This is a genomic window from Paenibacillus marinisediminis (genome assembly GCF_054343325.1).
In genome coordinates, this window is record NZ_JBTGUH010000004.1 from 230,685 (window position 1) to 288,355 (window position 57,671).

Annotated in this window: 52 protein-coding genes and 1 riboswitch (2 of these 53 cut by a window edge); of the genes, 23 read left to right on the forward strand and 29 right to left on the reverse strand. The window is 47.9% G+C overall.

What is annotated here, in order from left to right:
- A protein-coding gene (locus ACXX53_RS12235; RefSeq protein ID WP_458568931.1) for a glycoside hydrolase family 125 protein crosses the window boundary here: on the reverse strand, positions 1-1,274 show its 5' portion. 46 nt of this gene lie to the left of the window's left edge; 1,274 of the gene's 1,320 nt are visible here — the first part of the coding sequence; the start codon lies at positions 1,272-1,274; its stop codon lies off the left edge, out of view.
- 404 nt (positions 1,275-1,678) lie between these two features.
- Between ACXX53_RS12235 and ACXX53_RS12240 the strand changes: the two genes are divergently transcribed.
- Positions 1,679-2,650, forward strand: a complete 972-nt coding sequence (locus ACXX53_RS12240; protein WP_458568932.1) for a zinc dependent phospholipase C family protein — start codon at positions 1,679-1,681, stop codon at positions 2,648-2,650.
- A 64-nt stretch (positions 2,651-2,714) separates the two neighbouring features.
- Here the strand turns inward: ACXX53_RS12240 and ACXX53_RS12245 are convergent, their stop codons facing one another.
- The gene (locus ACXX53_RS12245; RefSeq protein WP_458568933.1) at positions 2,715-4,280 is read right to left on the reverse strand and encodes a Ppx/GppA phosphatase family protein; all 1,566 of its coding nucleotides are present in this window, start codon (positions 4,278-4,280) and stop codon (positions 2,715-2,717) included.
- Positions 4,281-4,539: 259 nt separating this feature from the next.
- On the opposite strand from ACXX53_RS12245, the gene ACXX53_RS12250 reads away from it, so the two are divergent.
- The 3 genes from ACXX53_RS12250 (at position 4,540) to ACXX53_RS12260 (ending at position 11,132) form a co-directional block, all read left to right on the forward strand.
- Complete coding sequence (locus tag ACXX53_RS12250) at positions 4,540-6,063, forward strand: Ppx/GppA phosphatase family protein (protein ID WP_458568934.1); 1,524 nt, start codon at positions 4,540-4,542, stop codon at positions 6,061-6,063.
- A gap of 16 nt (positions 6,064-6,079) precedes the next feature.
- Positions 6,080-8,227, forward strand: a complete 2,148-nt coding sequence (ppk1, locus tag ACXX53_RS12255) for a polyphosphate kinase 1 (protein ID WP_458568935.1) — start codon at positions 6,080-6,082, stop codon at positions 8,225-8,227.
- Positions 8,228-8,453: 226 nt separating this feature from the next.
- Complete coding sequence (locus ACXX53_RS12260) at positions 8,454-11,132, forward strand: calcium-translocating P-type ATPase, SERCA-type (protein ID WP_458568936.1); 2,679 nt, start codon at positions 8,454-8,456, stop codon at positions 11,130-11,132.
- An 81-nt stretch (positions 11,133-11,213) separates the two neighbouring features.
- On the opposite strand, the gene ACXX53_RS12265 is transcribed toward ACXX53_RS12260, so the two are convergent.
- Positions 11,214-12,491 (reverse strand): MFS transporter, encoded by a 1,278-nt coding sequence (locus ACXX53_RS12265; RefSeq protein ID WP_458568937.1) that lies wholly within the window; start codon positions 12,489-12,491, stop codon positions 11,214-11,216.
- A gap of 324 nt (positions 12,492-12,815) precedes the next feature.
- On the opposite strand from ACXX53_RS12265, the gene ACXX53_RS12270 reads away from it, so the two are divergent.
- Both ACXX53_RS12270 and ACXX53_RS12275 read left to right on the forward strand, forming a co-directional pair.
- Complete coding sequence (locus ACXX53_RS12270) at positions 12,816-13,718, forward strand: LysR family transcriptional regulator (RefSeq protein ID WP_458568938.1); 903 nt, start codon at positions 12,816-12,818, stop codon at positions 13,716-13,718.
- Between the two features lie 43 nt (positions 13,719-13,761).
- The gene (locus ACXX53_RS12275) at positions 13,762-14,577 is read left to right on the forward strand and encodes a histidinol-phosphatase (RefSeq protein WP_458568939.1); all 816 of its coding nucleotides are present in this window, start codon (positions 13,762-13,764) and stop codon (positions 14,575-14,577) included.
- Between the two features lie 581 nt (positions 14,578-15,158).
- Here ACXX53_RS12275 and ACXX53_RS12280 read toward each other — a convergent pair.
- The 3 genes from ACXX53_RS12280 to ACXX53_RS12290 form a co-directional block, all read right to left on the reverse strand.
- The gene (locus tag ACXX53_RS12280) at positions 15,159-16,151 is read right to left on the reverse strand and encodes a DMT family transporter (RefSeq protein ID WP_458568940.1); all 993 of its coding nucleotides are present in this window, start codon (positions 16,149-16,151) and stop codon (positions 15,159-15,161) included.
- 126 nt (positions 16,152-16,277) lie between these two features.
- On the reverse strand, positions 16,278-17,036 hold the full coding sequence (locus tag ACXX53_RS12285) for a metallophosphoesterase family protein (protein WP_458568941.1): 759 nt from the start codon (positions 17,034-17,036) through the stop codon (positions 16,278-16,280).
- A 107-nt stretch (positions 17,037-17,143) separates the two neighbouring features.
- Positions 17,144-18,079: a metallophosphoesterase gene (locus ACXX53_RS12290; RefSeq protein ID WP_458568942.1), complete on the reverse strand. Its 936-nt coding sequence runs from the start codon at positions 18,077-18,079 to the stop codon at positions 17,144-17,146.
- Positions 18,080-18,228: 149 nt separating this feature from the next.
- Between ACXX53_RS12290 and ACXX53_RS12295 the strand changes: the two genes are divergently transcribed.
- The gene (locus ACXX53_RS12295; RefSeq protein ID WP_458568943.1) at positions 18,229-19,596 is read left to right on the forward strand and encodes an aldehyde dehydrogenase; all 1,368 of its coding nucleotides are present in this window, start codon (positions 18,229-18,231) and stop codon (positions 19,594-19,596) included.
- A gap of 112 nt (positions 19,597-19,708) precedes the next feature.
- Here the strand turns inward: ACXX53_RS12295 and ACXX53_RS12300 are convergent, their stop codons facing one another.
- The 4 genes from ACXX53_RS12300 to ACXX53_RS12315 all read right to left on the reverse strand — a co-directional run bounded on the left by ACXX53_RS12300 (position 19,709) and on the right by ACXX53_RS12315 (position 23,660).
- Positions 19,709-20,287: a DUF4269 domain-containing protein gene (locus tag ACXX53_RS12300; RefSeq protein WP_458568944.1), complete on the reverse strand. Its 579-nt coding sequence runs from the start codon at positions 20,285-20,287 to the stop codon at positions 19,709-19,711.
- A gap of 161 nt (positions 20,288-20,448) precedes the next feature.
- Positions 20,449-21,213: a succinate dehydrogenase iron-sulfur subunit gene (sdhB, locus tag ACXX53_RS12305; RefSeq protein ID WP_458568945.1), complete on the reverse strand. Its 765-nt coding sequence runs from the start codon at positions 21,211-21,213 to the stop codon at positions 20,449-20,451.
- Between the two features lie 2 nt (positions 21,214-21,215).
- Positions 21,216-22,973 (reverse strand): succinate dehydrogenase flavoprotein subunit, encoded by a 1,758-nt coding sequence (sdhA, locus tag ACXX53_RS12310; RefSeq protein WP_458568946.1) that lies wholly within the window; start codon positions 22,971-22,973, stop codon positions 21,216-21,218.
- Positions 22,974-22,988: 15 nt separating this feature from the next.
- Positions 22,989-23,660 (reverse strand): succinate dehydrogenase cytochrome b558 subunit, encoded by a 672-nt coding sequence (locus ACXX53_RS12315; protein WP_458568947.1) that lies wholly within the window; start codon positions 23,658-23,660, stop codon positions 22,989-22,991.
- 313 nt (positions 23,661-23,973) lie between these two features.
- Here ACXX53_RS12315 and ACXX53_RS12320 point away from each other — a divergent pair, with 313 nt between their 5' ends.
- Positions 23,974-24,903 (forward strand): LysR family transcriptional regulator, encoded by a 930-nt coding sequence (locus tag ACXX53_RS12320; RefSeq protein WP_458568948.1) that lies wholly within the window; start codon positions 23,974-23,976, stop codon positions 24,901-24,903.
- A 207-nt stretch (positions 24,904-25,110) separates the two neighbouring features.
- On the opposite strand, the gene ACXX53_RS12325 is transcribed toward ACXX53_RS12320, so the two are convergent.
- Together ACXX53_RS12325 and ACXX53_RS12330 are read right to left on the reverse strand one after the other, a co-directional pair.
- Entirely contained in the window at positions 25,111-25,785 is a 675-nt protein-coding gene (locus tag ACXX53_RS12325; RefSeq protein WP_458568949.1) for a potassium channel family protein, read from the reverse strand.
- 23 nt (positions 25,786-25,808) lie between these two features.
- Positions 25,809-27,161 carry a TrkH family potassium uptake protein gene (locus tag ACXX53_RS12330; RefSeq protein ID WP_458569059.1) on the reverse strand — a complete coding sequence of 451 codons (1,353 nt, stop codon included), beginning with the start codon at positions 27,159-27,161 and terminating at the stop codon, positions 25,809-25,811.
- A gap of 70 nt (positions 27,162-27,231) precedes the next feature.
- Positions 27,232-27,399: riboswitch (cyclic di-AMP (ydaO/yuaA leader) on the reverse strand.
- Between the two features lie 256 nt (positions 27,400-27,655).
- Here ACXX53_RS12330 and ACXX53_RS12335 point away from each other — a divergent pair.
- Complete coding sequence (locus tag ACXX53_RS12335) at positions 27,656-29,332, forward strand: CPBP family intramembrane glutamic endopeptidase (protein ID WP_458568950.1); 1,677 nt, start codon at positions 27,656-27,658, stop codon at positions 29,330-29,332.
- Positions 29,333-29,389: 57 nt separating this feature from the next.
- On the opposite strand, the gene uvrC is transcribed toward ACXX53_RS12335, so the two are convergent.
- Both uvrC and trxA read right to left on the reverse strand, forming a co-directional pair.
- Entirely contained in the window at positions 29,390-31,453 is a 2,064-nt protein-coding gene (uvrC, locus tag ACXX53_RS12340; RefSeq protein ID WP_458569060.1) for an excinuclease ABC subunit UvrC, read from the reverse strand.
- Positions 31,454-31,771: 318 nt separating this feature from the next.
- On the reverse strand, positions 31,772-32,092 hold the full coding sequence (gene trxA / locus ACXX53_RS12345; RefSeq protein ID WP_458568951.1) for a thioredoxin: 321 nt from the start codon (positions 32,090-32,092) through the stop codon (positions 31,772-31,774).
- 250 nt (positions 32,093-32,342) lie between these two features.
- Here trxA and ACXX53_RS12350 point away from each other — a divergent pair, with 250 nt between their 5' ends.
- A complete protein-coding gene (locus tag ACXX53_RS12350; protein ID WP_458568952.1) occupies positions 32,343-32,495 on the forward strand; it encodes a YqzM family protein in 153 nt (50 codons plus the stop codon).
- 95 nt (positions 32,496-32,590) lie between these two features.
- Here ACXX53_RS12350 and dnaI read toward each other — a convergent pair whose 3' ends face one another.
- The 5 genes from dnaI to ACXX53_RS12375 form a co-directional block, all read right to left on the reverse strand.
- A complete protein-coding gene (gene dnaI, locus ACXX53_RS12355; protein ID WP_458568953.1) occupies positions 32,591-33,535 on the reverse strand; it encodes a primosomal protein DnaI in 945 nt (314 codons plus the stop codon).
- 58 nt (positions 33,536-33,593) lie between these two features.
- Positions 33,594-35,144: a DnaD domain protein gene (locus ACXX53_RS12360; protein ID WP_458568954.1), complete on the reverse strand. Its 1,551-nt coding sequence runs from the start codon at positions 35,142-35,144 to the stop codon at positions 33,594-33,596.
- Positions 35,145-35,267: 123 nt separating this feature from the next.
- Positions 35,268-35,813, reverse strand: a complete 546-nt coding sequence (locus tag ACXX53_RS12365) for a flavodoxin family protein (protein WP_458568955.1) — start codon at positions 35,811-35,813, stop codon at positions 35,268-35,270.
- Between the two features lie 159 nt (positions 35,814-35,972).
- Entirely contained in the window at positions 35,973-37,688 is a 1,716-nt protein-coding gene (locus ACXX53_RS12370; RefSeq protein ID WP_458568956.1) for an ABC-F family ATP-binding cassette domain-containing protein, read from the reverse strand.
- Between the two features lie 447 nt (positions 37,689-38,135).
- Positions 38,136-38,432 (reverse strand): YuiB family protein, encoded by a 297-nt coding sequence (locus tag ACXX53_RS12375; RefSeq protein WP_458568957.1) that lies wholly within the window; start codon positions 38,430-38,432, stop codon positions 38,136-38,138.
- A 260-nt stretch (positions 38,433-38,692) separates the two neighbouring features.
- Between ACXX53_RS12375 and hemQ the strand changes: the two genes are divergently transcribed.
- A complete protein-coding gene (gene hemQ, locus ACXX53_RS12380; protein ID WP_458568958.1) occupies positions 38,693-39,442 on the forward strand; it encodes a hydrogen peroxide-dependent heme synthase in 750 nt (249 codons plus the stop codon).
- A gap of 103 nt (positions 39,443-39,545) precedes the next feature.
- Here the strand turns inward: hemQ and ACXX53_RS12385 are convergent, their stop codons facing one another.
- Positions 39,546-39,788: a hypothetical protein gene (locus tag ACXX53_RS12385; RefSeq protein ID WP_458568959.1), complete on the reverse strand. Its 243-nt coding sequence runs from the start codon at positions 39,786-39,788 to the stop codon at positions 39,546-39,548.
- A 3-nt stretch (positions 39,789-39,791) separates the two neighbouring features.
- Positions 39,792-40,982, reverse strand: coding sequence for an NAD(P)/FAD-dependent oxidoreductase (locus ACXX53_RS12390; protein WP_458569061.1), 1,191 nt, complete (start codon positions 40,980-40,982; stop codon positions 39,792-39,794).
- 455 nt (positions 40,983-41,437) lie between these two features.
- On the opposite strand from ACXX53_RS12390, the gene ACXX53_RS12395 reads away from it, so the two are divergent.
- Both ACXX53_RS12395 and ACXX53_RS12400 read left to right on the forward strand, forming a co-directional pair.
- On the forward strand, positions 41,438-42,442 hold the full coding sequence (locus ACXX53_RS12395) for an NAD(P)/FAD-dependent oxidoreductase (protein ID WP_458568960.1): 1,005 nt from the start codon (positions 41,438-41,440) through the stop codon (positions 42,440-42,442).
- A gap of 94 nt (positions 42,443-42,536) precedes the next feature.
- A complete protein-coding gene (locus ACXX53_RS12400; protein ID WP_458568961.1) occupies positions 42,537-42,821 on the forward strand; it encodes a hypothetical protein in 285 nt (94 codons plus the stop codon).
- 35 nt (positions 42,822-42,856) lie between these two features.
- Here the strand turns inward: ACXX53_RS12400 and sda are convergent, their stop codons facing one another.
- Together sda and ACXX53_RS12410 are read right to left on the reverse strand one after the other, a co-directional pair.
- A complete protein-coding gene (gene sda, locus ACXX53_RS12405; protein WP_458568962.1) occupies positions 42,857-43,048 on the reverse strand; it encodes a sporulation histidine kinase inhibitor Sda in 192 nt (63 codons plus the stop codon).
- 248 nt (positions 43,049-43,296) lie between these two features.
- Positions 43,297-43,959 carry a YheC/YheD family protein gene (locus ACXX53_RS12410; RefSeq protein ID WP_458569062.1) on the reverse strand — a complete coding sequence of 221 codons (663 nt, stop codon included), beginning with the start codon at positions 43,957-43,959 and terminating at the stop codon, positions 43,297-43,299.
- 231 nt (positions 43,960-44,190) lie between these two features.
- Between ACXX53_RS12410 and ACXX53_RS12415 the strand changes: the two genes are divergently transcribed.
- The 7 genes from ACXX53_RS12415 (at position 44,191) to ACXX53_RS12445 (ending at position 50,566) form a co-directional block, all read left to right on the forward strand.
- Positions 44,191-44,397, forward strand: coding sequence for a hypothetical protein (locus ACXX53_RS12415; RefSeq protein ID WP_458568963.1), 207 nt, complete (start codon positions 44,191-44,193; stop codon positions 44,395-44,397).
- A 239-nt stretch (positions 44,398-44,636) separates the two neighbouring features.
- Entirely contained in the window at positions 44,637-45,311 is a 675-nt protein-coding gene (locus ACXX53_RS12420) for a response regulator transcription factor (RefSeq protein WP_458568964.1), read from the forward strand.
- 2 nt (positions 45,312-45,313) lie between these two features.
- Complete coding sequence (locus ACXX53_RS12425) at positions 45,314-46,696, forward strand: sensor histidine kinase (protein WP_458568965.1); 1,383 nt, start codon at positions 45,314-45,316, stop codon at positions 46,694-46,696.
- A 92-nt stretch (positions 46,697-46,788) separates the two neighbouring features.
- The gene (locus tag ACXX53_RS12430; protein WP_458568966.1) at positions 46,789-49,023 is read left to right on the forward strand and encodes an MMPL family transporter; all 2,235 of its coding nucleotides are present in this window, start codon (positions 46,789-46,791) and stop codon (positions 49,021-49,023) included.
- A 14-nt stretch (positions 49,024-49,037) separates the two neighbouring features.
- Entirely contained in the window at positions 49,038-49,439 is a 402-nt protein-coding gene (locus ACXX53_RS12435) for a DUF2871 domain-containing protein (protein WP_458568967.1), read from the forward strand.
- Positions 49,440-49,598: 159 nt separating this feature from the next.
- On the forward strand, positions 49,599-50,102 hold the full coding sequence (locus tag ACXX53_RS12440) for an RDD family protein (RefSeq protein ID WP_458568968.1): 504 nt from the start codon (positions 49,599-49,601) through the stop codon (positions 50,100-50,102).
- 104 nt (positions 50,103-50,206) lie between these two features.
- Positions 50,207-50,566: a VOC family protein gene (locus tag ACXX53_RS12445; protein WP_458568969.1), complete on the forward strand. Its 360-nt coding sequence runs from the start codon at positions 50,207-50,209 to the stop codon at positions 50,564-50,566.
- Positions 50,567-50,668: 102 nt separating this feature from the next.
- On the opposite strand, the gene ACXX53_RS12450 is transcribed toward ACXX53_RS12445, so the two are convergent.
- Complete coding sequence (locus ACXX53_RS12450; RefSeq protein WP_458568970.1) at positions 50,669-51,025, reverse strand: HesB/IscA family protein; 357 nt, start codon at positions 51,023-51,025, stop codon at positions 50,669-50,671.
- Positions 51,026-51,249: 224 nt separating this feature from the next.
- Here ACXX53_RS12450 and mqnE point away from each other — a divergent pair, with 224 nt between their 5' ends.
- Positions 51,250-52,356: an aminofutalosine synthase MqnE gene (mqnE, locus tag ACXX53_RS12455; RefSeq protein ID WP_458568971.1), complete on the forward strand. Its 1,107-nt coding sequence runs from the start codon at positions 51,250-51,252 to the stop codon at positions 52,354-52,356.
- A 161-nt stretch (positions 52,357-52,517) separates the two neighbouring features.
- Positions 52,518-53,591, forward strand: coding sequence for an NAD(P)/FAD-dependent oxidoreductase (locus tag ACXX53_RS12460; protein WP_458568972.1), 1,074 nt, complete (start codon positions 52,518-52,520; stop codon positions 53,589-53,591).
- A 38-nt stretch (positions 53,592-53,629) separates the two neighbouring features.
- Here ACXX53_RS12460 and ACXX53_RS12465 read toward each other — a convergent pair whose 3' ends face one another.
- Complete coding sequence (locus ACXX53_RS12465) at positions 53,630-53,872, reverse strand: YuzB family protein (protein WP_458568973.1); 243 nt, start codon at positions 53,870-53,872, stop codon at positions 53,630-53,632.
- A gap of 92 nt (positions 53,873-53,964) precedes the next feature.
- On the opposite strand from ACXX53_RS12465, the gene ACXX53_RS12470 reads away from it, so the two are divergent.
- Positions 53,965-54,210: a NifU family protein gene (locus ACXX53_RS12470; protein WP_458568974.1), complete on the forward strand. Its 246-nt coding sequence runs from the start codon at positions 53,965-53,967 to the stop codon at positions 54,208-54,210.
- 43 nt (positions 54,211-54,253) lie between these two features.
- On the opposite strand, the gene ACXX53_RS12475 is transcribed toward ACXX53_RS12470, so the two are convergent.
- The 4 genes from ACXX53_RS12475 to ACXX53_RS12490 all read right to left on the reverse strand — a co-directional run.
- Complete coding sequence (locus ACXX53_RS12475) at positions 54,254-55,027, reverse strand: SDR family oxidoreductase (RefSeq protein WP_458568975.1); 774 nt, start codon at positions 55,025-55,027, stop codon at positions 54,254-54,256.
- Positions 55,028-55,180: 153 nt separating this feature from the next.
- A complete protein-coding gene (locus tag ACXX53_RS12480; RefSeq protein ID WP_458568976.1) occupies positions 55,181-56,014 on the reverse strand; it encodes a MetQ/NlpA family ABC transporter substrate-binding protein in 834 nt (277 codons plus the stop codon).
- Positions 56,015-56,121: 107 nt separating this feature from the next.
- The gene (locus ACXX53_RS12485; RefSeq protein WP_458568977.1) at positions 56,122-56,793 is read right to left on the reverse strand and encodes a methionine ABC transporter permease; all 672 of its coding nucleotides are present in this window, start codon (positions 56,791-56,793) and stop codon (positions 56,122-56,124) included.
- Positions 56,793-57,671 carry the 3' portion of a methionine ABC transporter ATP-binding protein gene (locus tag ACXX53_RS12490; RefSeq protein WP_458568978.1) on the reverse strand. It continues 150 nt past the right edge of the window, so 879 of the gene's 1,029 nt are visible here — the last part of the coding sequence; its start codon lies off the right edge, out of view — the gene reads right to left on this strand; its stop codon occupies positions 56,793-56,795. The genes ACXX53_RS12485 and ACXX53_RS12490 overlap by 1 nt, the downstream gene beginning before the upstream one ends.

The window sequence follows — 57,671 nt, forward strand, 5'->3', positions numbered from 1 at the left end:
AGGCTGTTCGACCATGCGAACCAAGGACGTGTAAACACCTTTGGATCATCCGCCAAGAAGCCTTCATGCATAAAGCCTGTATCAGCATCTGTGGATTCCAGCACATTGATCATCTCAAGAACTTCTTCATCCGTAGTAGCAGTCAAGCCCTGCATCGAAAGCGCCATGTGCCATACGTAGCCGTCCGGTGTATGCGGGCTTCCCATACCTTTAGCTGCTTTACCTTCGAAGTAGTAAGGGTTCTCCTTGCTGAGAATGAAGCGGCGCGTATTCAGATAGATCGGATCATCAGCAGTTGTGTATCCGATATAAGGAATGGAAATCAAGCTTGGCGTACCCGCATCATCCAACAGCATATGATTGCCATATCCATCTGTTTCATATGCATACATCTTGCCGTAAACCGGATGATTCACGATACCGTACAATTGAATACCGTGGTCAATCTCTTTCTCTAACTTCTTCATCTCTGCTACGAATATCTCATCGCGGAAGCCGTAGCGAGCGATCTCCTGCATCTGACGCAAACTCACAACCGCGAACATGTTCGACGGAATATTATAGTGGAAATCGCATGCATCATCGCTTGGGCGGAAGCCGGACCATGTCATTCCTGTGTAGTTTACAGGCATGCCCATTCCGTCATTACGGAGCGTATCGATGTCCGGACAGTTATCACGGTGGAAACGGTACGGCGATTTCTCAAAATGGTGTTGTTCTGTCTTCCATACATCTACGATCTTGCGCATTGCCGACTTGAAGTTGGAATCGAAGATGTCTGTATTGCCCGTTTCTTTCCAGTAATTATAAGCGAGACGGATCGAGAAGCACATGGAATCCAGCTCGTATTTGCGCTCCCATACCCATGGAGTCATGTCAGTCTGATCGTTTGCATCCCAGTGCCAGTCGTTCGCTGACTCGTTAAATGCATTTGCATATGGATCCAGGTTAATGTAGAACATATGGCGCTTCACCAGACCGCCGATAATACGCTGCAGATCTTTATCATGCTTCGCAAATGGCACATAGTGAATAACCTGCTCAACAGAATCGCGCAGCCACATCGCTGGAATGTCGCCGGTTAGAACGAACGTCGTTCCATCTTCAAGCAGCTTTGTCGTTGTTTCCAACGTATTAGGAAAGCAGTTTTTGAATTGGTTCAAGAGCTTCGGACGGTTAGCAAGCGCAGCTTCTGCTTCTGCAAGAACTTGCTTTACCGCTTCCGGCATCTCAAATGCCGGCACATCAATCTTAGGCAGTCGGAATTGTTCCATGAAATGTATTCTCCTCTACTTTCTTGTCATTGGTGTTGTGATGTCGAATGAACGCCACGTGTACGGACAAGATCGGATAAGATCGTTCCAGCCCCTATTCTGCTGATCGCATCCTAGAGAGCTGTCCGCATTCATAGTCCCTTCGCCCAGAGACTGACGGATTACCTTAATCGCAAACATAGTGATACCGCTATCAAAACCTGTGGCACCTCCTAGTTTACAAGGAAACGACTGCTGTTACTAGACTTATTATATGGAAAAATATACCTTGGATACTAGCATATTCAAAGCAGACTCACGGACAATTTAAGATCTTACTGTTGACAACTATGCCAATTCACTCCATCTTTATCTTGAGGCAACAATTCGAAGTAAGTATATCCCCCTCACTAGGAGGTCTTAAGGTGCCAAACATATGGACTCATCTCATTTTCGGCGATGAAGCTATGAAAGCTGCCGACATGTCGAGTTGGATCGAAGAGCGGAAGCTGCGCAATCTGTTCTATCTGGGCTGTCAAGGACCTGACTTTTTGTTCTATCATAACTTTCTGCCGTGGAAAAAGGATAAGACGATGAATCGAATCGGCAGCGCGATGCACACCGAAGCTTGCGGACCTGTGCTGATGGACTTCATAATGCACGCTGACACTAACAATCGAGAATATGCTGTATATATGCTTGGCTTCGTGATGCATAATGTGTTGGATCGCAATATGCATCCCTACGTATTTCTTCGCTCGGGTAATCGCAAGTGGGATCATCAACGCTTCGAGGTGCTGATGGATACTCATGTCGTTAAGCGCAAGCTGGGGCTTGAAACGTGGAATACCCCGGTGTGGAAGCAAATTGATACAGGCGGAGCCTTTCCCGAGCCCGTTGTAAATGCCTTTGAGCGCGTAATACAGCGATACTATCCTGCATTTCACGGGCAAGTGCCGCGCTCGGCATGGAACAGAGCCAATCGCGACATGATCAGCGCGCAGAAGCTGTTCCATGATCCACTTGGATGGAAACGAGTCGTCACACTAGGTCAAATGGAGGCGCTCGTCTATAAGCGGCGAATAGCGCCGTATGACGTCATGAATGAAGTGCGCAGACCATGGCTGGACCCGACCGGTACAGGTGAAACGTACACGACGAGTGTCTGGGACATGTGGGATAAGGCAGCGGAAGAGGCGCAGCGCGTGCTTAGCGCCGTGCAGAAGTATTGGCAAGTTAGCGGCTCCACAGCCGCGAACGGTGCCGACGCGTCCCCTGCTGTGCAGGAAGCTCACGACGCTATGGCGGCTGCAATCGGCAACCGCTCGTATGAGACCGGTCTGACGCTTACCCATGATCGTCCGATCATCCTCGAAGATGTGATCTGGACGAAGTAAAGATAAAGAGCCGCAAGGTCTGCAGCACATGATTACATGCATCTGCAGCGCCTTGCGGCTCTTGTTATTTCGCTACGGACGGCGGTATAACCTCCGTCACGATAACGAGCTCCCGCTTCAGCAGCTTGCGGAAGCTCGCCCGCAGGGCGTACGCCTCGGACACCTCAAGCACCAGCGAGGTGTCCGCCTGCACATAGATCGTGACATCGTGCGACCCGATGTCACATCGAACCGACCGCACGGACGCCGTCTTCGTGCGGTCCAATGCGATCGCTAAACGCAGCAGCAAGCTAAGCGTGCGCGCCGCTTGCTTGTCCTCCGGAAGCAGAAGGGAATCATATGCCTTCCAGGCATCATTAACCTTCTGCTTCCGGTCCATCGACGCCGCAAACGCGCTCAATATGAGCTCGCGCGGCGTTAACCCATACAGATCCGCGTTCATCATCATATAGAACGCGTGGCGCTCCCGCTCCAAATGATGAATGGCTACGCCGCATTCATGCAGGAGCGCGCTCGTCTGCACGACCGGCTGCCAGTCCGGGCCCAAGCCGTGCAGACGTTCCAGGCCTGTGTATAGCCACTGCATCAGCCTATACACTTGATTCGCATGCCCTCTGTTCAAGTGCAGGCGATTGATCAGATTGTGAATCGAGAATTTCAGCGGTTCCTCGATGACCAGCCCTTCGCCGCGCAGCACATCAAACAATACGCCCTCGCGCACGCCCTTGGCGCTGACAATCAGCTTAGAAAGCTCCAGCTTGTTCATCCAATGCATGATCCATGTGAAGGAACCCATAATGATATCGGCTCGATCCTTCGACAGCCCTTGAACCGCTTCACGCTGCTGCAGCGTCATCGGCTTCAGTCGGCTATGCCACTTCTCTACTGAATCGCGACTCATCTCGTAATGATGCAAAGAATCGATTGGATACTTTCTCTCATGCTTATCTATCTTCGCTAGCGTTCGCATCGTGCCTCCGACACCGATCAGCGGCAGTCCTGCTGCTTCCTGCAGCCACGGCACCTCCTGCATCATGCGATCGGCAGCCTCGATAATCCGGCGTTCTTCTTCCGGATCCAATGCTTCCTTCACATGAAAGTCTCCTGCCAGAGTTAAAGCCCCTACAGGCAAACTTACACTATGTACCTGCTCGCGATCACGAATCAGCACAAGCTCCAGCGAACCGCCGCCGATATCGAGCATGAGCGCGTCTTTCACATTCATCGTAGATACGACTGCCAGATAATCTAGATAAGCTTCCGCTTCACCGTTGATGATCCGCATCTGAATGCCTGTCACTTGTTCAATCTGCTGGACAATCGCTTGACCGTTGGTCGCTTTGCGCATCGCCGCAGTAGCTACAGCTACGATCTCACAGCCTTCATAGCTGTCACCTAAACGCTTAAACAGCATCACGGTCGCGATCAGCTTGTCAACCTTATGGGATGGTATCGACCCGTCCTCTTCGTACTCATCGCCGAGCCGAAGCACTTCTTTCCATTGATCTACTACCTGAAAGGATAGGTCTCGATGTACTTCCGCCAGCATAAATCGAACGGAGTTGGAGCCCACATCCACTATTCCAATATGGCGAAGCTGCCGAGGGGCAGCTTTATCAGATTCCCGCATTTTCACTCACTCCCTGCGCTTATAGTTGCGATTGCTTGGGGTAATACCATTATAATGTTTTAATCATATATAGCATTAATCTAACCATACGTTGTACTGAAATGTATATTATGAAGAAATTATTAATCTTTGACCGGCATATCCTTTATGCATTAACCTAGAAGCATAACCTGTTTTCGCCAAATTAAATGAAGCTTTGACTAGAAGCCAGATAAATATTATACCCTACAGACTCTTACGTAAAGAAGGGAAAGTAATTATGAGCAAACCGATAATCGCAGCGGGCATTGATATTGGCTCTAATTCTATTAAGATGCTCATCGCCGAAGTAGAGCGTCCGGGTGAGCTGCGAGTGCTGGAGGATGTCAAGCTGGATTCCCCCATTGGCGATAATACATTTACAACGGGCCGCATCCGATCAGAAGCTATGTTCAGTGTGTGCCGTTCCCTCAATCAGATGTCCCAGCTTATGAAGGATTATGGCGTCAAACATTATCGCGCTTGCGCCACAAGCGGAGTCCGTGAAGCAAGTAATCGTTTGTATTTCCTCGAACATATTAAGCAAGCCACTCCTATTCAAGTTGAATTAATCGACCGCTCAGTTGAGCGGCATTTAACCTATCAAGCCCTTCATTATGGACTTCCGGCGATGTCAACCTTCCGTAACGAAGGCTTGCTTGTCGTTGAAATCGGCAGTGCAGGGGTCCAGCTAAGCCTCTATGCGGACGGTAGGCTCCGATTTTCCGAGTATGTCCGTATCGGCATTCTAAAGATTAATGAAGTACTGGATTCGCTTCGCAGCGAATCGCTTCAGTTCACGAATATCGTACAGCAATTTATCGAGAGTCAGATCTCGCTGCTGCTGCAGCGTTTCGATGGGCTCACCATCCCGCATTATCTCGTGCTAGGCGGCGAATCCTCATCCATCGCTTCTAAGTGGGGAGATGAAGATTCCAGCATCCGCATGATCGGCCGCGAATCCTTCTTGCGCCATCATCGCGATATTGTGCAATCTGGGATTCTCAAGCTTGCGCAGCAGTTTCGGATTGGCGAGGAGCGAGCTGAGCAGATTATTCCGACCAGCATTATCATGTCTGAATTCTGGAAAGCTACACAAGCGGAGCACGTGATGCTGCCTGACGTGTCACTTCGACATGGTCTGCTTCACCAGATCGCAGCCGAACGTCTTGGAATGATGCCGGATCATAATTACACGGAAGATATACTCGCCATCGCGATGAATACTGCTTCCCGTTATCGTCTGGATCTGGATCATTCCCTAAACGTTATGCTGATCGCGATGAAGCTGTTTAAAGCCTGCAGCAGACTATTCCATCTGGATGCGTCGCATGCGCTGTGCCTTCAGCTGGCGGCTATTCTGCATGATGTCGGCAAGTTTATCGCACAGGAAGGTCATGAGGTCAACTCTTATCACATCCTGCAATCGATGGACTTCCTTGGGCTGACTGATAATCAGAAGGACCTGATAGCCAGCATGGCTCTATACCATCCTCGCGGCGTACAGATACCGATTCGTTCCGATTATACGGATGAAGAGAATTTAACCCTGGCGAGATTGACTTCGATCTTGAAGCTGGCGAATGCGCTTGATTGTTCACATCGTCAGCAGATTAAGGATATACGTGTAATATTGAAAAATGGAGACCGCTTGAGTGTTAAGCCTGTTTATGAAGGCAGTCTTGAATTAGAAGCTTGGGCATTCATGCAAGAGAGCCAGTTATTTGAACAGATCAGCGGCTATGCAATTGCTTTGGAACGTTAAGGGAGGATCAAGACAGATGAATAAGACATTGCTCAATCGGGAGTGGAGTACCATCGCATTCCAGCGCCGAGTTCTGGAAGAGGGACGCGACAAGTCCAATCCCTTAATGGAAAGATGTAAATTTCTCGCGATAAGCTGCTCCAATATGGATGAATTCTTTATGGTTCGCGCGGCTTCTGTCGCGGATCAGATTATTGCTGAATACAACAAAGCCAATGAATCAGGCTCCACTCCCCAGGAGACGCTTGCAGGCATTGTAAAATTGTCTAAGCAGTTGACATCCGATCAATACAAGTTGTATAAGAGCCTGCGTACCAAATTGCGTGAGGAAGGCATCAACTTGAAGCGTCCGCATAGTCTTACCGTGGCGGAGAAGCAGTTTTTACGAAGCTATTTTATCGAGCAAGTATTTCCCGTGCTGACTCCGATGGTAGTGGACCAGAGCAGGCCCTTCCCCCTTATTCAGAACCGAAGTTTAAACATAGGGCTGGTCATTCAGGATCCGAAAGATGGCGAGATCGTCTTCGGGACTGTAGCCGTTCCAGAAGTGCTCTCTCGATTGGTAGAGCTTCCTTCTGCAGGCACCAAGCAGGAGTTTGTACTATTGGAGGATGTCATCAAGCTGCATATGGATGAATTGTTCAGCGGTTATGACATTCAAGAAATGAGCGCTTACCGAATAACGCGCAATGCGGACCTGGATCTGGATGAGGATGCTGCAGAAGATCTCTTAAAGGAGATTGAGCAATCCTTAAAGATGCGGCGCTGGGGCAATGTAATTAGACTCGAAGTGGAGCATGAAACGTCCGAAGAGCTCATTCGCATGATAACGCAGGAAGGTGAAGATGAGCCGGAAGCAGGCATATACGAGGTCGATGGCCCCCTTGATTTAACATTTCTGTTCAAAGTCGCAATGCTGCCAGGTTACGATCATCTGCGCGATAAGCCATTCAAGTCCAGCTTGCCTATAGCACCTGATGAAGATCTGCTCGCTTGGATCAGAGAAGACGACCGTCTGCTTCATCATCCATTCGACAGCTTTAAGGTTGTCGTGGACCTGATCAAACGAGCTGCGAAAGATCCGGATGTTCTTGCGATCAAGCAAACGCTCTATCGCGTGTCCGGCAATTCACCTATTATAGCAGCGCTCATCGAAGCTGCGGAGAATAAGAAGCAGGTTACGGTGCTCGTTGAGATTAAGGCGCGTTTTGATGAAGAAAATAATATTCATTGGGCTAAGCGCCTGGAGCAAGCGGGCTGTCACGTAATTTACGGATTAGTCGGCCTTAAGACTCATTTGAAGCTGATGCTCATTGTTCGCCGCGAGGAAGGCAGAATCAATCGATATGTCCACCTCGGTACTGGCAATTACAACGACGTCACCGCTAATTTGTACACCGATATGGGATTGCTGACGGTTAATCCGCAGATTGGCAGCGACGCATCAACGATCTTCAACATGCTGTCCGGCTATTCTGTACCATCGAGCTTGAATAAGTGTTCTATCGCCCCGCTCTTCCTGCGGAAGCGGATTGAGCAGTTGATTGAAGCTGAGATCGATGCAGCCAGCAAAGGCAATGCAGGACGAATTATCATTAAAATAAACGCGCTTGTCGACCTTAAACTCATCCAATTGTTGTACAAAGCATCTAAGGCTGGAGTGAAGATTGAACTGATCGTTCGCAGCATCTGCTGCTTGCGGCCGGGAGTTAAAGGATTGAGTGATAATATTACTGTAAAAAGTATAGTTGGTCGTTTTCTAGAACATACACGTATCTTCTACTTCTACCACGGCGGCAAGGAGCTCGTATACTTAAGCAGCGCGGATTGGATGCCCCGCAATCTGGATCGCCGAGTAGAAGCGCTGTTCCCTGTGGAGCACACAGACTTGAAGCAATACATTGTCCAGACGCTCAACCTGTATTTGCAGGACAATGCCAAGAGCTGGTACCTTCAGCCTGATGGAAGCTATATGAAGCAGAAAGTAAAGCCGCGGCAGCGAATTAGCGCCCAGCAGCAGCTCATGCAGGAAGCGGACACATCAGACAAACTGAATCATTCGTTCGAATTGCAGCTGCAGCCAAGGCATGCTCCCAAGTCTTCTGCATCAGTAGAAGATCAGGTTATCAGCAATAGCGAGCTGTCTTCAATGTACAATCTGTAATCTGTTGAACATTGCGTGTACCACAACCTAAATTGTGTCACTTCTATGGACAAGGTGAACAATTCCGTTTCATTTTCCCATGTCATGCGTATAACAATTATTACCTTTATCGAACACCTAAAAAATTCATCTAGATTCACTCAGGAGGTGATAATAAGATCGGCATAGTTATACATAATCTCACTGCTCTGCACTCACAATAGATAAAGAATAGGAGATGACAGCGTTGGAGAACACCGATAGAAAGCAATCAACTGTAACTTTTCATACTAGTACAATCGAGCAAACTCTGGCTTCACTGAACAGCTCAGAACAAGGCCTATCTGAAGAGGAAGCCGCCAAACGACTGCAGCAGTACGGTAAGAACGTCCTGGAAGAACGTGAAGGCAAATCGATTCTTGCCAAGCTGATTGCCCAATTCAAGGATGTCATGATTATCATCCTGCTTATAGCTGCGCTTGTATCCGGCTTGCTTGGTGAATGGACTGATTCCTTCATCATCTTGTTCGTTGTCGTGCTGAATGCTGTTCTTGGCGTTATTCAAGAGAGCAAAGCAGAACAAGCTCTTGCAGCCTTAAAACAGATGTCATCCCCTTTTGCGCAAGTTAGACGTGGCGGTGATACGAAAAATATTAAAGCCGAAGACCTCGTTCCCGGTGATATTGTGCTGCTGGAAGCTGGCAACGTCATTCCGGCGGATCTCAGACTTCTAGAGTCAGCATCCCTTAAGATAGAAGAAGCGGCGCTCACTGGTGAATCTGTACCGGTTGAGAAAGATGTTGAGCCGCTTGCCAAGGCTGACGTCGTAATCGGTGACCGCAAAAATATGGCTTATATGACAAGCAACGTGACCTACGGTCGTGGAATTGGTGTCGTCACTGCAACCGCTGGCAGCACTGAGGTGGGCAAGATTGCGGGCTTTATCTCACAAGAAGATGATGAAGTCACGCCGCTTCAGAAGAAGCTGAATGAATTAGGTAAATATTTCACAATAATCATTATCGTTGTTGCAGCTATTATGTTCGGGATCGGAATGCTGGAAGGCCGCGAAGTGTTCGAGATGCTGTTAACCTCGATTTCACTTGCAGTTGCTGCCATTCCAGAAGGCTTACCAGCGATCGTCACCATCATACTAGCGCTCGGTGTTCAGAAGATGGCGAAGCGCAAAGCCATTGTCCGCAAGCTCCCTGCTGTTGAGACATTGGGCAGCACGGAGATCATCTGTTCCGATAAGACTGGTACGCTGACGCAAAATAAAATGACGGTACAGCAGGCCTTCATCGGTCAGAACCTGCAGCAGTCTGATCAGTCTGTGCAATCGATGGCTGACTATGAAATATTCCTGCAAGCCATGGCACTCTGTAATGACACGAAAATATCAGTCGAAGGAAACGAAGCTAACGTTTCACTTATCGGAGATCCAACCGAAACTGCACTCGTTGATTACGGTTTGAAATACGGCTTCGATAAACGCCAAGTTGACGAACAGAATCCGCGAGTGGCAGAGCTGCCATTCGACTCTGATCGCAAGCTGATGACGACCATTCATCAGATGAATGACGGAAGCCATACCCCTTATCGTGTGATGACGAAAGGCGCTCCAGATGTGCTGCTTGATCGATGCACCACGATTCTGGTCAACAGTGAGATCGTAGACATGACCGATGAGCATCGTAGAAATATTATTGCGGCTAACAAGTCGATGGCCGCCAAGGCGCTGCGCGTGCTTGCGGTTGCTTATCGCGATGAATCAGCGATTCCAAGCGAATTGAAGCCGGAAGCTGTCGAGCAAGGTCTTACCTTTATAGGTCTCGTCGGCATGATCGACCCTCCTCGCGAAGAGGTAAAAGACGCGGTTCGCGTATGTAAGGCTGCCGGCATTCGCCCGATTATGATCACAGGCGACCATCGCGATACGGCTGCAGCGATCGCGAAGGAGCTTGACATCATCCAGGATGAAAGCGGCGTTATAACGGGCACCGAGCTTAACAAGATCAGCGAGAAAGACTTCGAGGAGAAGGTTACTCAATATTCGGTATATGCCCGTGTATCACCAGAGCATAAGGTACGAATCGTACAGGCCTGGAAGAAACGCGGTAAGATCGTGGCGATGACCGGCGACGGTGTCAATGATGCTCCAGCCTTGAAAACATCGGATATCGGTATAGGTATGGGTATTACGGGCACAGAAGTTTCAAAAGGGGTCTCCGATATGGTGCTTGCTGATGATAACTTCTCTACGATTGTCATTGCGGTTGAAGAAGGACGCAAGGTTTATGCCAATATCCGAAAGACGATTCAGTTCCTGTTGTCCGCCAACCTTGGTGAGGTATTGACGTTGTTCATTGCTACCATGTTAAACTGGGCCATCTTGTTCCCGATCCATATCCTCTGGATCAATTTAGTAACGGATACTCTTCCAGCTCTCGCTCTCGGACTCGAGAAGGCAGAGCCTGATAATATGAAGCAGAAGCCGCGCAAAGCGTCAGAAAGCGTATTTGCTGACGGTGTCGGTGTCGGCATCGTGTACCAAGGTATTCTAGAGGCCGCCTTGACCCTGTTTGCCTATTGGTGGGGTCATACACATTATGAGGAAAGCATTGCGGTGACGATGGCCTTTGCTACACTCGGTCTGATTCAGCTTACACATGCCTTCAACGTACGTTCGAATAAGAAATCGATATTTTCGATTGGTGTATTTTCCAACAAGTATATGAATGGCGCAACATTGCTTTCAGCCGTGCTTGTGCTAATGGTCATTCTCGTGCCGTTCATGAACGACTTATTCGATGTTGTGCCGTTGAATAGCGAGCAGTGGATCGTCGTTGCGATCTGCGCTATAAGCATCGTACCGATAGTGGAAATAGTCAAACTGTTTCTGCGTATGACGACTCGCAAAGCATAAGGACACACATAAGGCTGTCTCATTGGACCCACGTGGTTTCGATGAGACAGCCTTTATTCATGTCGCTTAAGGTGAACTACGTTAATTTGCAATCAATTCATTCGCAATAGCCTCTCGGCGGCCTTTCTCGATATCAACGATTCGGAGCATGACCACACCGACGACAAAGAAGATAAGGATCGATAAGATAGCCAATCGAGTTGAGCCTGTCAGCAAGCTGACCATGCCAAATACCGCTGGACCGATAGATGAGGATACTTTGCTGGATAAGCTCAGGAATCCGAAGAATTCGGCTGCTCTTTCGATCGGTACCAGTTGACTATATAAGGAGCGGGCAACAGCTTGACTGCCGCCTTGGACCATCCCTACCATGAACGCCAATATGTAGAAATGAAGCGCAGTCTGCATATAGTAACCGAGCATTACGATTACCACGTAAGTGCTAAGTGATATGTAAAGTGACCGTTTGGTTCCAAGCTTGTTTGCAAATCTGGCGAATAGGTATGTAAAAGGAATGCCGACAAACTGCGTAATCAGCAGCGCCGCGATCAGATCGGTTGAACCGATGCCCAATTGCGCGCCATAGAGCGCTGACATGCTTATAATCGTGGTGATGCCATCATTGAAGAACCAGAACGAAATGATATATTTCAACAGTTCCGGGTACTTTGGCAGCTGGCGTAATGTACGGAACACCCGACCAAAACCGTTCTTTGCATAGGTTGAAGCTGAATATGTTGTCGTTCGTGCAGGATCCTTGATCGTGCGGAACATCGGCAGTGAGAATAGAATCCACCATATGCCGACTGTGACGAATACAGCTTGTGTTGCCGCAATCTTATTGGGAAATCCGAACCAGGTGTATTTTTCGAGCATAACGATGTTAACTGCCAACAGAATTCCGCCTCCGATGTAGCCAAACATATACCCTTTCGCAGAGATTTCATCGCGTCTGTCTTCAGGAGCAATCAGCGGAAGCAGGGCATCGTAGAATGTATTGCCTGCGGAAAATCCGATGGTACCAATGATGAATAGAAGCGATAACAGCAGCCAATCTCCAGTTCCCGTAAATGCCATCAATAAGCAGCTTATCGCTCCCGCAAATGTAAATACACGTAAAAATGCCATCCTTCGGTTGGACATATCCGCAACTGCTCCTAGAAACGGTGAGAATATGGCAACCAGTATCATGCCTATCGTTTGCGTGAAAGACCAATAACTAGCTGCCACATGTTCCTCGACTGTAGAAGCCGCCACGGTGGCATAATATATGGGCAGCACAGCCGCCATCATCGTCGTAGCAAATGCGGAGTTGGCCCAATCGTACATCAACCAATGATGTACTTGTTTTGTCAGCATAACATTCCCCCTCATTACCGAACATACTCTCGATAATTCTGTAATTATGAGTTCCTTCTGTTCAATATGACAGTTTGCATTCACCTATGAAATCCGCTTGTCTAAGTTAGCATATAATTCCATTGTGCAGTATATTACCCTATAAGGTCAATTCAAGCTTTTGTTAAGATCCAGTATTAGTTTACTGGCTGTAGCTTCCAATGGGACCTTCTGTCATGATTGCCGTTCAGCCTTTGTTCATCTATAATTTAAAGTAATGGCAGTAACCTCGGTCCATGCTGATGAACTATCATTAACACCTGATATTGGAAGGAGGAACTAGGCATGAATTTAAGCCAATTGGAAACGTTAATTACGATCTCGAAAACGATGAGCTTCCGTAAGGCGGGTGAATTGCTCAATTTAACTCAGCCTGCCGTTTCCGCACAAATTAAGAGCTTGGAAGATGAATTCAAGACTGTGCTTATCGATCGCAACCAACCCGTTACGCTGACGGACAGTGGACAAGTGTTTCTTGAGCATGCGGAGAAGATGCTGGCAATCGTAGAGGATCTGAAGCAAAGGCTCTCTGACCTGAACCAGATTCCCCAAGGACATATTGTGCTAGGCACGACCACATCGATTGCGATTCAGATTCTGCCGCGGATTCTTTCTTACTTTCAAGACCAATTTCCGCTTATCAAAACAAGCATCCTCTCGATGTCTTCCTCTCAGGTAGCTGCTCAGATTGAGAATGGTACTGTTGATATCGGCATTGGATACTTATTGGATAACAATCCAAATCTTATATCCTCTGTTCTCTATTACGACACCTTTGAGCTGATCGTGAATCCGAGCCACCCACTTGCGCAGCACCAACATGCTACGATCGAGATGCTGAAGGATATTCCGCTCATCATGCTGTCGCCTGATACTGTCGGCCGCCGTTTTGCTGAAGAAGCGTTCCGCAAGCATAATATCCAACCGCATATTGTGATGGAGCTATCCAGCAGTGAGGAAGTAAAGCGTATGGTTGAGCTCAATCTCGGCGCAGGCATCATATCCAAATTATCCGTGAGCAATGAATTGAAACGCGGTTCATTGAAGATGGTTCATGTTTCAGAACTGGAAACTGCACATCCTGTGGGCGTTATTTATCGCTCAGGCCGCTATCTAAATTCGGCGATGCAGCAATTTCTAAGTGACTTGAAAGGCATGCCGGAGAATCAATTCTACGCCTCGGAATAATGAAGAAGCTACCCAATCCTTACCTGGATAAGGAGTTGCCAATATGACTAAATTCGATTTGCATACACATAACGTTCTCTGCGGTCACGCAGATGGAACCATACGCGATTACGTTGAAGCAGGAATTGCTGAAGGTTTGGACGTAATTGGCATCTCGGATCACACCCCGTACTTCGGGCGGGATGAAGATCAACCCTTTCCTTATATTACGATGAAAAAGAGCGAGTTCAGCGGCTATGTTGACGAGGTGCTTAGGCTGAAACAAGAATACGCTGGTCGCATAGATGTGCTGCTTGGTATTGAGGCAGACTATTTTCCTGAGCATGTTGACGTCTACAGGGAAACGCTCGCCAAGTATCCGTTCGATTATATTATCGGCTCCGTTCATCAGGCGGAAGGTGTCAGCATCTTTAATAAAGGGCGTTGGAAAGGACTCAGCCATGAACGTCAGTTAGCCGTTAAAGGTGAGTACTACCGGCTGATTCAAGAGTCGGCGAAGAGCGGCATGTTTCAAATTCTAGGACATATCGATGCAATGAAAGGCAATTACCCGGCCTTCTCTGATATTGCAGCCCCTGAAGTATTGGATAAGACGCTGCAAGTTATTAGCGAGTGCGGTGTCTCCATCGAGATCAATACGTCCGGCAAGACGAAGCTTAGCGGCGGATGGTACCCTTCGGACGAAATTCTAGAGCGCGCGCTGCATTACGGGGTCGAAGTCACCTTCGGGTCAGATGCCCATAAGCCGCAGCGTGTAGGCGACGAATGGAATCAGGTGCGACAGCGGCTGATTGAGATTGGATTTACATCATGGGTATATTATAAACAAAAGGTGAAGCAGACGGTTTCACTGCTGTAAGAAGTGAATGTCCGAGATGATACAAGTGCAAAACTTGCATCATCTCGGACATTTGAGCGTTAATGGCGATTACTAGACGATGATGACTGTCGCCCAGCCTCAAGTCTTGAACGTATTCACATATTTCTCATACATTTCTTAACGGCATTCCAGTATGTAAATAGGCTAATCCGGGTTACTCACTCGCGAAGCCCTGCCCGCTCTCCGCAGGGCGCGCGTAAGACGGTTTTTCCCGGTTATCGCGATCCTCTAGCTCGCCTAGCACGCTGTAACGGAAAAAAACCACCGTACAGGGAACGGAACAGGATAGCCTGTCTTGACTCCGTCGGACTATTATCCCCTAGTCTCAGGAGCTTAACTACACTAAATTAGCTCTAGAACGGCAAGCCATACTCCACGAGTTGCTTACAGTACGTCTCACCCTCATCGGTTCCACATCTCGCTCCAAAAAAAAGGACCTGCATCAGCAGGCCGAACTCAAGGGATATATATTCATCAAAAGGGGGTCTTGCTACTACTATAACCCCTGTACGTTATGCAACGTTAACAGCAACATTACGGTTGTGTAACAAATATCAAATTTATCCTGCTTGATCCGTTACTTGACCAGCAGATTGATTTATAGCGGATGACGCCTTTCTTGAAGGTCGATTCACCGTTATGATGCCGGCGACGACGAGCACCAGCGATAAGATCGTCCATTGATTAATCTGCTCATCCAGCAGCAATGCTGACAAGATAACGCCAAACACCGGAATTAAGAACAAGTACATCGATACTTTTCCTACCGAGTTATATTTCATCACTAAGTTCCACAGAGTGAACGCAGCCGCGGATAGGAAGGAGAGATATACAAGCAGCAGCAGTGTGCCGCTATCCCATTGGAACGGAAACAGCCCAGCGCGCAGCGAGCCTACGATTGTTAGTCCAATTCCCCCGAGCAGCATCTGCCGACCCGTAAGCCAGATCACAGGAAGATCACGAGACTCATGCCGCGACAGCACATTGCCGAATCCGCCGAAAAATGCAGACAAGATCAAAAAGAAGTCGCCGATATTCAACTCCATGTTCATCCCTGCTTGTGCTATAGTCACGACCGCCACGCCTGAGAAGCCTAGAATCAGCCCCATCGTTTTATTCGAAGTAAATCGTTCGTTCTTATCCATAAACCGCACAACCAACATTTGAAAGAAGCTTGTAGAACCAGTAATAATGGCTCCCTGTATTCCGGTGCTTAAGCTAAGTCCAATATAGAAGCAGATATACTGCAGAAAGGTTTGCAATAAAGATAATCGCGTAACACGAAACCATTTTAAGCGAGCCGAGGCTAGTATGGAAGAATCCGATTGATGAGACAGCTTATTCATCAGCCATCCAAACAGAACTAATATGATTCCCGCCAATGTAAAGCGGTAGCCTGCAAATACCCATTGCTCGAACGTCTGATTCGACGCGATATTTAATTCAGCATAGCCGATCTTTACAGCAGGTGTCGCACTCCCCCACAAGAGCGTCGACAATACAGCGCTGACCGTCAGTCCGACGGGGTGGGTAAACCATTGTTGAGCTTTCACGATGTTTCCTACCTTTCCAAGTACCCCAATAGAAAGGACTGCCTCGTGTTCTTGACGAGACAGTCCATGCAGCCTAATTCTATCACTCGAATAACTATTTGCATATACTAAACCACATTTTCACAATTATACGTCATCTTCTGATTTCTGCAGACCTCGATATACACCTGTGCGAAGCTCACGTACATACTCTTTGATCCCCGGCATTTCCGTATTCTCAGCCGCACGCACCGCCTTCTCGATATCGTAGGGCACTCGTCGAAATTGGATCGAGAACGGCTCTGACTCTACGCTGCCATATACCCCTTGCAATATGACATAGGAAGCCTGCGTCATATCCAGCGGATTACCGACACTGCCGCAATTGATTAACGTTTTCCCCTGCAGATGCTGCAAGTAAGCCTGATGAATGTCACCGTATACGACCATGTCCGGAGACTGCCCAGGGTGCATCGGATCTGTCAGAAGCGGCGTGAACTCAAACATCCCGAGACGTTTATCCAACGGATCCCAGGGCTGCACACGATGATAGACGCTTTGAGGTGAAGCATGAAATAGGCGGATATGACGTCCACTGATCAAACAGTCATACGAAAAAGGCAGCTGATCCAGCATGTTCAGACGTTTCAAGCCTAATTGCTCCGCATGCCAGCGAAACTGCATATCGTTTTCAATACGAACCACCAGTTCATCCCAGTTACCGCGTACGATGACATCACATTTTGAAAATAGGATATCCAACACTTTAACGGAATCAGGTCCCTTGCCTACCAGATCCCCCAGGCAGATGATCCGCTCTACCCCTTCTCGTTCCATATCCTCCAACACAGCCTCTAATGCTTGCAAATTGCCATGAATGTCAGAAAGGATCGCTATATTATGCATGGTGCATCTTCTCCTCTCACGGTTCAACTACTTCTATTCGCGATCTATATATGAATCTAAGGAATCTTATCTATGTAAAATAGTACCTTCTAGCTATCCTCATCCTGCTATTGATCAATAAGGGTAATAAGCGTCCACTCCGGCGGGCAGAACAATCGTATGGGAAGCAATGTTGTTCCCAGCCCTCTGCTCGTATGCAGCAGCAGCGACCTATTCCCTGCTCCACTCCGCTCCAGCTTGTACAAGCCATCCGGATATATCTCTCCCAGCTTAGGCAAGAATACAGGGCCATACAGTGGAATGCGAATCTGTCCTCCGTGGCTGTGGCCAGATAACTGCAGATCGACGGGGTACTTCAGCGCGGTATCCGCCCAATCCGGTTCATGGGCAAGCAGCAAGCACCATGTCTCTGACGGCACCTGCTTCAGCGCTTCATTCATATTCGGATTACCGTCAAACGCATCGTCAATACCGGCAATCACTAATGCCGCCCCGTTCCGTTTCACGATTCGACTACTGTTCGTCAGCACTTCAAAGCCTGCTTGCTGCAGAGCCACTGTGGCAAGATCTACACCGCGCTCATAGTCATGATTGCCCAGTACAGCATATTGACCAAGCGGCGCTCGCAGCTGCTTCAGCAGCGGAATAATATTAGACGCAAAAATAGAACTGTCCTCAACAAGATCGCCAGTCAAGCAGATCATATCCGGCTTAGCCGCCATGACACGCTCTACGATCTCTTGAATTCTATCTTCATCGAAATAGACGCCAAAGTGAATATCTGATATATGAGCAATTCGTACACCCCGAAATGGCTTAGGAAGTGTGGAACTCGTTATCGTTAGTGTGCGGTTCTGAATGCGTGCTGGCTCTACCCAGCGAGCATAAGCTGTTGTTAGCAATGATGCAGTAAACAATCCGCCAAACATTCCTTTCAGAAAACGGCGCCTGCTCACCTTTCTCGAGGCTGGGGTCTTGGGTTGTTGTAGAGGTGAAGTCTTATCGGGAGCACGTTTGGTCTGATCAATAGGCGATGGTGCCAATAAAGATCCCCCGCTTTCACATGCTATATTTTTATTATGAGGCAGTGATTCATGCAATGCAAACGAATATAAGATATGATACAAATAGAGAAGGAGATTATTGATTCGGTTATCAGTCACTATTCCCGATATATGAGGAGGTCTGGACTTTGACGATCCAAGACGCATTTAATAAACAGAAGCAGTATTATCTCAACGGAAGAACCAGAGATATCTCTCAGCGTCGTCAGGCGCTAGAAGCTTTAGCTGAAGCTATTCGTCGCTATGAGCCCGATATTATCGAGGCGCTGCGCAAGGATCTCAGCAAGAGCGACGCCGAATCGTATTCGACGGAAATCGGCTTCGTGCTTCATGAAGCTAGATTTATAGCCAAACGCCTGCATCGATGGGCCAAACCGCGCAGGGTAAAGACAGCTCTGACACACGTCGGCAGTCGAGGAATGACGATGCCAGAACCGTACGGCACAACACTTGTCATTGCTCCTTGGAACTATCCATTTCAATTGGCGATAGCCCCGCTCATCGGCGCTATCTCTGCAGGCAATACCGTAATACTGAAGCCGTCCGAGTTGACGCCTCATACGAGCAAGGTCATATCACGCCTCATCGGCGAAACCTTTGATCCGCAGCTTGCAACCGTTGTTGAAGGCGGTGTAGAAACTAGTCAGGAGCTGCTCGCGATGCCGTTCGACTACATTTTCTTCACAGGGAGCGTTGGAGTCGGCAAGATCGTGATGGAAGCTGCTGCTAAGCAATTGATTCCACTTACCCTGGAATTAGGCGGCAAGAGTCCATGTATCGTGCATCAAGATGCAAACATCCCTTTATCAGCGAAGCGAATCGCATTTGGAAAATGGACTAATGCAGGCCAAACTTGCGTAGCTCCTGACTATGTATACGTGCATCGTTCGAAACGTGACGAGCTTGTTAAGGCGCTGCAGCAAGCAGTCACGGAATTCTACGGCGCTTCTCCGCTTACAAGCCCGGACTATCCATCAATCGTGAGCACGAAGCATCTAGACCGGCAGGCTGGATTTCTCAATGATGGCACCTTGGCATGGGGCGGTGATATGAACGCCGCAGAACGCCGACTAGCTCCTGCAGTGCTGACAGATATCACCTGGGATATGCCCGTTATGCAGGACGAAATATTCGGTCCGATCCTTCCAGTCCTCGTATACGATGATCTACAGGAAGTCATATCAGCCGTCCAAGCTCGTCCTAAGCCGTTAGCCTTGTACCTCTTCACTAACGATCGTGCAGTAGAAGAGCGGGTGCTGACGTCATTGTCATTTGGCGGCGGATGCGTCAATGATACCTTAATGCATCTGGCAACGCCATATTTGCCTTTCGGCGGAGTTGGAGAGAGCGGCATGGGAGCGTATCACGGGAAATTTAGCTTTGAGACGTTCTCCCATCAGAAGAGCGTGCTCCACCAAACGACGTTGGTCGACATGGCGATTCGTTATCCTGGTGCTAAGAATGGCCTGAAATGGATGCGCAAGCTGCTGCGATAACTACTATCATCAATTAACACAGCCCTCCAACAGAGTTTAACTTGAATGGAGGGCTGTTTATATATCTTATATGTTTATTAACGCTATAGCCAATCTCAGGCGATAACATTTCTTATATCTCCAGCGCATCAGTCAATGCACGTAATGCTGCATCATCAGCATCGGCAAGCTCTAGCATCGCTTCATATGGATCTCCGCTCAACTGCAAATATTGTGCAAAGGCCGGCTCCGTCTTCTCGCCGTTCAGCTTGTGCCGCAGCAGACGCTCCTTGCCAGCAGGCCCGATAAGCTGCAGAATTCGATACTCAGCCACCATATGACGGTACCCATTTTGCTGGGAAACCGGCACTGGCTGTCCAAAGATTTCAATAGGCCATCCCTCACAGGTAAAGCGAATACAGACGAATGGAATTCCTCTTGTGCTGCCAATCTCGGTCTCATAATCATCAAAACCTGCATACATAGAGCCAACATCCTCAGCAAAAACATCTGGATCATGGACTTCACACACGATATCCAGATCGCTGCCCGGAATGTTTAGTGCAAGCGGGACCGTTCCTACAAGTACAGGATCCACTTGTATCAAGGGTTCAAGTATACGGTATGACGTTAATACTCGATAAGCGTCTTGCTGCTGGTCGGTACCTCGCTTGAGATAGGATAGATCGCGAAAAAATGTGATGTCCAGCATAATCCCTCTTCTCCAGTAACTAAACTACTACAGCAAATATACATGCATTCATATTATCGTCTCTACCTCATCTCAACATGGGAATAGCACGCGGTGAATTAATAAAGCTCACCCTCACAGCGATTATTCGCCGTAAGAATGAGCTCGGTAGGAATGTATGATTACATCGTGAACCAACGCTTAAACATAAGCTTAGTCGTATCGCGGTTCATCTCCGCAATGGACGTTGTAAGCGGAATGCCCTTCGGACATGCGCGCACACAGTTCTGCGAATTGCCGCAGCCTTCGATGCCGCCGTCGTCAAGCAACGCTTCCAGACGCTCATCCTTGTTCATCTCACCCGTTGGATGGGAGTTGAACAAGCGCACTTGCGAAATTGGCGCTGGACCGATAAAGCTCGTCTTGTCGTTTACGTTCGGACAAGCTTCCAAGCATACGCCGCATGTCATACACTTCGACAGCTCGTATGCCCATTGACGCTTCGTTTCCGCCATACGCGGTCCTGGACCCAGGTCATACGTTCCGTCTATCGGAATCCATGCTTTCACACGCTTCAGCGAATCGAACATGCGCTGACGGTTAATGACTAGGTCACGCACGACTGGGAACGTCTTCATCGGCTCTAAGCGAATCGGCTGCTCCAGCTTATCGACAAGCGCGGAACAAGCTTGGCGCGGCTTGCCGTTAATAACCATCGAGCAAGCGCCGCACACTTCCTCCAAGCAGTTGGATTCCCAGCACACAGGTACTGTGTTCTTACCGCTTGCATTAATCGGATTGCGTTGAATTTCCATCAGCGCGCTAATGACGTTCATATTCGGACGATACGGAACTTCGAACTCTTCCGTATATGGCTTCGCATCCGGAGCATCTTGGCGCGTCACAATAAACTTCACTGTTTTGGTCTGAGTCATCGTGTCCGCCATCGTTATTCTCCTTTCTTCTTATCCGACGAATAATCGCGTTTGCGCGGCTTCAACAGCGAGATATCTACTTCTTCATAGCTTATCTCTGGGCCTTCCGGCGTCCACTTGGCAATGGATGTCTTCAAGAAGCGCTCGTCGTTGCGGTCTGGGAATTCTGGCTTATAGTGAGCGCCGCGACTCTCATCGCGAAGCAATGCGCTCGTTGTCATCGATTCAGCCAGCTCCAGCATGTTCCACAATTGACGAGTGAAGGTTGCTCCCTGGTTGCTCCAAGTCGCTTTATCGTTAATATTGATATTCGCGTAGCGCGATTTCAGCTCTTTAATCTTAGCGATCGTCTCTTCAAGCTTCTTATTGTATCGAACGACCGTCATGTTGTTCGTCATCCACTCGCCAAGCTCTTTATGAATGACGTACGCATTCTCACTGCCGTCCATCTTCGCGATGCGATCGTATTTGTCCGACTGACGCTTCGCTTCCTTCTCATACACGGAAGAAGCAATATCATCCGCCGACTTCTTCAATCCGCGAATATATTCAACTGCCTTAGGACCGGATAGCATACCGCCGTAGATCGCGGACAAGAGTGAGTTCGCGCCGAGACGGTTCGCGCCATGATATTGATAGTCGCATTCGCCAGCCGCAAACAGGCCTGGAATGTTCGTCATCTGATTGTAATCTACCCACATGCCGCCCATCGAATAGTGCACAGCAGGGAAGATCTTCATCGGAATCTTGCGCGGATCTTCGCCCATGAACTTCTCATAGATCTCGATGATACCGCCGAGCTTTACATCAAGCTCCTTCGGATCCTTATGGGACAGATCGAGGTATACCATGTTCTCGCCGTTGATGCCAAGCTTCTGGTCGACGCACACACTGAAGATCTCGCGTGTTGCGATGTCGCGCGGAACAAGGTTGCCGTATGCCGGATATTTTTCCTCAAGGAAGTACCAAGGCTTGCCGTCTTTATAAGTCCAGATGCGTCCGCCTTCACCGCGCGCGGATTCGGACATCAAGCGGAGCTTATCGTCGCCCGGAATCGCTGTCGGGTGAATCTGAATGAACTCGCCATTCGCATAGTGAACGCCTTGCTGGTAGACTGCGCTTGCCGCAGTTCCTGTATTGATAACAGAGTTCGTCGTCTTGCCGAAGATAATGCCAGGTCCGCCGGATGCGAGGATAACCGCGTCGCCAGCGAATGTCTTGACCTCCATGCTGCGGAGATCCTGCGCTGCAATGCCTCGGCAGATGCCTTCGTCGTCGATGACAGCGGACAAGAATTCATAGTGCTCATACTTCGTTACAAGTCCCGCTGCCTCCCAACGGCGAACTTGCTCATCAAGCGCATACAGAAGCTGCTGCCCTGTCGTCGCGCCTGCGAATGCTGTACGGTGATGCTTCGTTCCGCCGAAGCGACGGAAGTCGAGCAGACCTTCTGGCGTACGGCTGAACATTACGCCCATGCGGTCCATCAGATGGATAATGCCTGGCGCCGCCTCACACATTGCCTTAACTGGCGGTTGATTCGCCAGGAAGTCGCCGCCGTATATCGTATCGTCAAAGTGCTCCCATGGGGAGTCGCCTTCGCCTTTCGTATTAACAGCCCCGTTAATGCCGCCCTGCGCGCATACGGAGTGGGATCGTTTCACTGGCACTAAGGAGAACAAGTCAACATGCACGCCTGCTTCCGCTGCCTTCACCGTTGCCATTAGGCCAGCCAATCCGCCGCCGACAACTAACAATTTCTGTTTAGCCATTGCGTGTTTTCCTCCTTATCCGATTATCGATTGCATCGATTGAATCATTTGTGCTGCTTCAAATTGCTCGCTGCGGAAGCCAAACAATGAAAGTATGAACAACACTGACATTAACACAAATAACCCCATGCTGATCTTTGCTGAAACCTTCTGAGCACGCGGTCCGACTGTAATGCCCCAGCTCACAAAGAATGCCCATAGTCCGTTGGCAAAATGGTATGAAGCAGCGACAACACCTATGATATAAACAATGAACATGACCGGTTGTGTCACGATCGCATTCATATGAGTACCCAACTCTTCATGTGTAACCGTGCCCATTGCAATCTGGAAGCGAGTTTGATAGAGATGCCATGTTACAAAGATAAACGTGATAACCCCCGTAATGCGCTGCATCATGAACGCGAAATTGCGTCCATAGTTGTGATTGCCCACATTGTTGCGGGCCGTGTATGCGATATACAACCCGTATACACCGTGATATAGGAGTGGCAGCCAAATAAACAATAATTCCAAGAAAAATAGAAGCGGCAGTTCATTCAAAAACTTTACGCTTGACTGGAACGCTTCCTTGCCGCCGTCAAACGCTGAAAAGTTCGTAATCATGTGCTCCAGTAGGAACAACCCCAGCGGGATTACCCCGAGCAGCGAGTGCATCTTCCTTGAGTAAAAATAGCCCCGTTTCATAGGTGTCTCATTTCCCCCTTCTCATACATACCAGAAAATTTTGGTAGTGAAGCATCCTCATTTTACCTGTGCTTGTCGAAAGCGTCAATCATTTGTCACCAAAGAAATAGCAAAATTTTTAAGAAATCATATCGGTTCATGTCAAACCGTGTACAAATTTGCAAGCGCTCTCTTTTTTTGTGTGACTAAGTTGTGACACTTCCATATTACTCCTTCAAAGCTTATAATGGAATTGCAATATTATTATAATTTTTATAACTAAAACGCATAAATATTAGATTTCTCTTACTGACTACCTAGGAGGACAACACCTATGCTTGATCTTTTAGAGTCATTCGCCACAGTAGTAGAATGTACAAGCTTGAATCAAGCCGCTAAACGTCTTAATATCTCGCAGCCTGCACTGTCTAGGCAAATTTCACGATTAGAGCAGGACCTCGGTGTGGAGTTGTTCCTGCGCAATGGCAAGCGGCTTGAGCTAACGAAGGCTGGACGAATAACCTATGACTTTGCGCTGGATATTCGTACGCGACAACTCGGCTTCATGAGATCATTAGCCGCTTATAAAGCTGAAAGTCAAGCAAACGTCACGATTGGAGCCAGTCTAACTACACTACAAACGACATTGCCGTTCTTTGTTTCGATCTTCAAGGATCATATGCCCAAGGCACAGCTCAAGACGGTAACCGGTAAAACACATGAGATCATTTCTTTGATCAAGGAGCAGGAGGTTGATTTCGGCATCGTGGCAGATGAGATTCGTGAACACGGGCTCGTGTCGATTCCTCTGCTGTCTGATCACCTTATGCTGGTCGTTCCGAGCAACCATGAATGGTACGATCTGCAAGACTGGACGATGGCCCATCTCAACGGATTGCCGATGCTGCTGTTCTCCAATGGCACCTGGTACCGCAAGCTGATCGATGATCTATTCCGCCGCTATCGCATCATGCCCGATATTCGGATGGAGATCGATTCCTTCGAAGCTATCGTTCGGCTGTTGCACACCTGCGAAGCAGCCACGCTGCTCCCCAAGTCCTATCTTCGCGAGGAATGGATCAGCAACAGCGGACTGCGCACGGTCTATCTGCAGGAGCTTGAGCAGACGGAGCGAATAACATCGCTTGTATACTCCGAACAAGCCTCCTTCTCGAATGAAGTCAAACAGTTCTTGTTGGATGCTGCGCTCTACAGCAATTGGTCGGAACGAAATAATGACGCCAAGCGAATAATAAACGAATAACAAGCTGGTGATCAGCTTGCGATCATTTCATTAAGCATCTTTGTCCTAATGGCTATAATTCTCATTAACCATTTTGATCGGAGCTTAATACATGTACACACAATCGTAATTTTTAGCTAGAGACACTTATAAGCGCTGCAACACAATAAAAGCCCTAAGCGATGCTCCTGACTATTCTTCAAGAGCCTGCTTAGGGCTGTAGTATAATTAAAATTTCCGATGATCTGTAAACTTTTCTTCAAACTGTTCAATTTGCAAATTAGTGCCGATCATAACCATAACATCATTCTCTGTCAACACATCATCCGCGGTTGGAGCAACTATAATGCCATTGGATTTATTCAAGGCTACGATACTGCAGCCGAAACGTACGCGCGAGTTCAGCTCACGCAGTGTGATACCATTCAAGCAACTCGGTACATTAAGCTCTGCGATCGTATAATCCTTGGACAGCTCAATATAATCAAGAAGATTAGGTGATACGAGATGGTGCGCAACCCGAATGCCCATATCCCGTTCCGGATAAATAATTCGGTCGACTCCAAGCCGCTCCAGAACTCGGCCATGCAGATCAGACAGCGCCTTAGCAACTACTTTCTTGACACCCAGCTCCTTCACCTGAATACTAACCAGTATGCTCGTTTGGATATCATTGCCTATAGCTACAACAACACAGTCAAAGTTGCGAATACCGAGCGAACGAAGCACTTCCTCATCCGTCGCGTCAGCAACAACTGCATGTGTTACCACATTGTTCATTTCATCAATAACTTCTTCATCCTTGTCTATTCCCAAGACCTGATGACCAAGCTTCATCAATTCTTCAGCCAAGCTGGAACCGAACCGTCCCATCCCTATGACGGCATACTGCTGCACATCCATTTTCGATACTATCCCCTTTGTTGTTAACCTATCGTTATCTTTCCTTCTGGATGACGGTACAATTCACGTTCCGTCTTCGGTCCTAACGCATATGCAAGTGTTAACGGGCCTAAACGGCCGATAAACATCGTCAACGCAATCAACAGCTTCCCGATGCTCGAAAGCTCGCTAGTGATACCCATAGTCAAACCTACAGTACCGAATGCAGAAGTTGTTTCGAACAAGATCTCAAGAAAATCAAAATCCTCTGTCGTTGACAAGATCATGGATACGGTAATGACCAAACCCAACGCTATCAATATTAAAGTGAGTGCTTTATTCAATCGGTCCTTTGCCAAGCGATGCTTGAACATCACGATATCTTCCTTGCCGCGAATCATCGAGACGACCGCCCCGAATAGTATCGCAAATGTCGTCGTCTTGATCCCGCCGCCCGTCGAGCCTGGTGACGCACCGATAAACATGAGAATGACTATGAAAAATTGAGTTGCCTGCCGCAGGCCGGCAATATCAACCGTATTGACCCCTGCTGTACGTGGTGAAACCGATTGAAAGAACGAAGCTAATATCTTCTCGAAGAAGTTCATATCCCCCATCGTGTTTGGATTCGAATATTCGAATAAGAAGATGACAAGCGCCCCGAATACGATTAAGAAGCCAGTTGTATATAGTACAACCTTCGTATGAAGCGACAATCGCTTCGTCTTGTGATAATCAACCAGATCGGATATTACGATAAATCCTATACCTCCCGATACAATCAGGAACATCGCTACGATGTTAGTGAGAGGATCATTGACATAGCTGGTCAAGCTGGAGAACGGTCCGCTTGCTGTCATCCCGAATATATCGAAGCCCGCATTATTGAAAAAGGATATCCCGTGAAATATCCCAAAGTACAGCGCCTGTCCAAAAGGCATATCCATCGACCAACGCAGAGCAAACAACATAGCGGCTGAACCTTCAATGATGAGAGAATACAGCAGCACTTTGCGGATAAGACGAACGATACCTTCCATCGAGCCCTGATTCAGCGCTTCCTGCAAGATCAGCCTTTCCTTCAACGATATCTTCTTCTTGAATACGAGTGCGAACAACGTCGCCATCGTCATGAATCCCAAACCACCGATCTGAATGAGACACAAGATGACGATCTGTCCGAACATGGTAAAGTGCGACCCCGTATCAACGACAACCAATCCCGTAACACATGTCGCAGACGTCGCTGTGAACAATGCATCGATAAATTGGAGCGGTTTACCGTCAACATTTGATATGGGGAGCATCAGAAGAAATGAGCCTAACAAAATGATTGCAGCGAATCCCACTGCCAATATGCGCGCCGGAGTTAGCCTCCATGGTCGTAATAGCTCAATCTTTTTCACTTGCTGTGCCCACCTCTAAAAAAATTCATAAAAAAAAGCATCGGAATACCAATGCTGTCTGGTTTCCTGACGTGCTCGCCTACGAGGTTAGCTGACGGATTCGGGCACGTCAAGTTGCCCTATTCGCAGCGTGTACAGCTTATGCTCTAAGACTGCAACACATTGCGAAATTCACCCCAAATATCGGTTCCCCCGCTTTCGCTTGCGCGAAACTCGGCTCTATACAATTCATAACGAGATGATTATATACGTTTATACGAGCACTTACAAAGTCAATATACTGGCAAATTCATTGGAAATGCCGCCGAATTAGGGACTAAGAGCGTTTACATTAGAATGTTTTCATGCAATGCATCAGTGTCACGCCCATTTTCTTGACGTTGCATTATAATTTCGATAACCTTGTCCTTTTCAAATGAAACATAAGCGGCTATGATCAGATATACAATCATTATAAGACCATTCCACGATAGAGGGGGATTCCCTTGTCTTCTCACTTTGCACAAGCATCCGTTACTGCGCCTTTGCATCAGAGAACTGTCTCAAGACTTGCAATCGTTTGCTCCGTGATCGGGTTTATGATCTTCTTGGCATTTCAAGTCATAGCTCCCATTGCATCTGGCAGTGAAGAAGCACTCGCCAAGCCCCTCACGAAGCAAGAAGCTTTGAACCTCGCATATAAGGTTTATGCAGATGAGGCATTCGCCTCGGGAAGACAGTCCTATAAACCAGTGGAAACAGCCGTCATATATGAGACGAATCAGCTCTTATCCGGCTATGTAAGCAAAGAACAATTGAACGAGAGCTATGAGCCTTGGGACAAGCTGGCTCCGTACGACTACTACCGTGTCTTGATGAGAAGAGGCTATCTGAATGATCTGGAATACACCATCGTAGATCTGCACATGACTAGCGGTAAGCTGGTAGGTTATCAGACCCGAACGACTGACATGCCTTCTAGTTCATCTAACCTTAGCGAGGCTGATAAGGCCGCTCGGACGGATGAAGCTGTTCGCGAGCTCGGGTACACAGATGCCCAAGTACGGCGAATGCCGGTGTCAGCCACGAATCCGAACGAGATCCGATACCTTGTGCCTGCTGCCAAAGTAGGCGATGCCTCGTTGGAGCTAGTTGCCACATGGTCTGGAGACTACATAACCAGCCTTCGACCAGTATGGAATGTACCGATTGCATATGCTTCAGAAATGGTGCACCAGCAGGACTCAGCAGAGAAGATGCTAAACTACGCCTATCAGCTAATGTCACTTATTATGGGGATTGCAGCGGTAGTGTGCGCTGTAATCTATCGACATACGATACATTTCGGTTCCCGGACGATCATACTGCTTGCTGTCATATCCTGCGGATTGTCTATCGTCCACTCGTGGAACGCCCTGCCCAGCTATGTCATGCTGGAACAGAAAGTACCTGTTACAACGGGCGATATAAAGAACGCCTTATATCTGCAGTCCGCAATGGTTGTCGTACAGGGTGGAATAACGTTATACCTGGCCCTGGTCACAGGACGCGCGCTGTGGAGACGCAGCCTCAAAACTAATTTGCTGCCAACATGGAGACATCCCGACTTTGGATCCGCGATAGTGAATGCCTTCTGGAACGGATTATGCTGGGCAGGAATACTGCTCGGCATGCAGACGATTATATTCACCTTGCTGGAGCTTGGAGTCGATGCCTGGAGCTCAACGGATTCGAGCTCTTCTCCATTGAATCTGACTTATATGTACATGTACCCCTTGCTCGCATGGGTGGCCGCGATCTCTGAAGAAGGATTCTACCGTTTATTCGGCGTAGGGCTGCTGAGAAGATGGATCCCAAACACTTGGGTTGCTGCCATCATCCCTACTTTCGTCTGGGCCGCAGGACATGTGATGTATCCTATATACCCTTTCTACTCCAGACCAATAGAATTGATGATTATCGGCTTCGTCTTCGTATGGATCATGGTTCGGTACGGCTTCTGGACAGCCGTCAGCGCCCATCTTATGCTCGATACGCTGCTGATGGTGATGTCCCTTTTCCTGGAGCGCTCCATTCCGGGCATTACATTCGGAATCATATATTTACTGCTGCCAGCTACAGTTGCGTATGGCTTAGCAGCACTGCACAGCAATCGCAAAACGGCCAAATATTCTGTCCCATAAACAATTGAGGCACTAGCTGGACTACTATTCATAAGTATTCCAACAAGTGCCTCTTATTTATTCTTTATCGCCATCGATGCCTTCGATCTCATCATGTTCTGCTTCTGCTGACTGATCCTCATCTCTCAGATGTGATAATATAGTTCGCGCCAACTGCTCACCTATGCTAACTTCACGGAAGTCCTCGATAGAAGCCTCACGAATCTTCTTGAGCGACCCAAAGTGCTTCAGCAGCATCTTGCGCCGCTTCTCGCCGATCCCCGGAATCGCATCCAACGCGGAGACGACCATAGACTTCGCTCGCCGTTCCCTATGGAAAGTGATCGCGAAGCGATGCACTTCCTCCTGAATACGCTGCAGCAGATAGAATTCTTGGCTGTCACGAGGCAGATTGACTTCCTGCGGCGGATCGCCAGCCATAAGCTGCGCGGTCTTATGTTTGACGTCCTTCACAAGGCCGCACACTGGAATCGCCAGCCCCAATTCATTCTCTAGGACGTCTATGGCTACCGCCATCTGTCCCTTGCCGCCATCGACCACAATGATGTCCGGCTTCTCCAGGCCTTCCTTCAATACGCGCTCATACCGTCGACGAATGACTTCGCGCATGGTCTCATAATCATCTGGTCCTTGTACAGTCCGCACTTTATATTTGCGGTACTCCTTCTTCGCGGGCTTGCCATCAATGAATACGACCATAGCGGATACGGGGTCTGAGCCTTGGATGTTCGAGTTGTCGAACGCCTCAATCCGGCGTGCTGAAGCAACTCCAAGCGCTTCTCCAAGCCGTTCAGCCGCACGGGCGGTCCGATCTTCATCGCGCTCGATGAGCTTGAACTTTTCCTCGAGTGTCACTCGCGCATTGTCCATCGCCATCGTGACCATCTGCTTCTTCAAGCCGCGCTTTGGAATCACAACTTTGACCTTCAGCCATTGCTGCAGCGCATCCGCTCCGAAGCGATTCTGCTCATCTTCATGAGCCTCATCCTGAGGATCGGGATGATCTTGACCGTCTTCAGTGCCATGAATGTCGATATGGTCAGAGACCGCTGTTGTTGCTTCGTCCGTTCCTTGCTCCGTCACATCAAGCGGCAGCATAATTTCTTTCGGCAGTGCCGGGTTGTCGCTATAATACTGCGCTACGAAAGACATAAAGTCATCATAAGCGGCGCCATAATAAGGGAACTTGGTAGCGTGCCGCTCGATCATCTTGCCTTGACGCATGTATAGAATCTGAACGCACATCCAGCCCTTATCGACCGCGAAGCCGAATACGTCTCGATCAAGCTGATCCGCTGTATTAATCTTCTGCTTCTCCATGATCGCGTCAATGGCCATCAGCTGATCGCGATATTCCTTCGCGCGCTCAAACTGAAGCTCCTCCGCGGCCTCTTCCATCTTCCGCTGGAGCTCCTTCTTAATCTCCTCATGTCCGCCGCTTAAGAACTTGGCAATCTCCCGCGTCATCGCATCATATTGCTCTGCGGTTACTTCATATTCGCAAGGCGCCAGGCATTGCCCGATATGATAATACAGGCAGACGCGATCGGGCATCGTGCTGCATTTGCGCAGCGGATACAAACGATCGAGCAGCTTCTTCGTCTGCTGCGCAGCGTAAGCATTCGGATATGGTCCAAAATACTTGGCTTTATCCTTCAACACTCGACGCGTAACCTCCAGCCTTGGGTGCTTCTCGTTCGTTATTTTAATATAAGGAAAGCTCTTGTCGTCCTTTAACAGCACATTGTAACGCGGATGATGCTTCTTAATCAGATTGCATTCCAGAATGAGTGCTTCCATGTTGCTCGCTGTTACTATATATTCAAAGTCTCTAATCTCCGAGACAAGCCGTTGTGTCTTGCCATCATGACTTCCTGAGAAGTAGGAACGTACTCGGTTCTTCAGTATCTTAGCTTTCCCCACATAGATAATGGTACCTTCCTGATTCTTCATCAGGTAGCAGCCAGGCAGATCAGGCAGCAACGCTAGCTTATGCCGAATGCGCTCGAGCGCTTCATCTCGTTCTGCAATCTCTTCAGCTGTTGGTTCATGTCCCAGATCCTGCTCCGCTCCATAGCGTTCGTTCCAGCGCGCCTTCCACTTTTCAGACTTCATATTCATGATGGGCGGCTTCTCGATGATCTGAAGATCTTCCGTACTTGGCGGCTTATTATGCTTATCTTTATTCACCGGTCTCCTCCTATCACCGCTTCGGCATTCTATTACGACTGTAAGCTGCCGCTCAGCATTCCGTTCATCTCTTCTATTGTAACCGCAGCACTCCAAAAAGCAAAAGGCTGACAGATCGCTCATTCAGCAAAAATCATGGTTGAGGTATACGGTAATTTCGACTATATGTTCCTATATTGCAAAAGAACCCAACACCTATAGCGGTGCTGGGTTCTTACAATTGCCATAAGGCAAGCTGCATCTTATTGATTATTGATGTTTAGCTACCAAGTTCTTCAATGCATCCTTGGAGTTCAAGCCAACGACCTTATCAACTGGCTGACCATCTTTAAACACGATGATTGTTGGAATGCTCATTACCCCGAAACGGGAAGCGGATTCTGGGTTTTCGTCAACATTGACTTTTGCAATTGTTGCTTGACCTGCAATATCGCTATCCAGTTCATCAAGAATTGGAGCAAGTGCTTTACAAGGTCCACACCACGGAGCCCAGAAATCAACCAATACTACACCTTGTTTGTTGTCCACGTCGGAGCTGAAGGATTGGTCAGTTACGTGTACGATTGCCATGAGAAAGTTCCTCCTTATATTGTAGAGCTAATAATTCTGAGTCAACATGTAAAGTATACCACAACTTCTTGTTTTATGCGTCATCGTTCCTTTAAAATTTGTCTTTGATTTGTCACAGAGTTGCCATACCTAATCTTTACAATTCTATGACAGATTCGTTATACTGAATACGATAATTGGCTAAATTTGCCTGTCCCAACTGGCAAGAAAACATCTGCCACTAGGACATAATGAGATTGGAGGACTAGCTATGGAAGCGAGAACGCTTGACCCTCGTGAGCACGTGAATGAAGAGCCGCGCGACGACTTGGGCGACTTAATGGTCGGCTTCACGGCGATGTTTGTATTCATGACCGTCGTCTTCTTTGGAATGGTGATCGTCAAGTTCATCATGTCCTCATGATTTCTCCGACAAGCCAATACATAAGAAGTCCGATCATTTCCTGAATGGAGATGACCGGACTTCTTTGCGAATAAGGGTTGTATTGTACTGCAACGCTATTCCCGTTTGTTTCTACCCAACACCTCAACGACCTTCACATACGGCTTGATGCGATTCATCAATCGCTCCGCCTTATGTACGTCCTCGCCTTCACGCGTATAGCTAAAATGCTTCAGCAGCGCATCCAGATCGTAATTAGACGTGTAGAACGTCGGCTTGCGATTCATTCGATGATTAAGGATCGAACCCAGCACATGATCGCGTATCCACGGAGTCATATTTTCCGCACCGATATCATCGAACACGAGCAGATCGGCTTCTTTGAGCATATCTAGTGTGTCATGAAGCTTCTTCGGCTCTTGGAACATCGACTTCAGATCCTCAACGAACTCCGGCATATACACGATGACTCCTGTATGCTCTGCTCTAGCAAGCTCATACAGCATATAGCTCATTAAGAACGTCTTGCCGGTACCGAAGCCGCCTACGAGGTACAGTCCCTCCGCTGTCAATCCCTTCTCTTTCACATCTTCTACGTATTGCATAATGGCTGTTACAGCTTGAACCCGTTCATAATCCCGTTTAATGATTTCTTCTGCAGAATATCCCTGCTTCAACGCCATTTCATCCACATGGAAGGAACGAACGCGATTGTATACTGCTTGCTGTCTCTCATGAGTCAACAGCTTCTGACACGGTGCCTTCCGATCATCGATGATGGTAATCCCATTCACGGACTCCGCATTCAGCTTCGTGAAGTGACCCTGGAAGTCGTTCGGACAGCGTTCCAGCCCTGGGCAATTCGCGCAATGATCCTGTTCCTTCACGTATTGATACAGCTTATTGAGATTAAGCTTGAGGTCGCGTTCACTCACCTCTGAATGTTCCGAGCAAAATTGCACGATCAGCGGATGACGCAGCAGTTCAGCCATCTTCTGTTCCGCATCCGCACGTCGCTTATTCAGCGGTAGCTGCTTTAACACATCTCCCAACGATTCCATGGGCTGCACCTCCTTCTTCTATCCTCGCAACTTAATATGTTGTTCTATCGCTTCTACCTTATTTGCTCTTTCGACCAGCGTCAAGACGCCGTGCCAATTCCAACGCTCGATCCAGATCATCCTGCGATAGAGCTGGCTTCTCGCTTGAAGGCTGCGCAATCGGTATGACCGGCTTCTGAGACTTGGCATAACGGCTGTTATTCGTTCGCGGTCTGCCGCCCCTGCCATTAGCAGTTGCGCCGCCTTGTTCACGTTCCTGCTTCTCTGTAGCTACTTGAGCTTGTGTCCGAATATATTGAACGGCTTCCTCATATGTCTTAACCTGCTTGAGCAGCATATTCGATACGATCTGTTCGACAAAATTGCGGTTGAGCCGCTGATTCGAGCCTTGTGCCAGCAGCATCATCAAATAATGAATAAGGACATTGATCACTTCGTCCGACATCTTGTAGTTCAGATCCATCTTCGTAAACATATCCATGAAGGAATCCGGAACCGCTCCTGGGAAGAACTTCTCCAGCATCCTCGTATACGGCGTATTGCGCAGCATCATGTTGTATTGATGAATATCGCATTTGCCCGAGAATTGAGGCGGTACCTCCAGATAGAACTCCATTTGAACGGCTACTTCCGGCGCATCGTCCTTCTTAGCTTCAGTTGTATCCTCATTTTGCAATCTAGTCTGAATCTTCTGCTGTTCCCGCTCTCTCCATTCATCACGGCGCTTATTCTGTCTGAAATGCAGATGCGCGCGGTGCTGAAGCTCGTCCAGCAGAAGCTTGCCGTCCGCAGCATCAAAGACGCCGTCTTCATCAAGAAGGCGGCACAATTCCTGCGGCGTTAGTTCAAATTTATTCGAAACATGGTTCAGGATCGCCATGCCTTCCCTGTCATAACGCAAACGTTCCACGTAAGCTCGATTATAGGAATACTTCGGAAAACGAGTAATGATATCAGAGTAATTCAACGCATTAGCTGAAGCATCGTCCGCTCCCAGCTTCGTGCGCTTGTGTGGAGCGACCTCTTGCAGCGCCTGTTCCAGCTCATAATCAATAACTTGCGTATTCAGCCTGAACAATTCATAGAACGGCACCGAGATGTTCTCTCGATTGACGGAGTCCGTATCATACGGCACAGGCTCCTTCGTCATAAATTGCTCGCGCAGCTCCAGCACGACATATTTGCCCACTTTATCTCTCAGCAGCAGCGTTAAGTGCTGCGTATCGAAGAACTCACTCGGCTTAAGCGGCGCTTGGATCTCATATTCGAACATGTAATCGTCCGTCTCAGGCTGCATGATTCGCGAGGTCTGCAGGAGACCTACCGCCTCCAGCTTAGACGTCTGCTCGATAAAGTAGGTTCGTCCCTTCTCGCTCGGTTCTAGGCCGAGCAGCAAGAACAGCTTGCGCTGTGAATCCATACCTGAGAAGCCTACAACATCAGAAGATATATGCTGATAGAGAAGGCGGTACAAACCAATCGCGAATGCCCCAACCATCGGTTGGTAGACATGGGAGAGCATCTTCTGATCCAGCTCGCTCATGCAGAAATCCCGATATACGGTGTAACGATGATGCTCCGTAAAATAAAACAAATTCGACATCCGCACCAGCTTGTCGACTCCCCTTTCAATTCATAGTATAGTGCACCTATTGTAACATAAAGAGGGCATATTCGTCCGACAAAATGGTGGTAAACCGTCGAATATGCCCTAATGCTGTCAGCTTATCATTTAAGTATTGTACAATCGCCGAAGCTCCTCGTTCAACGATTTAACCTCAGCTATCGTCTGACTATCTGTCAATATATCATCCGGCCTTGTGCCGCGACCGATGATCCATCCTTCGAAGCTCATGCCCATGAAGTCAAAGATGTGGCGGAACTGCTGAATGAGCGCAAGACCCGTCATCTTAGCCTTCGGTCCGCCTACAACGACGACATAGGCCTTCTTGCCTCTCATCCGCTCCTTGAACTGCATCGATTCAACTCGCAAATATTGGGTCCAATAATCAATAAACAGCTTCATATGGCTGGACATTCCATACCAATACAACGGTGTTGCGAATACAATCGTGTCATGCTCCATCATCGCAAGCATTAGCTTGGACAAATCATCTTCCACTTGTGGAAACCCGTTAGGATCGTGACGCTTGTCTATGAACGGCTCCATATGATATTCACGCAGGCGAATTGTTTCCTTGTCTATGCCTTCGAGCAGAAGCTCTGTCAACTTCTCTGTGTTGCCGCCATCTCGGGCGCTTCCTTGTATAACAAACATGCCGTAACTCCTCCTAAGCCTCTAGCCAACTTCCGCTTTCTAGACTAACCCTTTTAACATTCCTGAGACTTCGAGTGAATATACAGTTGTCATGTTTCATACACGTTCCACAATTGTGATTTAGTGTTGCCTTGAATTGATTATATTATTGGCGAGTGCTTAGCCGAATCGTTCTGCCCTCTCCTTGGCCATCGAACGGAATTGAAGCTCCAGCTCTTCCTTCTGCTCATCTGACATGCCGGGCTGGGACAGCTTAGCCAATAGCGCGGTCCAAGCCAGCTCGAAGCTAAGCCGATCGATATCGCTGATCGGCGATGCCGCCTGAGCTTGATCTCGCTCGGCGCTGCCCTTCTGTAGCGGGGCTTCGGTATCGATTGAACCGAACACCGCCTTCGCGCCGCTCATATCTAGGCGGTGCGTCGCGATCTTCTCGACAAACACACGGTCATGCGATACGAACAAGAGCGTGCCTGGATAATCAAGCAGCAGCTCCTCCAGCCGTTCGCGAGCATGAATATCGAGGTAGTTGGTCGGCTCGTCTAGGACGAGCACATTCGCTTCGCTTAGCAGCAAGCGTATGAGGAGCACCTTTACTCGTTCTCCGCCGCTCAGCAGACTCACTTGCTTGAGGGCCATGTCCCCAGCCAAGTTCAAGCGCGCCAAGGCGGTGCGGATCAGGTGCTCCGGATATTTGCTCGCCAGCTTCACGTTCTCGACTGCGCTTCGCTCAGGCACAAGCTCCTGCAGCTGCTGATCGTAGTACCCGAGCCGCGCCCGCGGCGCGGCCTTCGCGCTGCCATTGACCTCGATGCCCGCTTCACCCGGCCATACCGCGGACACGGCTCCGCCCTCCGCGATAGAACGTGCGGCGGCATCCAGCAGCACGCGCAGCAGCGTCGACTTGCCGCAGCCGTTCGGGCCCGTCACCGCCACACGCATGCCTGGGCGCAGGCGGAAGGACGTCGGCTCGGTCAACGACTTGCCGCCGCTCACGGCCATGCCGAGCGCTTCGCATTCCAGCAGAACCTTGCTCCGCACCTGCTCATGGAGCGCGACGTCGAAACGAACGACTGGCTCCTCATAAGGCCGCTCCAGCTTCGGCAGCTGCTCTATGCGGGACTGAATCGAGCCCGCTACGCGATCCATCTTTGCCTGCTTGTGGCTGAAGTGAGGCTTAGCGATCCGAATCTCCTTGCTGTTCAGTGACTTCGTGTTCGGCTTCTTCATCATGCCACGCGCCTGCTCACGCTTATCCACAAGCGTCTCCGTCAAGCGCTGCCGTTCCTCCTCCACTTGCTCGTAGGCACGGCTTCGTTCCTTGAACAAGCGCTCCTTCTCCTCCTGATACGCTCGGTATGCGCCGGGACGCGTCGCTGAGTATACCTTCAGCTTACCATTTTCCACTTCCCATATCTTCGTACACAATTGATCCAGCGTCGCGCGGTCATGCGAGATGATGAGCACCAGTCCGCGATGCTTCAGCACAAGGCGCTCCAATTCTTCCATACCCTCAATATCCAAATGGCTCGTCGGCTCATCCAGCATCAGAATATCTGGACTGCTTCTCAGCGCTTCGTGAAGCTTATGCTTCGTCCATTCTCCTCCACTTAGATTGGTCAGTGAGTGGTCATGCAGCTCCGAACGGTCATCCCATTGCTTCACCAGCACTGAGCTTCCATTCAATAGCACTTCTCCGCGCTCGGATTCCGCTGTTCCCGCCAGCACATGCAGCAGTGATGATTTACCCGCTCCATTCATTCCAACAATGCCGATGCATTCTCCTTCATAACAAGTCATTGTCTCTGGTATATCCACGATCAGCCGATCAGCATGGCTTATACGCAGTTGTCTCATTTCAAGCATCCATCTAGACATAAAAAAACCTCCCCGGGTCATCAAGTCCCAGAGAGGATTGTCTGTTGTTCCAACTTACACATATGTACTCATGTGCAAACATCCAAGCCCTGCCGTCATCAGCAGCGATCATTCGCTAACTAAGACATAACCGTAGCGAACTATATGATCTCGTCATACAACATATGAAGATCATACGTTACTGCCAGCATGATAATTGGTTCAGGACTGCACTTAGCGCATATCTGAAAATAGACAGACTAATCCTCTCTTAACGTTCACATCATTTACATGGCGCGTATTATACGCGTTCTGTTGTGTCGTCATCGATTGGATTAATTGCGCATCGGCAGAGTACCTTGCCTTTCATCAGAATGGTGGATGTTTCAACATTAGTATATGCTACACTGTGCTTATTGGTCAAATTCTCAACGTAACATTCTTACACTTGCCTTTCATCGAATCTTTTTAGAACATCTTGAACCCGCGCTTGCGCAAAGTGTTAATCGTCATTCCGCTAACTAGCGCTCCTATCAAGCCCGCTAGTCCTGTCAAATAATCAAACAAACCATAACCGAGCAGATTCTCAGCTAATGACTCAGCACTATCCCACATCATGTATACCGTTAACGGAATAAAGACGACTACAAAGAGTCCGACTGGAAACCAGGTCGTTTTCATGAGCATGTTTAAGATAAAGCCAATGCCGAACATCATAACGAAAAATAGCAGCATTAATATAAACGCCATAATTAAGCCTTCCATAACAACCTGTCCCCTTCCCACGTCTAACGCCCCGCTTGCTGCGGACTTCATGAATCACGTTGATCTTAATCATCATTGATCATACATAATTCTCATATTTTACCTGTAATAATATTCTAAGTTTACTTGCCGCCTATGGAAAAATCAACGAACATTCAGTGACATTTCTCATACCGAGTTGCTCCACACTCTAATAATAGGCTACAATGTGGACATTGAACATCGATCAAAATTATCGTGATAACTGGAGGCTCACCTTTATGAATGAAGCGGCTTTAACCCTCGAAGGATGGTATGCCCTGCATGATTTCCGCTCCATAAACTGGGCAATGTGGAATAAGGCTGATAACGAAGAACGCGCTCATGCACTCGATGAGCTCCATTCGCTGTGGGAATCGTGGAGTCAAAAAGAACAAGATAATCAAGGTTCAACCGCTGTTTACTCGATCCTTGGACAGAAAGCAGATTTCGTTATGTTCCATCTCCGCGAAAGTCTTGAGGAATTGAACATGCTCGAGAACGAATTCAATAAATCATTATTCGCTAAATATACTATACCGACATACTCCTATGTCAGCGTCGTGGAGCTGAGCAATTACTTGGCTAAGCCTGGCTCGGATGCTGATCCTATGCAGATTCCAGAAGTAGTTGCCCGCCTGAAGCCGATACTGCCTAAGACGAAGCATATCTGCTTCTATCCGATGAATAAGAAACGTGACCTGCAGGATAACTGGTATATGCTGTCCATGGAGGAACGCCGCGAGATGATGCGCAGTCACGGCATGATCGGACGAGGCTACGCCGGCAAAGTTAAGCAGATCATTACCGGTTCCGTAGGCTTTGACGATTGGGAATGGGGCGTAACGCTGTTCAGTGATGATCCACTGCAATTCAAAAAGCTTGTTTATGAGATGCGTTTCGATGAAGTAAGCGCACGTTTTGGAGAATTCGGTTCCTTCTTTGTAGGCAATCGCTTAACTCCTAGTGAAATTGCTGTAATGCTCAAATAATAGCTGTTTCTGTATTCAAGCTCCCGCATACCTCAACTGGATTCGGAAGCTCATATACAATAAGCCGGCTTAGCACTGTTAGTGCCAAGCCGGCTTATTTATTTTAATCCTCGTCCTCTTGTAAGGAAGCCAAGTATTCAGCAGTCATTCGATCTCGTTCACGACCCTTATCCTTTAAGCGTTCAATTGCAGGCTGAATAAGGATATCAACTTCCTTCTGAACCGTATATGATAAATCATATCGATTCTGCGACTCTAAATAAGATCCAACTTCCATTAATGCGTTGTATCGATCAAGCTCGTCTCGCGTCAACAAACCTCTTACCTGTACACTGCAGTGCCTCATAGCTTACAAGATCTTGCCTTTCCGAAGAGCTAATGGTACCCCGCCAATAATGAACAGCCAACGCACGTCGATTACCTTTTTCAATTGAGCGGCCCAGAAGCCTTTCAGCTTCTTCTTGCCGACAACCCCGATAGCTTCACCCTTACCAAGAGACGCGACTGTACCTTTATTCTGGAAGGTAAATTTCTTCAAAGGTTGATTGCGAATCGTTGCAACGATATTGCTTGCGGCAATAGGACCTTGCTGCATCGCCATTTGCGCGGTCGGCGGGAACGGGCGCTCATTCTCTGGATTAATCATCAGGGAGTTGTCTCCGATGATGTACACATTGTCATGTCCAGGAGCACGTAAGAACTCATCTACCTTCACACGCGAGCGCATCGCTTCTATGCCCGCCTGATCGATCAGACGACTTCCGCGAACACCGCCGGTCCAGATAACGGTACCAGCCTTAACGAACTCCTCCGGAAGCTGAACACCTTCTGGTGTGCATTCCTTGATGGCAGTGCCAATCTTGAACGTAACACCTTTCTTCTTCAGCACGTTCATCGCATACTCCACCAGCTCAGGATCAAAGCCTGGAAGCGCAGTCGGCGCTGCTTCTACATTATAAATCTTTACAAGCGATGGATCGATGCCGTGCGTACGACACAGTTCAGGAATACGATCGGACAATTCGCCGACAAACTCGATACCTGTGAAGCCTGCACCGCCTACCACGAACGTGAGATACTCCGGTCGAGCATCTTGCTTGTACAGCGTAAACTGGTTCTCGATATGCTCACGAATCATTTTTACCGAATTGATGCTGCGAATGCTAAGTGAGTTCTCAACCATCCCTGGAACACCAAAGGTTTCGGTTTCACCGCCTACAGCAATGATCAGATAATCAAAGGATAGCGTTCCATCTTCGAGAATGACTTTCTTATCCTGGAGACGAATTTCTTTGACCGTTGACTTCACGAAATCGATCTTGAATTCATCGATAAGTTTAGAAATTGAAACGTGTGCATTTTCTACAGCGTCCGTTCCTGCTGCAGGCATGTGCAAGTGGGTAGTAAAATAGTGGTATTCATGCTTATTGACCAGTGTTACATCCGCTTCATTATAATTAAGCTCTTTCTGTAGGCGCTGTGCTGCCATAATACCGCCGTAACCGGCACCTAAGATGACGATTTTCGGGATGTTGCTCATGTCGCATTCTACTCCTTCCACATCTGTGTCCATATCTGTTATATGATCTGCCGTCATCGATAATCCGAACATTCGATGACAGTTGTTGACAAATATCTGACAATCAACCTATATTTAACTGCAATCATAGCTATTTCATATGTAAAATACAAGCTAAATTTTGCACACATAACCAAACTGTGTGATTAATCCGAATTCTTTTATGCATTCCTCCAAATATTAGAAACCTACTACTTTTTCCAATCTAGAGATTGCATAATTCCCCCTTTGTATCATGTCTCTTTCTTATGTTGTATAGTCTAAATTTGTACTACAAATGAAATTTCCGCAAATATTTGGATATTCTGATCATATCCAATATTTCCTTTTGATTCTCGTAACGTTTATAATGGTAATTGTGCTAAAGTATCCTCGTTATGATACTTTATTCACAACACCATATGGAGGTGCTTCGCATGTCTACTACAACCGAGACACAACAAAACGTTGTTGATATTTTGATTATTGGCGGCGGACCAGCCGGTATGTTTGCTGCCTTTTACGGCGGAATGCGTCAAGCATCTGTACGGTTAATCGAAAGTATGCCGCAGCTTGGCGGACAGTTATCTGCGTTATATCCCGAGAAGCATATATATGACGTAGCTGGATTCCCTAAAGTTACCGCTCAGGAGCTCGTTAACAACTTGTCTCGTCAGATGGAATTGTTCCAATCCGAAATTCATCTTGAAGAGAAAGTACTTAATGTCAAGAAATTGGATGAGCGTCTGTTTGAAGTGACAACAGATAAGGGAGTTCACCATTCTCGAGCCGTTATCATTACAGCTGGGGTTGGTGCTTTCGAACCACGTCGTCTAGAAACTCCAGGAGCAGCGAAGTTTGAGAAGGCGAACCTACATTATTTCATCAATGATCTGCAGCAGTTCAAAGGCCAGAAGGTACTCATTACCGGAGGCGGCGATTCTGCTGTTGACTGGGCGCTTATGCTTGAACCGATCGCTGAGCAAGTTACGCTTATACATCGTCGTGACAAATTCCGGGCTCATGAGCACAGCGTTGAGCTGTTGATGAATTCGAAGGTACAAGTTATTACACCAACTGAAATCACACAGCTGCACGGCGAAGATCGCATTAACCGTGTAACGATTACAGATGTGAAGACTTCGGAAACCCGTGATATCGAGATCGATGCACTCATCGTTAATTTCGGATTCGTGTCATCTCTTGGACCGATTGCAGAGTGGGGCTTGAATATTGAAGGTAATTCGATCGTGGTGGATCCCCGTATGGAAACGAATATTCCAGGAATCTTCGCAGCTGGAGATGTTACCACCTATCCAGGCAAGGTAAAGCTGATCGCTGTCGGGTTCGGTGAGGCTCCTACGGCTATCAACAACGCCAAAGTCTACATTGATCCAAATGCAAGACTGTCTCCAGGACATAGCAGCAACATGAAGATGTAGCTTTTGTGTCTATATAGTTGTGCTCAGAATAAAATAAATTACATTAATAAGGGTACCCTACTCCATATCATCTATGTACTGGAGGAGGGTACCCTTGTTTCATGTTTGTCCACTCTGCAACGGCATGATCAATCCGGACTTCACATGCCCAAACTGCTCGAACCCCGCCATTGACTGTGGTAAACGGAATGATTATGCTGGTCCTTATGCTCCATATGAAGAAAACAAGGACATGTCGAACGAACTATATACCGACATTCATCCTACATCTATGGAGATCGTTCATTCTGAAGAAGAACATTGCCTGCATATATTGTATTGCGAACAATGCGGCACCATCATCTGGATTGATGGCTGCAGTTCTTCGATTATAGGCTGATATTTCGCGTGAATGGCAGATTCCTGTCGAAATGCTCAAGCCATATGTCGCTGATTCGTATCGGTTGAACGAAGGCGGCGTCTCTTCATTTCCACAAGGAGCATGGCAATAAAATCTTCGTCCAAATTGAGCTGAACGGCTTGATGATACGATTCTGTCAGCAACTCGTCGGAAAGCAACGCCATCTTAATCACAACCTTTACTTTATTTTCCTTATTTTTATCCATCTTATCATGATGAAAACAAATAGAACACCCAACCCTTATCCACACCATATTGTGGGTAATATGTGTATATATTGTTGGCAAGTGTCGATTTTCTTGATTTATCGCTTGGGATAATGTGGATACATTTATCCACAGCGCGCTGAGCCCTCTCTTCAATAAGTAACTTTAATCGATGAGACTATAACTATAACAGGAATCTATCATACCTAAGCGATAGAGAGATAGATTTGTCGCTGCTAACTTATGACCTATTGAGGTCTCGTATTCACTTCAAATATCCAGATCCTGCCGCTCCCATCCAGTCCATAATCAAAGCCCAGTTGTCCTATACCAGGATATTTCGCTTCCAGAATGGACGTGCATATGCGAGCTACACGCCGCATTTCACCCATCTTCGCTCCGATATTGCTCCCAGACAACGATGAGCGAAGCCCATATCTCGCTTTCACCATCGTGCCGCCGCGGCACAGGTTCGTTACGAACAGTCCTCTTCTCGCAATTCGCCCAACCAACGCTCGAAATGCCCAACGTCCGTTCACCTTCACGATCTTAACACGGTAATCAATCGGACGACCGTCGATGGTTGCTAATCGAATGCCACGCTGGATCAGATAGGATCTCTTCTTCTTGACCGTTATCAATGATCGAACCATACCATCAAAGCCGTCGAATGAACGTGTCTTCGTCATATAAGTATACTGATACCGAGAACCATCCTTCGCTACTTTAATAACACCAGCCCCGCCGCCGCCTACTACCGGCTTAATGACCACGAAATCATATAGATTCAGCATCTGATGCAGATTCGATGTGTTAAACATCCGTGTCGCGGGAACGTAGCTTGCAACACGTCTATCTGACAATAGGGCCTCTGTCTTCAGCCATTTACTGGCTAGCTGTCTGCCATCCACGCGTTCATCCCCTTTCGCCAATCTACTTTATACATACTCGCCTCAACTTCCATATTCTTGTATGATTGTCCAAGGCAAACGCCCTAAATTTCGTTATTCATTGCCTCTATATACTTCATACGCCTCCAAATTTTCACATTATACAACTTTCATTTCCAACATAAGGATGGTATCTTAGACGTTGAAGCTAATAGGGTACATGGAGATGGGGAGTCGTTAAGGGGGAGCAGTATGGATATTGCAGCCGTATATGAAGTATTGTATTGGATTGCCATCGTTGCGATGGCATTGATTCTCGTATTGGTGAATGGAGCTATCTTAGTCTTAAGCTTCCGCTTTATGAAGCAGCGCCGACCGCTGTTGGGAGCAGGGGCCTTCCTATTTTCCGCATTTTGCTTTTATCTCATCGTGATTATGTTGAATAAGACATTTTTGTAATGCACCACAGCCTTGAGTTGCCGTACCAACGGAGGACTCGAGGTTTTTTTATTGAAGCTTTTTTTATATACTATTGTTGATTTCTCGACAACACGCTGATAGCTGATCAATGAAGATGTATGCGACATCGCAGCCTTTATTGAATTATCCAGAATTATCATTTGAGAAATGTGAGAAATCGTTCATACTAAGTAACAAGCAGTAACTCAGATAGACAGCAAGGAGGCTTTTTATATAATATGAAAATTCGTGTTCTCATTGTCGATGATGATCAAAACATCTTGTCCCTGCTTCGACTCGTGCTAGAATCCGAGCAATATGACGTCACGCAGGCCACCGACGGCTTAGCTGCATCTGCTTTATTAGAAGAGCAAACGTTTCATATCGCCATCGTTGACGTAATGATGCCGGGCAAGAACGGCCATCAGCTGTGCGCCGAGATCCGCGAGCATTATGATATTCCGGTTATACTGCTTACCGCACTAGGTGAAATAGAAGATAAGGAAGCTGGCTATGCGGCAGGTACAGATGATTATCTCGTGAAGCCATTTGAACCTAAAGAGCTGTTGTTCCGCATGAAGGCCTTGTTGCGACGTTATCAGCTCGTGTCCGATATGTACATCCATTTTCCGCATACGGTTATCGATCGGGCTGGCTACACGGTTACGATAGATGGGCAACTTCAGCTGCTGCCTCGCAAGGAATTCGAGCTGCTCGTGCAGCTGGCAAGCTTTCCAGGCCGCATCTTTACACGAGATCAACTGCTCGATTGGGTGTGGGGAACAGATTTCGAAGGAGACAACCGCACGATTGATGTTCATATTAAACGTTTGCGAGAGCGGCTCCATCCTTTGACTGATGACTTTCGCATCGTCACGATACGTGGACTTGGTTATAAGCTGGAGGCGGTATAACGATGAAGTCTCTATACTCACGCATTGTGCTCTTTTCCGTCTTCATCGTATGCATCAGCTTCATTCTCGGTCTATTCATTTCTAATATCGTATATAATCGAGGCATCAAGGCTGAATACGAGCAGAAGATGGAGGTCGTCGGCTCTTCTATTGAAGGACTTTCTCCAATGGTTGATCAGAAAGATGAGCTGCTAGAACCCTTTCTGACCCATGTGTCAGGGCTTGGCTATCAGATCTATCTGGTGGATGATTCAGGCAATGGACATATGTTCGGTCGCGCCTTCAAGACTATGGATCTGCAGCCAGAGCAAGTAGAAGCTGTGCTGTCCGGCCAACGATACAAAGGCCTAGCGAGTCAGCCATCCAGCTGGCTCGTACCGACGCTGTTCGAGAATCGCCTATCTATGTCAGAGGGGTTTCCATTTGTTTGGAACGGCACTACCTACGCTTTATTCGTTCGTCCCGATATGGTACAGCAGTTAAATGAAGTTCGCATCATGCTTGCGGTTCTGTTCACAGCCACCTTCTTGATCAGCTTGGTGTTGATTGCGATTAAGACTCGCTACATCGTAAGACCATTAAAGCGGTTGACGATCGCAACCGATAATCTAGAGAAGGGGCAGTACGAAGTCTGTCTGGATACCTCTCGCGGTGATGAGATCGGAGAGCTGGCGCGGCGCTTTACGCGAATGACTCATACGCTCAAGCAAGTAGATAAGATGCGCAAGCAGTTTGTCGCGAATGTGTCGCACGAGATTCAGTCGCCATTGACGACGATACACGGCCTTGCCGAACAGCTGCGCGATCGTCCGCTTCCTCCGGAGCAGGAGAAGAAGTACTTGCACATCATAGCAGAAGAAAGCGACCGTTTGTCCGCTCTCAGCCGCCAATTGCTCACATTAGCCGCATTGGAGCGAGGAACTGAAACGTTGAAACGCAATTCATTCCGGGTAGACGAACAGCTTCGCGAGGTGCTCATTCGTATGGAAACCGAGTGGTCCGCGAAGGAGATTGAGCTTGATATCGAGCTATCTGAGTCCGTCATTGAAGGCGATGCCGGCCTTCTCTATCAGGTATGGAACAATCTGATCGGCAATGCGATCAAATTCACGGCATCCGGAGGTCGAATTCATGTATCATGCAAGAGAATCGAGTTCGGAGGCGTAACGGTCAAGATTGCGGATAACGGACCTGGTATACCTGAGGATGACATTCCGTTCATATTCGACCGTTTTTACAAATCTGATAGCGGCGCAGGTCGCAACCCAAACGGAACCGGTCTTGGCTTATCGATTGCCAAGCGTATCGTTGAGCTGCATGAAGGCGATATCCACGTGAACAGCTCAGTTGGCAAAGGAACAGAATTTACCGTCAAGCTTCCATAGTTTCCAAAGCTATGTAATGCTTTGTTCATATTGTGTTCATCTTAATGAACTACACTTCAGATATTCCAATATGTCAGGAGTGTAGCGTTACCATGAAATTCTTGAATTCAATCGCTAACATGGCAGCATCACGCAAGCGGGCATGGACAGTTATAGCCGCATGGCTAGTCGTTGTCATCCTGCTGAGCGTGCTGGCTCCTGCTTCTAAGCCATACGCAGTAACGACTGGAGAAGGATCGGCATTCAATCCCGCGCTAGCTGAGCAAGCGCAAGATTTGAAGCGAGCCGCCTATCCTAATGAGGAAGGCACTGCCGCTCTTTATGTGTTCCATCGCGAAGGCGGACTGACGGAACAGGATCTGGCAGGCATTACAAAATGGAGCGAATGGCTGGCATCTGATAAACGACCTTCGCAAGTCGTTTCATCCGTGCCTTATCACCTTCTGCCGACGCAAGCGCAGGAAAGTATGCTGTCCGAAGACCATTCCACGCTAATCTTCAGTCTTAGCCTCACTAAAGGTCTAGATACGAAGGTAATGGGCGGAGTATTAGACAGCATCAAGGATGAAGCAGTCAATCTCGTACCATCAGGACTCGAGCTTAATGTAACTGGTCCAGCTGGAATCGCAGCGGATACTTCGCGACTGTTCGCGAACGCGGACTTTGTGTTGATGGCTGCGACTGTTGTACTCATACTCGTAATGCTTATTATTATCTATCGATCGCCGCTGTTGGCTATCCTGCCGTTATTGATCGCAGGACTTGTTTATCAGGCGGTAGATCGCACCATCGGCTTGCTGGGAGAGCAAGGCTTCATGACGATTGACCGTTCGGCGATGTCGATCATGCTTGTCCTGCTGTTCGCAGTACTAACTGATTACTCTTTGTTCATATTTTCACGCTTCCGTGAAGAGCTTCGCCATCACGAGTCACCGTTCCAAGCGATGCAAGCCGCCGTTCGCGGTGTTGCAGAAGCAATCATGTTCAGCGGCGGTACTGTACTATTCGCGATGCTGGCGTTATTCGGCGCTGTGTTCAAACCTTACCATTCGTTTGCCAGTGTATTCTCAATCGCGATCGTTTGGATGCTGCTCGCTGGGCTCACCTTAATCCCAGCTGTATTTGCGGTGGCAGGCCGAGTAAGCTTCTGGCCGTTCAAAGCGCGAGTTCGCTTCGTACCCGAGAGCGATCGTACGAAAGGCCTCGCTGAGAGTCATGGAATCTGGACGAAGCTAAGCCATTTCATCGGGAAACGGCCGCGTACTTTGTCCGCAATCCTGCTGATTATACTAACGGTATTCACCGTAAGCAGCTTCCAGATTCAATATTCCTATAATCTGCTCCATTCCTTCCCGGATACGATGAGCGCTCGACAAGGCTTCGATCAGCTAGCTGAATCGTTTCCTCCCGGACAGCTGGCTCCTGTTACTGTGCTGCTGGAGACGACAGCTGATAAGAAAGGGAAGGACGAGAAGCAGCTCTTGAAGCTTGAAGAGCAGATTAACAAATGGGATCAAGTTGAGAGCTTCACTTGGAAACGAACCAATGGCAAGCCAGCCGACCGCAAGCTAGCTTGGTCTGAAGATCAGCCTGTACTTGCAGGAGAACTTGTTCTGGCCAATGACCCATACAGCGTCGAATCGATATCAGCTTTGACAAAGTGGCGAGACAACGCGACCAGCATCATTCAAGGCGCTGGCTTGTCCGTGAATGACTACAGTCTACACTTCGCAGGTCAAACTGCTGAGCAAGCTGATGTGAAACAAATGAATGCCCGCGATACGATCTATCTGTTCGCAATTATTACAGCTGCATTGCTTGTTATGCTAACTGTACTGACTCGCTCGATCTGGACATCCATCATGATGACAGGTACGATGCTCTTGTCCTTCGGCACAACGCTTGGAGTTGGCTGGCTCTTCTTCCATTATGTACTCGGACTTGATGCCATCAGTTATCGACTGCCGGTCTACACCTTCTTATTCATGGTCGCACTCGGCGTCGACTACAGTATCATGATGGTCACTCGTATTCGTGAAGAAGCTCGCGTATATCCATGGCGAGAAGCTGTTGAGCACGGTGTTGCGAAGACAGGCGGCGTTATCTCATCAGCTGGTATCATCTTGGCCGCAACTTTCGGTGTATTAATCACACAGCCATTGCAGGAGCTTATGCTGTTTGGCGGAATGATGGTATTCGGCATCCTGCTCGATACATTCGTCATTCGGGGTATACTGCTCCCTTCCTTATTCATTGGTTACGACAAGCTGTTCCGTCCATCACCAAGACGCAAAGCAGCATCTAAAGCATCAACTACTACACTTTAGGAGGGCACTACATTATGAAAAAACTTTATTACTCATCATTCTTCTACGCTATTCTAGGTCTTATCGCTGGTTTATTCTATCGAGAAGTTACGAAAAATAGCGACTTTACAGGCGACACGATTCTCCGCGGTCTTCATACGCATATTCTTGTGCTCGGCTTCATCTTCTTCCTTATCGTACTGATCTTGGGCAAGCTGTTCCAAGTACATGAAGAGAAGTCATTTAACATCTGGTTCATTGTATACAACCTCGGCTTGGTAATTACACTCGTAGCTATGGCATGGCGCGGTATGCTGCAGGTAAATGGCGGAGATCTCAGCTTCCTGCCTCATATCGCAGGACTTGGCCACACCATTCTCGGCTTAGCAATTGCATGGCTTATGATCCTTCTTGGAAAACGCGTAAATAACAATTAATTAAACAAAACGAAGCAACATGATGAACGGGGCTCATCTCTTAAGTAGATCTTCTACCTAAGGGATGAGCCCCTTGATATTTATAGAGCTTCTCATCAATTGAATAGGCTGGTCATATAATGATGAGATACGATGATTAGAAAGGAGATCCAATATACCATGAAATTATCGATTAGAAGATTGGTAGCCTATTGGCTGGACTTTGTGCTTCTTGCATTTATTCTAATTGGATTACAGCTGCTGCTGTACAGCATAAGTTCTGGATTTCCATTTCAAATTCTGACTGCCGGATATCAGATCGAGCTTTGGGTTCTCAGTTCCATGTCATTGCCGGTATGGACCTACTTTATCTTGTGCGAGAGATATAAACAACAAACAATCGGAAAGCGATTATTGAAGCTAGTTGTAATAAATCATGATGGCGGAGCAATCAACACTCGACAAGCGTTCATTCGAACAGCGATCAGGCTGCTGCCATGGGAGCTTACCCATCTCATACTGCTTATTCCTACGCCGTGGTGGAATGTTGAAGAGCCTGAGAATATGTTTCTAATCATCATTCCGAATCTGATGATCATGGTATATGTCCTATTTCTAATGATAAATAAAGGAACAAGAGCGCTTCATGATTATTTGGCAAAGACACAGGTGAGAACACGATGAACTGTTTTGACTAAATGGTATATTTTGGGTATCATACAAGAAGCAGTTTGATAGAATCTGAGAAATCAAGCTGCTCACCCATCCAACCATTTAGGAGGAGCGATATGACGCCAATGTTCAAGCGAATCGACACTGTGTTTGTATATGTAAGCGATCTGGAGCGTTCTGTTCAATGGTACACGAACATTCTTGGCCTACAGGTACGTTGGAATATGCAGGAGTACGCCATATTGTCTGTCGCAGACGGTGAGACTCCATTGACTTTAATGCAGTCCACTGAAGAGCAGCTTATTATTCCGACTGGAGAACAGTTTAATTTCTTCACGCCTGACATCGACAAGGCCTATGTCCATCTATCAGAGCAAGGTGTTAGTGTTGGAGAGATGAATGTGGACGGCGGGGTTAAATTTTTTACGTTTAAAGACCCGGATGGAAATGTGTTGGGCGCATGTTATTTTGAGTAATCATAATATAAATTGGTAAGATAGAAAAAGCCTCACCGCGAGCTGATATCGATTCACGATACCAACCGCTGAGAGGCTTTATACTTTGCTTGATATATTGAATTAGTCGCATTTCTCCGCTTTGCCTGCAGATGTAGCAGTACGGAACGAAGATCCGCAACCGCATGTGGAGATGGCATTCGGATTCTGAATCGTGAACCCGCCGGACATGCCCGATTCCTTGTAGTCGATCTCCAGCCCTTGAAGATGCGGTACACTTTCCTTATCAACCACAACTTTCAGACCGCTTGTTTCGACATGCACATCATCGCTAGTCTCTTCATCATCGAAGCCCATTCCATATGAAAAACCGCTGCATCCACCTGGTTTAACACCGATACGCAGGAACATGTTCGGGTTCCCTTCTTGTTCAAGCATTTCCTTTATCTTCTCAACCGCGAAATCGCTAATTGTGATCATTGTTATATCCCTCCTCGTACTTCTAAGTATACCCCTCCATGAACTAGGGCACAAGTGAACACTTGCATCGTTAAATGATTGTCAATGTCTGCTGGACATGTATTGCTCCTTCATAGAGGCAGGGTTATAATGAAACTAAATGTGATGAAAAGCACTGTCAATCTCCGATGGATTATTCCGCCGCGGGGTTATTTTTATGCATAAAGTAAACTGGGGGAGCTAATATGATAACAAACTGGACTCGACACGCTGATGCGCGTATGGCTGAAATCGCTGAGAAAGTGGAACGCGGCGAACGGCTTACATTAGAAGATGGCGTATATTTGTATCAATCTGACGATATTTTGACCTTGGGTCAACTAGCTAACCTAGCGAATATGCGCAAAAACGGTAAAAACGTTTATTTTATTGAAAACATGTCTCTATATTTCACAAATGTGTGCGAAGCACACTGCGCTTTCTGTAACTTCCGTAAGGATGAAGGTGAGGAAGGAGCCTATACGCTGTCTGGCGATGAAATGATTGCTTTCGTCGATCAGCATATTCATCCAGGTGTACGTGAGTTCCATATCGTTGGCGGTCACAACCCTCATGTTCCGTTCCAATACTATGTAGATTCGCTTCGCGCCTTGAAGGAGCGTTACCCTAACGTTACCTTGAAAGCCTACACCGCAGCAGAAATTGACTTCTTTACGAGAATCAGCGGTCTGAGCATTGAGGAAGTGCTGCGCCAGTTGATTGATGCAGGATTGGAATCTCTGACAGGCGGCGGCGCCGAGATTCTGTCCGATGAATACCGCAAGAAGATGCGTGTAGAGAAAGCAGGCGTTGAGCGATACCTTGAAGTGCATCATACCGCGCATAAGCTTGGTATGAAGACGCACACGACGATGCTCTACGGCGCGATCGAAACGCATGAAGATCGTGTTCGTCACATGATTAAGATTCGCGAGCTTCAAGACGAAACAAATGGCTTCTTAGTGTTTATCCCGCTGTCTATGCAGCCTAAGAGCCAGAAGGCGAGCATTAAGCGCCGTAATTCCGCCTATGAGGACTTGAAGACGATCGCAATCAGCCGTCTGATGTTGGATAATATTCCACATATCAAAGCGTACTTTATCAACATCGGCACACAGTTAACGCAGATGGCACTGACATTTGGCGCGTCCGATGTTCATGGTACGATCGTTAAAGAACGAATCAGTCACGCGGCCGGCGCTCTTACGCCTGAAGGCTTGACTCGTGACGAATTGATCTGGCTCGTGAAGGGCGCAGGCCGCACACCGATCGAGAGAGACACGTTCTATAACGTCATTGAAGTGTACGAATAGATGGTAGATACCGCAGAAGAACTGCGGTGTACTAGAGAAGCGACACCCATGCCAAGACACCATAGAATCGCTATGTGGAGATTCGGATGATCTATACTGTGCTGCGTCCTGCGTGGACGAAAATCATCTTAACATTTGGCATCTTGGGAGGATAATCAAACATGAAGCGCTTTGTAGTTTGTGGTGGAGGATACGGCGGTCTAGCTCTTATTAATCGTTTGTTGGAACAAGGACTTCCAGCTAATATCGAGATTATACTTATTGACCGAATGCCGTTCCAGGGATTAAAGACAGAATACTATGCTTTGGCGGCGGGAACCGTGTCCGACTTAGAAATTCGGGTTGCCTTTCCAATAGACCCGCGCGTTACGATCCGATATGGTGAAGTAACCAGCATCGACCTTGATGCTAACCTAGTCCATTTGCATGAGCAGGACCCTATCTCCTATGACCAATTGGCGATTGCGCTTGGATGCACAGATCGTTATCACGGCATACCGGGTGCGGACTTGTTCGGCAACAGCATTCAGAGCTTGTCGAGTACGAGAAAAACATATCAGTTGATTAACGATGTAAAGCCATATGGGCAAATAAGCATTGTTGGCGGCGGCTTGAGCGGAGTCGAGATGGCAGCGGAACTGCGTGAGAGCCGACCTGATCTGAATATTCGAATATTGGATCGAGGCACACGTTTAATGTCTTCTTTCCCAGAGAAGCTGTCTACTTATATATCGGAATGGTTCACGGAACATGACATAGAGCTTCGCTCGCGCATGAACGTTTCCCGCTTAGATCAAGGAGTCATCTATAATCGGTTAGAGAACAGCGAAGAAGCTATCAGCTCCGATGTCACGGTATGGACTGCAGGGATTCAACCCGTAGCGCAAGTTCAGGAGCTTATGGTTCCGAAGGATCCGCAAGGGCGCATCCTGCTGAACAGCTATCACCAAATACCGGATTATCCGAATGTATTTGTAGTTGGGGATTGCGCCAGCTTGACCTTCTCGCCAAGTGCTCAGGCTGCAGGCGCTCAGGGTGAACAGATCGCTGACGTCGCATTAGCGCAGTGGAAAGGCGAAACCCCGCAGCTTGGGAAGATTAAACTGAAGGGAGTACTTGGCTCCCTAGGGAAGAAGAGCGGCTTCGGTATGCTGGGCAAGCGTCCAATGGTCGGCTTCGTACCGCGCGTGATTAAGAGCGGCGTATTGTGGATCTCGAAGCATCACATCGGATAGCTGAACCAAAAATGGGAACCCTCGAGTATCATTTACTCCTAAGGTTCCCATTCTTCAATTTCCTTAATCTTGATCTTTATCGCTTCTAACAGCTTCTCTGCTGTCTCTGCCGCGACAGTTTCCCCGTTTACCAGCGCATACGGGAACATATAGCATTCACCGCAGTTGCCAAGACAGCCGTATTCGATGACATCAACATCTGGATTCTGCTCCAATTGTCGCAAGACCTCGTCTGTGCCATGATGCATGTTGCCTACGCAGAATTCAATGATAGGTCTCATTGACAATCGTCCTTTCTTTGAGCTTAGTCCTTTGATTTTAGTTCGCTTTATAATATAATAACAGTAGCATGGATGAAAGGAGTTGGCTAGTAATGAGTGAAACTTCACAAAACAGCATGTATGATGAAGTGCTGGAAGTGTTGGATAAATTGCGTCCGTTCCTGCAGCGCGACGGCGGTGACGTTGAATTGGTCGATGTTGAGGACGGTATCGTGAAATTGCGTCTGATGGGCGCTTGCGGCAGCTGCCCTAGCTCCACGATCACGCTTAAAGCCGGCATTGAACGCGCTTTGGTTGAAGAAGTCGAAGGCGTACAGGAAGTCGTTCAAGTATTCTAATGATGAAGAAGGAGTCTTGCCCTCGCGGCAAGACTCCTTTTGTTTATCTAATATTATTACGAATCGGATCCAGCCCTCCGGAAACGTTGATAATATTCCCCGTTATGAAGTCGGACTTATCCTCGCATAGAAACCGAATCGTGCGCGCGACATCCTCACCTGTGCCAGGTCTGCCCCGAGGCGTCTCCTCATCACGTATGTTCATTACGTCATCGATCAACGCTTCCTTATAATGACCGCGAATATCCCCTGGACAGAGCATATTCACCGTTATACCATAAGTTGCCTCTTCCACTGCCAACGTCTTCGTAAAGGAAACGAGTCCTACCTTGGCTGCCGCATATACTGCGCGATGCGGCCAAGCACGCGCCTCGACAGCATGACCGAAGCCATAATGGATAATGCGCCCCCATCCCTTCGCGCGCATATCTGGCAGCAGCAGATGATCAAGCAGCATAACACCGGTCAAATTGCCATTCATTAAATATAAGATATCTTCTTCCTCATAATCGCTGAACAACCGCCGTTCCCGAATAAAGGGTCCTGCATTATTGATGACGATATCCGGCGATCCCAACTGTTCCTTCGTCTCGCTGACCAGCCGTTTCACATCTTCCCGCTTCGATATGTCGGCGCCGATTGCCGCACAGCGCACTCCCTTATCTTCAATTGTACGCCGTAGTGTCATCGCTTCCGGTTCACTGTGCACGTAATTAATGACAATATCATAACCCGCGTCAGCAAGCGACAATGCGGCAGTCTTGCCAAGCCCCTTGACACTTCCTGTTATTAGCGCGATCTTACGCTTCTGCTCCACGTCGTTTCCATCCCCCCCGGGCTATTCCTGAACATTAATTTCAGTATAGAATATATAACCATTAAGAACAACCGAACGAAGATTTCAACGGTAAGCTACTAATACGACACATAAAAAACCCAGCGCCCGCAGGCACTGGGTTATAGGCTTGATTTAGAATGCAGGAACGATTGCTCCCTTGTACTCCGTTTCAATAAATTGCTTCACTTCATCGGATTGCAGTGCAGCGACTAACTTCTTAATCGCATCGCTGTCCTTGTTATCCTCACGCGCAACCAAAATGTTGGCGTAAGGGGAATCCTTATCCTCGATGAAGAGTGCATCTTCCATCGGATTAAGTCCAGCTTGAAGAGCATAGTTCGTGTTGATCAGAGCAAGCTCCACCTCGTCCAATACACGCGGCAGCATTGCTGCTTCAACCTCTTTAAACTCGATGTTCTTCGGGTTCTCTACGATATCACGCTTAGTGGCATTCAAGCCTGCACCGTCTTTAAGCTTGATAACCCCTTGCTTCTCAAGCAGGAGCAGAGCGCGCCCGCCATTCGTCGCATCGTTCGGAATCGCGATTGTTGCTCCGTCTGTCAGCTCGTCCAGCGACTTAATCTTCTTCGAATATCCGCCAAACGGCTCAATATGCACATTGCCTACGGATACCAGGTTCATGCCTTTTTCAGCATTTTGCTCGTCTAGATATGGCTTATGCTGAAAGAAGTTCGCGTCCAGCTGCTTCTCATACAACTGTGTATTGGGAATCACATAATCCGTAAATTCTTTAATTTCCAGTTCAATGCCCTGCTCCTTCAGCTTCGGCGCGACAAGCTTCAATATATCCGCATGCGGCATCGGTGATGCGCCAACTACCAATTTCGTTGTCTCAGAGCCAGTTGAAGCGCCGTTAGCTCCATTTGATTCCTCAGGCTTACTGCCGCACGCTGCAAGCAGTGTCACCAAGCTTACTAATACCAATACAACAAGACCTTTTTTCATCTGAATATCTCCTCTCGATGTCCCCTTTTATAGTTTTCTTTCATGGTGTCGTTCCTATAGGGTCATTTATTTATATTTAAAGCTGTATAAGCTGGCTTCTAATGTTATTACTTGCGGGAAAAGTGTTTCACTAGTATATCGCCAATCCACTGCAGCACCTGAACGAGCACGATCATTAGTATGATCGAGACGATCATGACACTCGGCTCATATCGGTGGTAACCGTAACGAATCGCTAAGTCACCTAATCCGCCGCCGCCGATCATACCTGACATAGCTGTATACGAAACGAGTGTAACAGCTGTTATCGTCGTGCCAGCGATCAAGCCAGGCATCGCTTCTGGCAGCAGCACTTTGCGAACGATTTGCCAAGTTGAAGCTCCCATTGCCTGTGCTGCCTCGATAACCCCGCGATCTACTTCACGCAGCGACGTTTCAACTAGGCGGGAGAAGAACGGCGCCGCTGCAATAACGAGCGGTGGAATCGTCCCCTCAACCCCGATCGAGGTTCCTACGAGAAGCTTCGTAAGCGGTATGATGAAGATCATCAAGATGATGAACGGTACCGAGCGCAGAATGTTTACGATGAATGACAGCACGCTATATAGCATTCGAACGTACCGACTCTGAGATTTACCCGTTAAGAACAGCAGTACACCTAGCGGCAAGCCGAGAATGAATGTAAATACCACTGAGAATAGCATCATCTGCAACGTATCAACAGTAGCAGTTCCGATCTCGCTCCAATCTAATCCTGTAAAATCAATGCCGAACAGCATTATGCAAGCACCTCCACTTCAAGCCCTTTTTCCTTCAAGCCTGCAATAGCTTGCTCGACTGCAGTACGCTCGCCATCGAGACGAACCACAAGCTGTCCATACGGCACATCCTTCATTTTAGAAATCGTACCCTGCAGGATAGCGAAATGAACACCAGCGGCCACCAACACCCGGTTCAATATCGGCTCATAGGTGACATCACCCAAGTAATCGATCTTCACGACTACAGAGCCATCTCCTCCCAGCTTCTTGAACGATGCCCATGGCTGAATATCGTCATGATGGCTTTCTTCTAATATAAATTCGCGTGTAACCTGATGCTTCGGCTTCAGGAACACTTCAACTACACTTCCTTCTTCGACGATGCGTCCGCCGCTGATGACGGCGACCTTATCGCATATCGTCTGAATCACATGCATTTCATGCGTGATCAGTACGATTGTGATGCCGAGATCGCGATTGATCTGCAGCAGCAGCTCCAGAATGGATTGCGTCGTCTGCGGGTCAAGTGCCGATGTCGCTTCATCACAGAGGAGCACCTTCGGATCGTTCGCTAATGCGCGAGCAATTCCGACACGCTGCTTCTGTCCACCGGACAGCTGAGCCGGATACTTGTCGCGGTGCTCTTCCAGACCAACCAAGCGTATGAGTTCATTGACTCTTGCGTTCACTCTTTCCTTAGAATGCTTGTAGAGACGCATTGGAAATGCAATATTGTCAAACACCGTAGCAGATGACAGTAAATTAAAATGCTGAAAGATCATGCCGATCTTGCTGCGCTGCTGTTGTAATTCCTGCTTCGACAGCTTCGTCAGATCAACGCCGTCAATAATAACTTCTCCAGATGTAGGACGCTCCAGCAGATTCATACTGCGAAG

Coding starts and splice junctions, on each gene's coding strand:
- ACXX53_RS12245 (WP_458568933.1), bottom strand. CDS start 4,280: ATGCGGGAATCTGATAAAGCTGCCCCTCGGCAGCTTCGCCATATTGGA.
- ACXX53_RS12250 (WP_458568934.1), top strand. CDS start 4,540: ATGAGCAAACCGATAATCGCAGCGGGCATTGATATTGGCTCTAATTCT.
- ppk1 (WP_458568935.1), top strand. CDS start 6,080: ATGAATAAGACATTGCTCAATCGGGAGTGGAGTACCATCGCATTCCAG.
- ACXX53_RS12265 (WP_458568937.1), bottom strand. CDS start 12,491: ATGCTGACAAAACAAGTACATCATTGGTTGATGTACGATTGGGCCAAC.
- ACXX53_RS12270 (WP_458568938.1), top strand. CDS start 12,816: ATGAATTTAAGCCAATTGGAAACGTTAATTACGATCTCGAAAACGATG.
- ACXX53_RS12275 (WP_458568939.1), top strand. CDS start 13,762: ATGACTAAATTCGATTTGCATACACATAACGTTCTCTGCGGTCACGCA.
- ACXX53_RS12285 (WP_458568941.1), bottom strand. CDS start 17,036: ATGCATAATATAGCGATCCTTTCTGACATTCATGGCAATTTGCAAGCA.
- ACXX53_RS12300 (WP_458568944.1), bottom strand. CDS start 20,287: ATGCTGGACATCACATTTTTTCGCGATCTATCCTATCTCAAGCGAGGT.
- sdhB (WP_458568945.1), bottom strand. CDS start 21,213: ATGGCGGACACGATGACTCAGACCAAAACAGTGAAGTTTATTGTGACG.
- sdhA (WP_458568946.1), bottom strand. CDS start 22,973: ATGGCTAAACAGAAATTGTTAGTTGTCGGCGGCGGATTGGCTGGCCTA.
- ACXX53_RS12315 (WP_458568947.1), bottom strand. CDS start 23,660: ATGAAACGGGGCTATTTTTACTCAAGGAAGATGCACTCGCTGCTCGGG.
- ACXX53_RS12320 (WP_458568948.1), top strand. CDS start 23,974: ATGCTTGATCTTTTAGAGTCATTCGCCACAGTAGTAGAATGTACAAGC.
- ACXX53_RS12325 (WP_458568949.1), bottom strand. CDS start 25,785: ATGGATGTGCAGCAGTATGCCGTCATAGGGATGGGACGGTTCGGTTCC.
- uvrC (WP_458569060.1), bottom strand. CDS start 31,453: ATGAATATGAAGTCTGAAAAGTGGAAGGCGCGCTGGAACGAACGCTAT.
- trxA (WP_458568951.1), bottom strand. CDS start 32,092: ATGGCAATCGTACACGTAACTGACCAATCCTTCAGCTCCGACGTGGAC.
- ACXX53_RS12350 (WP_458568952.1), top strand. CDS start 32,343: ATGGAAGCGAGAACGCTTGACCCTCGTGAGCACGTGAATGAAGAGCCG.
- dnaI (WP_458568953.1), bottom strand. CDS start 33,535: ATGGAATCGTTGGGAGATGTGTTAAAGCAGCTACCGCTGAATAAGCGA.
- ACXX53_RS12365 (WP_458568955.1), bottom strand. CDS start 35,813: ATGTTTGTTATACAAGGAAGCGCCCGAGATGGCGGCAACACAGAGAAG.
- ACXX53_RS12370 (WP_458568956.1), bottom strand. CDS start 37,688: ATGTCTAGATGGATGCTTGAAATGAGACAACTGCGTATAAGCCATGCT.
- ACXX53_RS12375 (WP_458568957.1), bottom strand. CDS start 38,432: ATGGAAGGCTTAATTATGGCGTTTATATTAATGCTGCTATTTTTCGTT.
- hemQ (WP_458568958.1), top strand. CDS start 38,693: ATGAATGAAGCGGCTTTAACCCTCGAAGGATGGTATGCCCTGCATGAT.
- ACXX53_RS12385 (WP_458568959.1), bottom strand. CDS start 39,788: ATGAGGCACTGCAGTGTACAGGTAAGAGGTTTGTTGACGCGAGACGAG.
- ACXX53_RS12390 (WP_458569061.1), bottom strand. CDS start 40,982: ATGAGCAACATCCCGAAAATCGTCATCTTAGGTGCCGGTTACGGCGGT.
- ACXX53_RS12395 (WP_458568960.1), top strand. CDS start 41,438: ATGTCTACTACAACCGAGACACAACAAAACGTTGTTGATATTTTGATT.
- sda (WP_458568962.1), bottom strand. CDS start 43,048: ATGGATAAAAATAAGGAAAATAAAGTAAAGGTTGTGATTAAGATGGCG.
- ACXX53_RS12415 (WP_458568963.1), top strand. CDS start 44,191: ATGGATATTGCAGCCGTATATGAAGTATTGTATTGGATTGCCATCGTT.
- ACXX53_RS12420 (WP_458568964.1), top strand. CDS start 44,637: ATGAAAATTCGTGTTCTCATTGTCGATGATGATCAAAACATCTTGTCC.
- ACXX53_RS12425 (WP_458568965.1), top strand. CDS start 45,314: ATGAAGTCTCTATACTCACGCATTGTGCTCTTTTCCGTCTTCATCGTA.
- ACXX53_RS12430 (WP_458568966.1), top strand. CDS start 46,789: ATGAAATTCTTGAATTCAATCGCTAACATGGCAGCATCACGCAAGCGG.
- ACXX53_RS12435 (WP_458568967.1), top strand. CDS start 49,038: ATGAAAAAACTTTATTACTCATCATTCTTCTACGCTATTCTAGGTCTT.
- ACXX53_RS12440 (WP_458568968.1), top strand. CDS start 49,599: ATGAAATTATCGATTAGAAGATTGGTAGCCTATTGGCTGGACTTTGTG.
- ACXX53_RS12445 (WP_458568969.1), top strand. CDS start 50,207: ATGACGCCAATGTTCAAGCGAATCGACACTGTGTTTGTATATGTAAGC.
- ACXX53_RS12450 (WP_458568970.1), bottom strand. CDS start 51,025: ATGATCACAATTAGCGATTTCGCGGTTGAGAAGATAAAGGAAATGCTT.
- mqnE (WP_458568971.1), top strand. CDS start 51,250: ATGATAACAAACTGGACTCGACACGCTGATGCGCGTATGGCTGAAATC.
- ACXX53_RS12460 (WP_458568972.1), top strand. CDS start 52,518: ATGAAGCGCTTTGTAGTTTGTGGTGGAGGATACGGCGGTCTAGCTCTT.
- ACXX53_RS12465 (WP_458568973.1), bottom strand. CDS start 53,872: ATGAGACCTATCATTGAATTCTGCGTAGGCAACATGCATCATGGCACA.
- ACXX53_RS12470 (WP_458568974.1), top strand. CDS start 53,965: ATGAGTGAAACTTCACAAAACAGCATGTATGATGAAGTGCTGGAAGTG.
- ACXX53_RS12480 (WP_458568976.1), bottom strand. CDS start 56,014: ATGAAAAAAGGTCTTGTTGTATTGGTATTAGTAAGCTTGGTGACACTG.
- ACXX53_RS12485 (WP_458568977.1), bottom strand. CDS start 56,793: ATGCTGTTCGGCATTGATTTTACAGGATTAGATTGGAGCGAGATCGGA.